Below are 57,671 nucleotides of genomic sequence, written 5' to 3' on the forward strand. Positions count from 1 at the left end.
TTAAAACCCTATCTGGAGCAATGGTTCATCGATTTATTATTCCAGTTAAAAACAAACACAGCGGCTGAGCTTCCCGAAGTTCTTTTTAATACACAAAAATTATTAATTAATTTGCACAGGGAAAACATTGTGAATCAAAGCAAAGACATCGAAACGATCATTTCAGGGGCAAAACACATGCTATACGGGGATCTATCTTTGGAGGAGATTGCGGCATCTTTTCATATGAGTTATGAAAAACTTAGAAAATTATTTAAAGAATCTGTTGGAATTTCTCCGAAGCAGTATCGACTTCAAAGCAAATTTCATTTAGCTGAACGTCTATTGACAGTGGGCTATTCTGTTAAAAGTGTAGCCGGCCATGTTGGATATCAAGATCCTTATATTTTTTCAAGGCAATTTAAAAAATACATGGGGAAATCCCCTAGTGAATTTAAAAAGAAACCTGTAGATAGTAAAGAAATTAAGTAAAAGCCAAAAAGAGCACCTCAGTTAGTGCTCCTTTTGGTTTCACTTTACTGCTTTAACGCTTTATTAACAAATTTCGGGATGATATATGCCAGTCAATTCTATATCCTCTTAAGCAACCTTAATCACTGTTTCCTTATTGCCTAGTTCACTCCTATGCCCATGCGAAATAACTTATAAGTGTATTCTAGAAATAACCCTCCCATTTTATGGGAAAGTAACAAATAATGATATAATGAATATACAAACTATAAGAAAGTGGTGATTTTATTGCCTCCAATCAAAGGGAACTCCGTTAGAAGACGGAGAAGTGAAGAAGAACGCAGAGCAGCAATAGAAGTAGCAAAAGAAATCCTAAAAGACCCAAGAATGAGAGCCACCCTTATTAGCAAACATCCCCGACTTAACCGACACTATCTTGAAGAAGAACAAGAGGAGGTTTTAGATGTGGCACCTTCAGTTGACAAGAAACCAGAATGGAATCCAGAAGAAGCATTAAAGATTTTGGATAGTCTATATGGAAAAGCAATTGAAATAAATGAAGATCCTCAAGAATTAGAGGATATAGCAAACAGAAATTATAAGTGGAGGACAAGTGAAGGTGAGTAAGTATGTAATGTTCGATAATAACATGTATATTTATCAATACCAAGGCTACGATGAAGCACAAAGTGCCATTACAGATTATATAAAAAATGGCTATATACCTATTATGTCCTCCATTGTAGCCATGGAGTTTCTTTCAAATGCCAGTTTAGAAAGGAATCCTATTCAAAAAATGCACAGAGAAATGTACCTTGCAACTGTTGCTGAAATTGTTCCTGTTGACAAGGTAATTGCATTAAAAGCAGCTGAACTCAGAAGAAAATATCAATTGAATGATGAAGAAATTGAAGCTCCTGATGCTCTTATTGCTGCTACTGCTATTGTAAAAGGAGCAATTTTAGTGAGTAATAATGATCAAGATTTTGAGTTTGCTAAAACACTAGGATTACAATATCATAATCCTATTACAAGTCAATCAAGATTAAATACATATCTTAAAAGTTTAAGAAAATAAAAGCAGGAGAATAACTCCTGCTTTTATTAATGAAATCCGCTCCGAGTTGTTTTTGTATAGAGTATAGGCCAAAAAGAGCACCTCAGTTGGTGCCCCTTTTGATTCACTTTACTGCTTTAACGCTTTATTAACAAATTTCGGGGCGATATTAACAAAAATCCAAGAGATATTAACAAAATTTCATTCCGTATTAACAAAAATTGATACCTTATTAACAAAATTCCATGAGTTATTAACAAATCCCCCTACAACCGCCCAAAAAAGCCAATCACGACAGGTGATTGGCTTTCATCTATTTATTTTACTAGAACAGCATCCAATTCCAGCGTTTTTAACTCCTCAATAATGGCTTTAACCTTATCCCCTGTTAGATTTGCCTCCTCCAATTCCGCCAATTCTTTCAAGCTTCTAGCTTTTGTTGAAAAAATAGCAGGCGGTTTGGTGATACCAGGGGCATATTTCTCTAAAACACCCACTGCATCATTATAATCGAGGAAATCAATAATTGGCGTATCGGCAGTAAAGTTTGGTCTCAACCCACTCTCGTTTCGGTACCTAAAGTGATACGATCCAGAACCCACTGTTAGCCGCACTCCCTCTACTGTCTCCATATATGAATGGATGTCCACTGAAACCAATGGTCTATTTCCTTCCAGTACATCAGCAAGACGCGCTTTAGGTAAAAGGATTTCAGCTGTTGTATTAGCAGGAATTTCAACCTCTATTTCTACCATTTGATCTGTAAGGTGCCAGGATGATAAAATTCTTCCATACATGGATTCAAAGGCCGCCTTTGCTTGAGTAAACGAAATCCCTGCAAATTTTGGTTCGATTTTTATTTTCTTATAGGCTGGTAGAGTTGAATCCATATCAATCCCTGCTACGACTTTATACATCCAATTTCCAATCGAACCGTATGCATAGTGATTGAAGGAATTCATTTGGTCACTCCAGAACGAACCATCTTGCTTAATACTATCCCAATGCTCCCAAACAGTGGTAGCTCCTTTTTTAACTTGGTACAACCAGGATGGGAAATCATCCTTCATTAATAATTTAACGGCTGTTTCATGATATCCGCCTTTTGAAAGAGCTAAACTAATATATGGTGTTCCAACAAATCCTGTATTCAAATGATAATCATTTTGTATGAGCAGTTGGTTAAGCTCATAGGCTGTCCGTTGTTTGGCTTTTCCTTCCACCATATCAAACATGAGCGCAATGACATGGGCTGTTTGGGTTGGAGATACCAACCTGCCTGATGGAGAAATAAATTCCTGATTAAATTGTTCGATTATTTTATCCAATAGGAAACTATATTCCTGAACTTCATCTGATTTCCCAAGGACTTCTGCTGCATCTCTGAGAATCCTAGTTGAATGGGCATAAAAGACGGTGGCAATAAAATCTCTTGCTGTAGCACCAACAAAGCTATTTTCTTTTGCATCAAGGGCTAACCAATCACCGAAATGGAAGCCAGTGTTCCATAGGTATTCGTTCTTGCCCTGCTTGCGGATATATTCTACCCATGCCTTCATACTGTCAAATTGCTCAGCAAGTACACGTTTATCTCCGTAAGTCTGATAAACGGTCCATGGTATAATCGTCGCTGCATCTCCCCAAGCCGCAGAACCTTTTCCACCTTCTACATTCGGAATGACAAATGGTACATTGCCATCTGGAAGCTGATCGGCTTTTAAATCTTTGAGCCACTTAGTAAAAAATGGACCACCATGATAATTGAATAGAGCTGTTGGAATGAAGACTTGTGCATCCGCCGTCCACCCCAGCCGTTCACTGCGCTGCGGGCAATCTGTTGGTACATCTAGGAAGTTTCCTCTTTGCCCCCAAACAATATTTTGCTGAAGCCGATTCACCATTGGGTCGGAACACTCAAATTCGCCTGTTCTTTCCATATCCGAATGAATCACTTCACCAACAAAGTTTTCAAGTGGCAGACCATTTTCCTGACCTGGATATCCTTCCACTTTTACATAACGAAAGCCTTGGAATGTAAAATGTGGTGCATAGGTTTCTGTATCTTCACCTTTGGTAATATACTCTACTTTTTGCTTTGCAAATTTTAGATTGCCAAAGTAAATATTTCCGTCTTTATCTAGAACCTCGGCATGCTTTAACACAATACGAATTCCTGCAGGAGCATGCACTTTAAAGCGAATTCTCCCCACCATGTTTTGACCCATGTCTATAATGGTATCACCCGCTGGGGTTACAAACGTGTCTATTGGTTTCAACACTTCAGTTACACGAGTTGGGTAGTTTTCTTGTGCAACCAATTGGGTAATTGGCATTTCTTGAATGATTGTGCCGGTCCAATCCTGATCATTAAAGTTGGATTGGCTCCAGCCCTCTTTTTCAAGCCTTGCATCATACGCTTCGCCATGGTAGATTTCTGAAAAAAGAATCGGTCCTGTGGATGCTTTCCAAGTGTTGTCCGTTACAATGACCTCTTCTGTCCCATCGTTATAGGTTACATGGATTTGAAAGAAAGCCGCCCGTCTATCACCATAAATATTCCGATTGTCTTCCCTGACAAGGTTTCCTTTATACCAGCCATCTGCCAGCATAATTCCAATCGCATTGGAACCAGCTAGAAGCTGCTCAGTTACATCGTATGTCTGATACTGCAGCCGTTTATGATAGCTAGTCCATCCCGGAGCAAGTAGTTCATCACCTACGCGTTCTCCGTTCAAATATAATTCATACAAACCAACACCAGTGCCATAGATACGAGCTGATGTAATTCCAGTCTTTAGTTTAAATTCTTTTCTTAGGAGAAAAGCAGGCTCGCTGAGTGGATCGATTTCCTCAGGATCCGGAGTAATCCATTCTGCCTTCCATTCTTCAGGAGATAACAACCCTGTTTCCCACCAAGCTATTTCACTCCATTTAGATTCACGATCAAAGTTATCCCAAACCTTAACACGGTAAAAATACCTTTTGCGTGGAAGTAAATCAGGCCCGCCATATTCAATATGAATCGATTCATCTGTCAGAATCATGCCTGTGTCCCATAACAAATCTGAAAAATCGTCATGATCGACTGTCACTTGAATCTGATAAGCCTTTTGCATGGTTCCTCGTTGATCAGATTGAATTTTCCAGCTGATACGCGGTCTATTTATATCAATCCCCATAGGATTCACTCGATATTCACATGTTAAGGCTTTAGCTTTTAACTCTGCCATATAAAATTCCCCTCCATCAATCAATTCATCTAGTTGCTCTTTTCAAGTGTTGGCATAAACAATATTCTATAAAATTAATAACAGCTGGATTCTTTTCTCACTAAGCACTCAATCAAACGTTATTATCATTATAGCAAGCGTTTCCAACCTTTTTAATAGTAAAATCAAAGAGTTTTTTGCTTGATTCAAAGATTGTTTTTTGTAAATAAAGAAACCGCCCATAAGCGGTTTTAAATTTCTATAAACTTTTATTTGCGTTCTCTCTATATTCTTTTGGAGTTTGAAGGAAAATCTCATTAAATTTTTTATAAAAAAAGGACAGACTTGAATAGCCTACTTCTTCGGCAATTTCAGGGATTGGACTGTCAGAGTTAGCTAGATAAGCCGCAGCTTTATTCAACCTTTGAATTTGAAGGAGATCTACAAAGGACTTACCAGTTGCCTTTTTGAGTACAGCTGAAATATAGTTCGGGTGATATTTAAATTTTTCTGCCATTTTCGATAGGCTGCAGTCTTTATAATGGTCTTCAATATATTTTAGAAAATCAAAAATGTTATCTTCTTTTTTCAGTGTTTCTGTCAACACGTTAGTTGATCTGTTGGTTTGTCGGATTAACTCCGTAAACATTATAAAAAAATAAGCATCAATAATTTCTGTTGTAAAAGCATCTTTTTCAAAATACTCGCCCATAATCTGTTCCATGATTCCAACAATATTGGATTGTTCCTCAAAGGGAAAGTAAAGAAAATTATTGGCTCTTCGGCTGTCGATGATCGAGTCGATAAGAAACTTTGAGATGATACTTTTATTATTAAAACGGCCAATGAACCCCGATGACAAGTAGTCATGTTTTAGTTTTATTTCTATTATAATATCTTTTTCAGAAGTCTCTTTAACAGTGTGAGGTGTGTTTTTATCAATCATAATAATTCCACCCTCAGAAATGTGTATTTCGTTATTCCTCAGAACCACATGACAATTTCCCTTATAAACATAAATTAGTTCAATATATTGATGGATATGCAGTGGAACATGAACGTTAGGAGGACGAAGGGAAATGAAAATATTATCTTCAATCGGATTGATATTGGAATCAAGATTGAAGATCATGTTAAATTCATAAACCGGCTCACCATTTACTTCATCTATTTGTTTTGGATTATAAGTGTTTTTTATAACTTTCCAATCTGGTGGTTGTAATTTGTTTTTTGCAAGCAAAACCTCTCTCAATTCTTTACTATTCATATATTCTCCTACCTTAGAACCAGATTAATATTTAAGAAATTATTGTACTTAATATTAACATATCTTTTAAAGAACACATTGAAAATGATTTAAAAAATGGGATGAATGTTTAACATTCATCCCCATTGAAAATTCAACTATTAAATCACTATTTCATTTGAAGAGTCTTGATTGTTTGCTTTTGCTGATCCCATTTCAGGAATTGGCAAGACTACAACAGCTGATAGGATAGAGAAAACAGCCAATACCAAGAAGAAGAGCGTATAGCCATCTCCACCGAACAATTTTACTCCAAGTGCGATTAAGGCAGGTGCGGCAAAGGTTACTAATGTTGATGATAAACTTGTTGTTGTATTCATAATAGAGATATCTTTTGCTGCACTCTCTTTGGAAGGGAGAATTCGGTTTACAAGGGCATTGTCCACTGCTCCATACATTCCAAAACCAAAATTGAAAATAAAGTTTCCAACAACTACCCAGGTAATATTTGACGAAAAGGCAAAGGCGATTAAACAAAGGCCTGTGACAAGGGCTGCCCCCATAACAAACGGCTTTTGTTTTTTCACTTTATCTGATAAGAATCCACCAAGAATTCCAGCCACAACCATTAGCATGATTGCAGGAGCCGTAAGAGCCATTAATTGAAAAATCTTTGTTTCACTTAAGTGAAATCTTGTAATATAGAACAAGGTTAACATGCCCATTCCAGCATTTGAAAAATTAATAAATAACTTTGTTAATAGTGCCCAAGTATAGGAAGGGTGTTGTTTAAAGCTTGGATAAAAGCCACGCATTCCAATTGACTTTTTCTCACTTTTTCCAGCGCCTGCAAAATAGTTATCTTTAATAAGAAGAGCAGCTACTATTCCACCAATCAGCTGTACAATAATGATTGTAATCATCTTTTCTTCAAGAGTAGATTTTGCAAAGGCTCCCATAACCATTTGTCCAGTCATAACGAAGGCTGGTGCAGCAGCACCGATTAGTCCGGAAACTCGTCCAAACTTCTCTGGTTCTACTTGTTCAGGAACAATCGCATAGCAGGAAAGTGAAACCATACCGTAAAAGAAATTCACTAGACAGATAGAAATAATAAACATCGGAATGGATGCAGCAAAGGTAAGGGCTAACATAGATAGTGCCCCGCCAATACTCCCCGCAATCATCCAAAACCTTCTTCTGCCCATTTTCAATCGGGTTTTATCTGCAATCACTCCGCTAAAAAGTCCGAAAATGACAACTGCAATACCAGAAATACCAGTGGCAGTAGCAAAGGCAGCGGTCGCATGCTCTTGTCCAACTATTCTAATAACAATAAATGTAGAAAGGCCAAAACTTAATAATACTAATGGTGCGATCGAAGTACCAACTCCAAGCATTGCCGCGATTACCAACCTTACAAAAGGCGTCTTTTTCAACATACTATTTTCCATAAATCTAACCCCCTCCAATATTTTTTAAAACTTTGGGATCGAACAATTAGTCGTTATCCTTGTTTCAATCCCCCCTCTTTTGTAAACTAATTATAGCAAGCGTTTTCATTTGCGATAATACTGAAATCAAAGCAATATATTACTTGATTCAAAGATATTACTTGCCCCCGAGATGAACTCGGGAGCCCAAGAAGTTTATTTCAATACAGTTGTGTTCATTTGTGCCATACTTCCTAAATAACGAGCACTTTCCTTTACCTTTCGTTCCTGTGTAGTGCGATCCACTTCTATCAGGCCAAATCTCATGGAATAGCCAGATTGCCATTCATAATTATCAAAAGTGGTCCAGTGAAGGTAACCTCTAACGTCAATTCCTTCGTCTATACAAGTCTGAACACCTTCTAAAGCTTTACCGATGAATTCTACCCTGCGGGTGTCATCATCAGTAGCAATACCGTGTTCCGTAATCATAATTGGAATGGATAAATCTTTTGAAACCTTGCGGATCACGTTTGCAAGAGCTTCAGGATAAAATTCATATCCCATTTGGGTAAGTTCTGCCCCTTCAGCAGGTCTCACTTGTCCTTCAGGTCCGTATACTTCTCTAGTGTAATTCTGAAGTCCGAAGAAGTCATCTCCCTCTAACATCGGTAAATATTGTCTAAAATAACTATGCCATTTCTGTGCAGCCAATTCCTCGCCGCCGGGGATAGACTGAACATCTGATAGAGCCATTGATAAACCTACTTTGGTATTAGGCTGTATTCTCTTAATTGCCTCACGTGCCTTCTGATGAGTTTCCTTTAATATTTTAATAGAGGACTCATCAGAAATCATATGGAACGTAAAGTAGTTTTCAATGGTGGTTCCGCACAATTTAGCAGCAGACTCTCTCCATTTTGGAGCTACCCAAGCATCTCTATCAATCCCAACTGGCGGGATAAAACCAATCTTCGAGAAAATCTCGCGCAGCATAACTGGAAGGTTGATTTCATTCATGGTCAATGCGTATGGGATTAGGTGCCCTAATTCACGAAAGACCACTTCACAATATTTAGCAAACCGATCAGGAACCTCTGGGCTCGCCCATCCTCCCAGTCTCATTAGCCACTTAGGTGAGGAAAAGTGGTGCATAGCCACTACCGGTGTGATTCCGTGTTTGTGACAGGTTTCAAGAACATCCCGATAATGCTCGATTGCTGAACGTGAATATTGTCCTGGTTCCGTTTCGACTCTGGACCATTCAATGGAGAACCGGTATGTGTTCATACCTAGGCTGGCCATTAGAGCAATATCTTCTCGATAAAGCCGATAATGATCAATGGTATCCCCTGATTTGTCTTTATATGGCGAGCCATCTGCATGCTCTTCTGCCCAGAAGTCGCTGTTGTAATTATTCCCTTCTACTTGATATGCTGCTGTTGTTGAACCCCAAAGAAAATTCGATGGAAATTGTAATCCCATTTTAAACACTCCCTGTTTTCTTTATCCTGCTGATTACCTATATTGTAGCAAGCGTTTTCAAGTTATTTAATAGTAAAAACAAAGAGGTTTATTGCTCGAATCAAAGATTTTAACACTTTTGCAAAAAAAAACGCTGATCAGGCGACTCAGTCGTTTTCTCGATCGATGCTTTTAGCAATTAATTCCAAGAGGACATTCACATACAATATAAATAGGGATAGTATAAACTATCCCTTTAAAAAACAATAAACCAGCATTTTTATAATTGAATGGTCCTTGAATTAAACCAGTTCCTCCTATAACTCTAGTATTCTATATATTAAATGACTGTAGAGTTTTTATTTTTTACAACTTTTAAATCATCTCTGTTCAATAGGTCATTTAATTTTTCAGAACCCCAAAACATCATTGCAATAAAACCTGCAATAACAAACGGGAAGATACCTATTGTTGAGTGTCCTGCAATGAAACCAAGAAGAGGGGGCAGGAACGTACTTCCTGTATAAGCAACAGCCATTTGATATCCCATAATTGTCTGAGAATGTTTTTTTCCAAATCGGATGGGTGTTTCTTGTAACACCCCTGGGAAAATAGGTGCTAATCCTAGACCGACCATAATAAAACCTACAAGCGAGAATGTGGACGGCAATGGCAGGAATAGCAGTGCTGCACCAGCTAACGCAATTATTTGTCCCATCCGAATGAGAGTGCGGTTACTAACCTTCAGGGTAATAAATCCTGTTATTAATCTTCCAATTGTAATTCCTGCATAGTATAAGGAAACCCACTTTGCTGCGACATCTACAGATAATTCTTTTACATTTACTAGGAAACTGCTTCCCCATAGTCCCACAGCTGCTTCTGCGCCACAGTAAAACAAAAAAGATAGTAAGGCTAACTTAACACCCCTAATTTGCATAGGTTTGATATTAGCCTCTACTTCATCTAATCCACTATTTGAGCCTTCTAGTTCTTCAGTTGAAATACCATTGTTGTTTCCTCCAAGCTTATTCCATAATGGTAAAGTGAAGAATAGAATAACAACTAATAAAAACTGAAGTCCAGCGATGGCAAGATACCCGCTTCTCCAAGAATTTTGTCCCGAAATAAACTGAGCCATAATTACAGGACCTAGTGTAGCTCCAACTCCCCAAAAACAATGAAGCCAGCTCATGTGGTGTGCCTTGTAATGTGTAGCTACATAATTATTTAATCCCGAGTCAACTGCACCTGCACCTAACCCAAGTGGTATGGCGCAAATAAACAGCCAAATGATTGAAGGAGAAAAGTGAAAGCCAAGCAGTGCTCCGGCTGTCATTAAACAACTGACAAATGTGACAAGGCCCGTTCCAAAGCGTTTAAGTACAGATCCACTAGCAAAACTGGAAATAATCGTTCCTCCAGCAGTTGTCATAAAAAGCAATCCGGCTGTCTCAAGTGGTGCTCCCAGTTCCGATCGCATCAAAGACCATGACACTCCCAACAATGAATCAGGTAAACCTAAACTGATAAAAGCCAAATAGATAATTATTAAAAAGAATGTAGCCAGGATAAATCCCCCTTACAATTTTCATAATTTAAGTATTGATTTTAGTTGCTTATCGCGGTGAACATGCGTTCAAGACTAAGACTTTGTAAACCAAATAGATAGTCTTGTTTCCAATCACTCATTGTAAGTTCTGGAAGATGTTCTGGCGGAATATACTTTGAGCTTCGTTTTAATATCTCATTTAAAGTATTTTGATTGACTTCATCATTGCAAAAAATAATGGTATGTGGGTTAATGATCGCTGCAAATGCGGCTACTAACCTGCTGATAGCATCGAACTGGTTTGCCTCACCTATCAATGCCTTCTTAGTATGGGTTCCTTTTACAAAAGCCTGTCCAAAGTTCTTTTCATCATACTGCGGGACAAAAGAAACCTCTCCTGAAAAATTAGTGCTGCCTCGCACGACAACTCCATTTACGATAATTCCTGCACCTGGACCATTTTGACCTGAATATAGATAAATCAGCGATATATTTTTCTTATTTTCCTTGCTATCGTGATAGCCAAGTACTGCCGCATTCATATCGTTCTCTATTACTACAGGTATAGAGAAGTGATTTTCCATGTATCCCTTCAAGTCAAAATTTTCAAGATGCTCATAACCTGGGATATAAATGATCCTTCCATTATTTACGGAACCAGGTACACCAATAGCGATTGAACCGATCTTCGGAAATTTTGCTATTATTTTTTCAACACACTCGGTTAATAATTTTAAACCTTCATCTACTAATACACTTAAAGTTTTTCCCGCATCCTTGACTTCTCCCAAGCAGTTAAAAACAATATAAATTGTCTCCGTTCTCTCTAAAAAGATAGCCAGCCCTAACATGTACTCTGGGTTGTATCTATACCTTTTCGCCCTTCTCCCTCCGCTTGAATCATCAAGACCAGCTGATATAACTTCGCCATCCTTTTCCATCTGAATAAGGAATTTACTGATTGTAGGGAAACTAATTCCTAATTTATCGCTAAGTTCAACTTTTGTTGCACTTTCGAGTTCTAAAAGTGATTTACGGATACCGCGAAGAATTTCCATTCCCATTGCTTTTGGAGTAGTATTCACAATCCTCACCACCTATTTATGTAAACTTATTAAACCTCTTTAATAAGTATGGAACAAAAAACTTATTAAAGAGGTTTAATAAGTGATGTTAATAATATATCACATAGAATTACCGTAAACAATGCAGGATTTTAAAAAAAAAAACGCTAACTATACTATGTAGAATTCTTTTTTTCTAAAAAAGAAGACCCAAAAAGGAGTCTATAAACCTCCTATTTGAGTCTTCCCCCCAATAAATCTACTTATCTTTTTAATAAAACCTCTTGCTCATATGCTTTTACTTCTTCTAACCAAGACTCTTTTACTGGAACACCCATTTTTTCGCAATAGTAATCCCAAACAGCACCAAATGGATAGGTCTTGAATTCTTCCATTAACGCTAATCTTTCAGTGAAGTTGCCTTCTTCTTGAAGCTGTTTTAAATACTCGTTTGGAACTAACAAAGCAGATAATAATGCCTTGATCATGTTGCGAGTTCCAATTGTCCAAGCAGCCACACGGTTGATGCTGGCATCAAAGAAGTCAAGTCCGATGATGACACGGTCTAGTGCATCATTACGTACGATTTCCAATGCGATTTCTTTTAGTTCATCATCTAAAATAACAACATGGTCACTGTCCCAACGAACAGGTCTTGAAACGTGAAGGGCAAGCTTTTCGCTAAATAAAAGCATGGATGAAATCTTGTTAGATACTGTTTCTGTTGGATGATAGTGGCCTGTATCTAGTAGGCATAATTTATCATTCTTCATTGCATAGTTAAGATAAAATTCATGAGAACCAACTACATAAGATTCTGAGCCAAGTCCAAATACTTTACTTTCTACAGCATCAAGATTGTATTTTTCATCTACTTCCACTGCAAAAATCTTATCTAATGACTCTTTTAATCTTCTTCTTGGAGTTAACCGGTCACTTGGAATATCCTTATAGCCATCTGGAATCCAAATATTTGTTAATGCTGGTGTACCTAATTCTTTACCGAAGTACTCACCAATTTTGCGGCTGCCGATACAGTGGTTAATCCAGAATTCACGAATTTCTTCGTTTGGATGTGAAAGTGTTAAGCCATCATCTGCTTTTGGATGGGAGAACAAAGTCGGATTGTAATCTAATCCTAAACCATTTTCCTTTGCCCAGTTCACCCAGTTTTCAAAGTGCTTTGGTTCTAATTGATCTCTTTCGACTACTTCTCCATTTGTTTCCGCATAAATGGCATGCAAATTAACTCGATGTTTACCAGGAATTAAGGAAAGTGCTTTTTCTAAGTCAGCTCTTAATTCTTCAGGTGTTGACGCTTTACCAGGATAATTTCCAGTAACGGAAATTCCGCCTGATAATTCTTTTTGATTTACTTCAAATCCGCCAATATCATCGCCTTGCCAGCAATGAATGGAGACAGGAACATTTTTTAATTTTTCGATGACTTCATCAACATTAATTCCCCATTTTTCATAAGCCTTTTTAGCAAGTTCGTAGTTTTCTTGAATTGACATGTCATTCTTCCTCTCTATCTGTTAGTTTGTAATCGGTGCAGTGGGCAAATATTTTTTCACTTCAAATGAATTTTTCACAATTAAACGAGCTTCTTTAATATCTTGGATTTCATCAAGCGCCATTAACTGGGCCACGATATTGCCAATGGCAGTCGCTTCAACAGGTCCTGCATATACTTCTTTTTTCGTTACATCAGCAACCAATTGGTTCAACATTTCGTTCTGACAGCCGCCGCCGATGACATTGATTTTTTCAAATCGCTTTTCAAAGATTTCTTCGATTTCGTTAACGGCATCCTGATAGCTGACTGCTAAACTATCATATACGCATTTAGCTACTTCTCCAGGAGTACTAGGAACCGGCTGGCCTGTTTCGACACAGTAGTTCATGATTTCTTGAATCATGTTTTCAGGTTTTAGGAAACGGTCATCGTTAACGTTCACCACAGCTTTGAAGTCCTTTGCCTCTCTAGCTAAATCAACCAGCTGTGCAAAAGAATATTCATTATTGTAGTTGCGTCTAACTTCTTGAATCATCCAAAGTCCCATAATATTTTTCAAGAAGCGGTATTGATAATCGATTCCGCCCTCGTTGGTGAAATTGTAGTCGAGAGCCTTGGTAACACAGATTGGGAAGTAGTTTTCTACTCCAATCAGCGACCAAGTACCAGAACTGATATAGATTGTCTCATTTTCTTCTGGTACGGCAATAACAGCTGAACCTGTATCATGTGTAGCCGGCAGAATCACTTGCAAGTCAAAGCCTAACTCTGAAACTAGTTCTTCTTTTAAGTTTCCGAGGATCGTTTTAGGTGTCTTAATTTCATGGAACATTTCTTGATTGATTCCTAAAATATCCAACAAGTCATGATCCCATTTTTTCGTAAAAGCATTGACTAGCTGCGTTGATGTCGCATTGGTGTATTCGTTTGCTTTTTTACCTGTAAGCAAATAATTAAAGTAATCCGGAATCATTAAGAATGATTTTGCTTGGTCTAGAATTTCCGGTGAATTTTGTTTAATGGAAAACAATTGATAAATGGTATTAAACTTTTGGAACTGGATGCCTGTTTCTAAGTACAGACGCTCCTTCATGATTTTTTCAAAGACCTGTTCCATCATACCGTCTGTTCGAGGGTCACGATAGGAAACCGCCTCTGTTAATGGTTGATCGTTTTCATCTAGTAACACAAAGTCAACGGCCCATGTATCGATTCCGATACTATCTGGCTTTATGCCGAGTTCATTGCACTTTTTCAAGCCATTTTTGATTTCTTGAAAAAGCTGGTCTGCCTCCCAGCAATAGGAGTCACCTTTTTTTACAATTTTGTTTTCAAAACGATGTATTTCTTCTAATTTTAATAATCCATTTTCTAACCAGCCTAAAATCAACCGGCCGCTTGATGCACCAATATCAACAGCAATACTATATTTTGTCATTTACATCACCTCTCGGTTGGAAACGCTTACTGATATATTTATATAATACTAGAAAATGAGGATTTTCCTATAACTTTATTCAACCAATTTATTGTCCTTATTTGCATTTACATCTCATTAAGGCTCTGTTATTATTCAATATTGATTTTCGTGCAGGTGAGATTTCATAGGAGGAGAATTTCCGGCTAATGTATTTAGAGGAGGTTTAAGAAGCAGATATAAGCGGAGATATTCCGATTAACCGATCTAAATAAGCCAATATCCAAAGATTTGGACCATATAAACGGAAAAACTTCCTTTATTCATAAGGAAATATGGGTATTTCCCTATTTAAACGGAATTTTGCCGTTTATTTTTCAAACCCAGTCAATTCAGTTACAACAGAGCCATAAAAAAACACCACAGAATCGGTCTGTGATGTTAAATCATTAGCTTTTGTATTTCAACTGGTGAATTCCCCAAACAAGGAACCCTAAAACAATCAGCATTCCTCCTGTTAAGCACACTCCCTGCCACTGCCATAGATTCCAGGCATAGCTGCCAAGAGATGACCCCAGTGAACCGCCTAGGAAATAGGTTACCATAAAAACAGTATTTAACCGGCTTCTCGCCTCTGGAACCAAACTATAAATTCTTGTTTGGTTGGAGACCTGTGCCCCCTGAACACCTAAATCTAACAGAATAACGCCAGTAACTATTCCCCAGACAGCAGACCCTAAAAATCCAAAGAAAAAATAGGAAATCAACGTAATGATAATGAAGATACCTACCATTGACTTTGGGCTAAACCGATCAGCTAAACGTCCTACAAAGGGAGCGGCCGCAGCCCCGATAACACCAACTAAACCAAATAAACCAGTCACTTCACTTCCAAAGTGAAACGGTGCTCCCTCTAAATAAAATGCAAGCGAAGTCCAGAATACGCTAAAACTCCCAAATAACAATCCTCCCACTAAAGACACTTCTCGTAACGTTGGCTGGGTTACAATAAATTCACCTAAAGATTTTAATACTTGGCCATACGTCAGGTTTGCTTCAGGATAACTTCTCGGCAGGAATTTTCGCAGGATGATTGCTAATGCTAACATTAACACTGCAGCAACCCAATACATCATCTGCCAGCCAAGGCTGCCTCCAATAAACCCTGCTACTGTACGGGCGAGAAGAATACCAAAAAGTAACCCGCTCATCACACTTCCAATTACTTTTCCTCTTTCCTCCGGCCCCGCCATCTGTGCTGCGAGTGGAATAATTACCTGAGGTACAACAGTAGTGATTCCCACAGCCAGACTAGCCACATAAATCCAAAGGAGGGTTTGTGCTGTAGCAACACCAACGAGAGAAATCGTTACAGCAGCCAACAAAATGGTTATAAGCTGACGGCGTTCTCTCATATCTCCTAATGGCACAAATAAAAACATTCCAATGGCATAACCAATTTGTGTAAACATCGAAATGTTTCCTACTTGGTGGGAGCTAGCATGAAAGGTCCGTCCCATATCAGCAAGAAGAGGTTGATTATAGTAAAGGTTCGCAACAGCAAGCCCACATGTAATGGACATCAGTAAGACCAGTCGTTTTGTAAGGATCTTCCCTTTTGGATTATTCCCTTCAATCTCTATTACATTGTTTGTCATTTTGTATTTCTCCCTATCCTTAAGACTAATAAAAAAAGTCTTCCATGAGTAGGAGGACTCTTTACATTGCGGCATTTTTTGACCCTGTAGAGGCAACAGTTTTAACAGATGGCATATTCGCAATAAAAACACCGAGTAATACCAAAATACCGCCAATGATTTGATTGATCGAAATGTGATTTCCTAAAATAAAGTGGGATGCAAGAATAGCGACAAAAGGCTGGATATTCATAAACATTGAAGCTGTACCAGCTCCGACTTTCGCCACCCCTTTATTCCACCAAAAGCCTGCAACTCCTTGGGCCATAATCCCCGCAAAAATTAGCAATACCCACATAAAAAGAGAATGACTAATCACAGAGCCGCTCACCAAATTTTCGACTCCTGCAGCAGGAATCATCAATACACTTCCCAGTACGGTAGAATAAACAGTAATAATAAAAGTGTTCATGGTTTTCGCTAAACCTCGGATAAATAATATACTAATCGAGAGGCAAAGCATGGCGATTAATATGTTAAAATCACCCCATGAAATTCCCAAAGCTCCATTTGCAACACCAATAATTGAAAAAACACCAATTAAACTAATCATGGCTCCTGCCGATTTTTTTATCGTAAACTTGACCTTAAAGATGATTCGTTCCAATAAAATTGTTGCTATCGGTGCCAAGGAAATAATTAATGAGGCATTAGCTGGTGTTGTATGGTGGAGACCCGTAAAATAGAAAGTTTGGTTTAACAGGGTTCCAAAGATTCCAACACCAATGAGGTATTTCCACTCTGAAACGGTAGGACGCATCATACCCTTATGAATCAAGGCACAGATAATCAAAAAAAGTGAGGTAAAGCAAATTCTAACGGTGGATAATAAAACAGGTGAAAATCCTTGCAGTAAGTAGGCACTGATTGGATAATTACAGCCCCACAAAACAGATACCAAAAAGAGACTAATAAAGGCTTTTATTGTACTAGACATTTAAATAAACAACCTTTCTAGGATGTTATGATTTGCAACATTTAATAGTATAGCATGGTATTTCGCGTAGCGAAAGATTATAAAAGGGATTTTCCCTATATTTATAGTGTTTAATGTTTATACCTCCATACTTACAGTCTATCCCTAAATATCCATTTTGTATGACTACTTTATTAAAGGATAAGAAATTGATAAACTATATTTATGATAGGATTCATCAACAAAGGAGGGTGAACTTACTTGGAAACTACCATAATCGAGAAACAATTGAGGGAAATGAGTGACTATGAAAAAAAATATTCCGGCACTGCTGAACACCCAAAACATTACTCCCACTTAGAAGGCTCGGAACTTACTTTTTCTCAAGAAGTTCAAGGACTCGATATTGTACCAGTAGATTATTTTTTTAAACCTGATCAAAATGTTGTATTTTTAAAGCACCCTCGTTTTATTAAATTCACCGAGCATAGACATTCCTTTATTGAAATGAACTATGTTTATTCAGGTACTTGCACACAGTACATTAATGGCAAAGAGGTGATCCTTAAGGAAGGAGATCTTTGTTTGCTTGATACAAATGTTATGCACGGAATTGAAAGCGCCTCCGAGAATGATATTATTATAAATATCATGATTCGAACCAGCTATTTTGATTCGGCCCTGCTTCAAAGACTGTCAGGAAATGATTTATTAACCGATTTTTTTGTTAACGCCATTTACCAACAAAAGAAGGACAGCCGCTATATCATTTTTCCTAAGGGTCAAAACAATCGATTAAAAGAATTTATCCTCCAGGCTCTGGGAGAATTTAAACAGACGCAGCTTTGCTCCAATGAGGCCATCAATTCCTATATGCTCTTAATTTTTACGGAGCTGTTAAGGTCTTATAATAGTTCATCAAATCTCAAGGAAGAACCAACCTTTAAAAAGGCGGTTATCTCGGATATTTTAAGTTATATGGAACAGAATTATCAGACTATGACATTAGAGACCACCGCCGATAGATTTCATTTTCATCCAAACCATTTAACAAGACTACTTAAGACCAATTTAGGCAAAACATTTATTGAACTTTCCCATCAGCTAAAAATTAAAAATGCTTGTACACTAATTGAGAATACGGATTTAACCATTGATCAGATTGCTAATAAAGTCGGGTATACCAATATTACGTTTTTCTATAAATCATTTAAAAAGATTCATGGAGTTACTCCAGCTGAATATCGTAAGAAAAACAGCGAAAGCCCTACTCATTTGTAAAGTAGGGCTTTTGTCCTTTTTCAGATATATAACAGCTAAAACTATTAAACATTCACTTTAATATTCTTCAGTCTAACATCTAGCTCATTTCGCATCTGGCAGTTACTTCAGCTATAGTGTTAAAAGGCTTCAACTGCTTTCTCGAGGAACGGATACTTCAAGCCAGCTCCCATCACTTGGTATCGGAGCATCCTTATCATTTAATCTGAGTACCCCCTGACCATGAGTAGCCCTTACACGTATCTTTTCTTTATCCATATAAATTTCTACATCCCCAGTGCCCATTGGTACCGTTCCCTGAATCCATTCAAGCCCACCAAGATGTGGTTCTACGACAAAAGTTTCGTAGCCGGCGCTAAGGGGTCTGACGCCGAGGAAGTATTTCCCAACGAGATAAAGAGGGCTTGCGCCCCATGCATGACATAGACTTTTCCCGTACGGCATTCCGTACATGCCAAAATGCTCTCTTCCCTTCTGCTTTGGATCGTATTCTTCCCAGAAGCTTGTTGCCCCTAAATCAAGCATACCACCCCAATAATTCAACATCTCGGCAAGAACAAAATCATGCTCACCCACTTCGCACAATGCAGCGAGTTCGTAGAAACGCATGTATGGAGTCTTGATTCCCTGTACGCTTGGATTTAGCATTACATTTTGCTTGACACTCTCTGTTTGTTCTTTGTCCAGATATCCAAACATAAGAGCAAATATATTAGGATATTTAGTAACCTTGTCGCTTAAGATTCCTTCGTGGCGGTTGTGTACTAAGCCACCCTGGTTTTCATCCCAGAAAATATTCATGATTTTGGCCTTTAGTTCATCCGCCAGCTTACGGTACTTCAAAATTTGCTTCTGATCTCCTACTAGCTCGGCTACAAGCGCCATTGTCTCCAAGCTTCGGCACAATAGCAGCTGCACAGTACTCACTTCTCCGAGATTATCGATATCAGCCCAATCTACAAACACCCAGTCTTCTTCAATACCTTCCATCATTCCTTCGCCATTGCGGCGTCCTAGACAGAAATCCATCAATGAAACCATTCTCTCGTACTGCGATTGTACGAAATCCACATCATCAGTATAGAGATAGTAATCGTAGATACCCGAAAACCAGTACAAGCTGTAATCAAGAATCGTATTCATATGGACGACGACCGGATCCTTCCCTCTTAGTGCAATAAGGGTACGCTTCACCACGTCACGATCAAAGAAGCTGTAATAATTCATCAGGAAGGATTGATACGCATCCCCAGACCACACCCAACGGTCACGCTTGATGCCATCGAAGAAAAATTCACGTGTATTCAGATGAAACGTATACTGTGATGTTTCCCATATGTCATTTAGTCGTTGGTTGGAGCTTCGGAAGCTACCGCGGTATTCGACTGGCAGGTATTCATAATACATGGAGATAGACTCAACCTGAAAATCCTTTAACTCCGGTACAAGTTGGACAAAGCGAAAAGCTCGTGGTTCAGGTAATACATAGGACTCATCTTGGAGTCCTTCTATATCTATTTTGTCCAGTAGAACACAATGTTCACGATCTTCCGCCTCTTCTCTTGATTCCCCATAGTAAATTGTAAGGTTACTTCTAACACTTAAACCGTTCAATTGAAGATACCCAAATGTCTCTTTACCAAAATCAACAAACCACCCATCCACAGTTTTTTCAACACTAACCGGTTGCTGTGTTTTGGTAGCCAATCGGTATTGAGAAGGTGGTTTGCTAGAGACATTAAAGGCTTCTTCCCAACTACCGACAGGGTACCATCGTTTGTCAAAACAGGATACTCTCCAATTGCCGTTTGTATTGACATGCTCTCCTTCAATGTACAGAGCCGGGGCACTTACGTCATTATAGACAGTAACACTTATTTCATGTTTGCCCGCTGGCAGCAGAAGACGATGATTGTTAGATCTATAATTGTCCTTGCCATCTAAAAAAAAGGCAAATCGACCATCTGCAGTGATAGAAACTTCCTCGGGTTGATCCAATTCATACGTATAGGTAAAAATAACAGAGCTATAATGCCGATCTAGTCGCCAATAAGCAGGATAAATCACCCCACGAGATTGACGTCGTATGGATATTTGCTCATGAAGCCATACTTCCCAATCTCCGGGATACCATATCCAGTATGAGCTTTTTATATTCATATCCTTATTCAAGTCGTCCTCTCCCAACAATCAAGATATATTTTGTGTTTGACTTTTTTCCAATCTTTAATTTTTTAAATCAATTACGCTTTTTTACCCCTTTCCTAAAAGGCCGACCGTCTAAAACGTTCGGCACATCTAATGTTACTTACTATGAACAATCTCCTCATCCCACTCAATGGTATTTAGCTCGTTAAGGATCGTATGAAGCTTATCCAACGTAGATTGCGATATAGGATGTTCTACTAGATTTTGAAGTGACTTAGATCTCATAAAACCAAATGGGCCTTGAGAGTTAGAGATCCCTGGGAAATGTGACTCTAACACCTTTGATGTCTTTTCTGATAGAAGTATATCAATAACTTTTGTATCCGGAGAAAAGACCGGGTTCAGACCTCGTTTGTTTGGATATACAAAGCGGTAAGAACCAGAACCCATAACAAAGCTAACACCCGCGCTCGATTCCTTTAAATCAACTACATCATCTAACTCAGTTAATGCTGTATTCCCTTCCCTTACATCTTGCAAATCTGCATTTGGCAAAACAATTTCTGCCGTAGTATTAGCTGGAATCTCAATTTCAACCGTTACTTTCTCATGTGTTATACTCCATGCTGAAGTAATCTTCCCATACATAGAATTATGTGTAGCGCGTACATGTGTCAATTCCCTGCCGCCGATTCTTGGCTGAATACGAATTCTTTTATAGGCTGGTAAAGTTTCATCCATATCCAATCCAGCGATCACACGGTACATCCAATCTCCAATTGCCCCATACGCATAGTGATTGTATGAGTTCATATCATCGCTCCAAAATGATCCGTCGGGCTTAATTCCATCCCAGTGTTCCCAAATGGTTGTTGCTCCTTTCGTGATGGAGTACAACCAAGATGGATAAGTATCTTGAAGCAAAAGTTTCACAGCTGTTTCATGATAGCCGTTGTTAGACAGGGCAAAGCATAAATACGGTGTGCCAACAAAACCAGTTGTTAAGTGATAATCGTTTTCTAGGACCAGTTGATTTAAGTCTTTAGCAACACGCTCTTTTCTTTCACCATCAACCAAGTCAAATATAAGTGTAAGGACATGAGCTGTCTGTGTCGGAGCAGCTAATCTTCCTAATGGCGTGATAAACTCATCTTCAAAATATTGCTTAATTTTCTCATGAAGCTCTCCATAAAAAGCAGCATCCTCATTCTTACCTAGCACACTTGCTGCATCACGAAGCAGCTGTGTGGAGTAGGCATAGTATGCAGTTGCAACTAGCTCATTTGGAGTGGCACCAAAGTAGCTGCCCTCTTTTGAATCAAGACCAAGCCAATCCCCGAAGTGGAAGCCCGTGTTCCATTCATACTCATTGTCCCCTTGCACACGAATATACTCCACCCATGCCTTCATGCTGTCATATTGCTCTGCTAGCAATCGCTTGTCTCCATAGCACAAATAAAATGTCCATGGGCAAATTACTGCCGCATCCCCCCATGCTGCCGAAGAATGTCCATTAATTACATTAGGAATAACAAAAGGAACTCCTCCATTTGGAAGCTGATCTGCCTTTAAATCACGCAGCCATTTGGTGAAAAAAGGTCCTCCCTGGTAATTAAATAGTGCTGTACGGATAAAGACTTGTGCATCTCCTGTCCAACCAAGACGCTCGTCACGCTGAGGACAATCTGTCGGAACATCCACAAAGTTTCCTCTTTGACCCCATACAATATTCTGTTGTAATTGGTTAACCATTGGATTGGAGCATTCAAACTCACCGACTGGATCCATATCTGAGTGAATAACTTCACCGATAAAATGATTAAGCGGTAAACCATTCTCTTGCTCTGGGTATCCCTCCACCTTTACATAGCGGAATCCCTGAAACGTGAAATGTGGTGCGTATGTTTCTACACCTTCACCCTTAGTGATATATTCAACGATTTGCTTGGCGCTTCGAAGGTTCCCAAAATAAATATTTCCTTCCTTATCAAGCACCTCAGCATGACGCAATACAATGCGTGTACCAGCAGGTGCATTCACTGTCATTCGAATACGTCCGACCATGTTTTGCCCCATATCCAGTACAGTATCACCAGCAGGAGTGACAAATGAAGAGAGTGGATGAATCCCCTCTGTTACACGAGTTGGACTGTTCTCTTGTGCAACTAGGCTGCCGACTGATGGTGAAGAAACTATTACACTATGCCAATCCCCATCATTGAATTTTGCGTTGCTCCATCCTTCTTTCTCAAGGCGGGCATCATACGTTTCACCATGATATAGCTCGGAAAATAAAATAGGACCTGTACTAGCCTTCCATGTTGTGTCTGTTCCAATAATTTCTTCTGTTCCGTCCTTGTAGCGTATATGCAACTGAAGCAATATAGCACGTTTATCCCCGTAAAGATGACGCTTGTCCTCCCATGTTAAATCTCCTTTGTACCAGCCATCTGCCAGCATGACGCCAACTGCATTTGCATAACTATGCAGATAATCTGTCACATCATATGTTTGATATTGAATACGTTTGCTATAGCTCGTCCAGCCTGGAGCAAGCAATTCATCGCCCACACGCTGTCCGTTTACGTACAATTCATATAAACCGACCCCTGTTACATAGATACGAGCTGAAGTAATACCATCCTTTAATTCGAACTTCTTTCTTAGCAAAGATATTGGCTTTGTCAATTGGTCTAATTCTTCCGGATTCGGCGTAATCCAACTCGCCTTCCATTCGCTCTCATCAAACAAACCTGTTTCCCACCAAGCAATCTCGCTCCATTCTGACTCACGGCCAAAATTGTCCCACACCTTTACCCTATAAAAATAACGTGTCTTTGATGCAAGAGCAGGACCGCTATAAATAATATGAAGGGATTGCTCAGACTTTGTATAATTCGTATCCCATAGGGGTTGTTCAAAATCATCTTCTGCTAAAGCCACTTGATATCGATAGGCGCCCTGCATGGTTCCACGAAGATCTGATTGAATCCGCCAGCTTACTCTCGGCTGTTTAAGGTCGATTCCTAGAGGGTTCTTTCTATACTCACAAGTTACATCTACTACTTGTAATTTAGTCATTTATTTATCACCTTTTCTTTTCTTAAAATATATGTGGCTATTTTACTTCACTGAACCCGCTGTCATGCCTGCTACAATTTTTCTGTTAAAGAAAATAAAAAGGATTAGCGGTGGAATAGAGATTAATAGGATGTTAGTAAATAAAAGGTTCCATTGGGTGTTATACATACTTGTAAAATTATAGAGAGTAAGCTGTAAAGTAGCATTCTCTGCTCCAGGATAGAAATATAACGGATTGACGAAATCATTGTAAACGCCTACTGCAGTTAGAACTATGACTGTAGCAGAAACGGGTTTTAACAACGGTAAGATAATTGAGAAAAATAGTCGGAAGCGGCTGCATCCATCAATCAATGCGGCTTCATCGATTTCACGTGGAATCGTTGCCATAAAGCCTTTGTATAATAGCACTGTAAATGGCAGGCCTAGCGCTACCTCAACAAGCACGATACCAGGCATAGTCTTAAATAATCCGGTTCCGTTTAATACCCAAATGGTCGGCACGATTGCCGGCGGTATAATAAGCCCAGCAAGAATTAAAAAGTTAAAAAACGGAGTAGCTTTACTAACCTTTCGTTGAAGTACATATCCTGACATAGCACCAAGGATAATTAATAGAATGATAGAAAATCCGGTAATTGCAATACTATTAAAGAAAGCACGAACAACCATTCCATCTTGAGTTTCTAATACGACCTTTATGTTTTCTATTAGATGGAAGGAGCTTGGCCAAGCCATACTTAGCAGCGCGGATTCCTGCGTATTTTTCACTGCGTTAATTATGACAAAGTAAAACGGTATACCAAATATAATTAACGTCAATAAAACAGCTATAAATTCCACTGCTAGCTTCCTAATCTTTTTACCCGTTAGTCTCTTTTGTTTTTCTGAAACAATAGATATTGGAGTTACAGATTGGTTTACTACCTTGTTCATTAAATATCCACCTCTTTTTTGTTTAAGTAGGCATATAGTGGGAATGCCAATGCCGAAACTAGTAGGAATAAAATTACGTTTCCAGCTGTAGAAAGACCGTAAAAGCCAGCTTGATACTGCTTATAAATAATGGACGCAATTAAGTCTGTACTAAATCCTGGACCACCCTTTGTCATTGCCCAGACCAGGTCGAATGAACGAAGACCGCCGATAAACGCTAGGATGATAACAGAGTTCATTGCAGGACGACTAAGCGGCAAAATAATATTCCAAAACTTATGCCATGCATTTCCGCCATCAATCATGAGAGCTTCATAATAATCCTCTGGAATGGACATAATCCCTGCAATAAAAATCACAGTTGCCATTCCCACACCCTTCCATACATCAACCAATGCTACGGAAAGAAGGGCTATTTTACTATTACCTAACCAGTCAGGACCTACAATCCCTACTGTCTTTAATACTATGTTAATCAGCCCTTGCGTTGGGTGCATCATCATCATAAAGGCTATCCCTATAGCGATCGTACTTAAAAGTGTTGGGAAGAAAACCATAGAACGAATAAAACCAACAGTTTTAAGTTTCGAGCTGAGAAATACAGCAAGAAGCAATCCAAGAACCACCTTAAGCCCACATGTTACAACTGCATAGATAATGGTATTCTTAAATCCAATATTCAGAGATGGTTCTGTTAAAAATGTCTTAAAGTTTTCTAAGCCGATAAACTTCCAATCTGTAAGTGACCACCATGTCATACTGAAAAATAAGGACATTACGGTGGGCAGCAAGAAAAATAAAAAATAGATAATACCAGCTGGAATGAGAAATGTGTACGTATATGTCCGATTAGTAAGTTTGCTCATTTCTGAATCTCTCCTCTTTGTAATTTGAGTAAAAAGCAGCCCCGTCTTTAATGTGACAGGGCCCCGCCTTTTACTTTCGGTTAGCAGTTTACCAGCCTTGTAAACCAAGCTGCTTCGCTTGTTTTTCTACGTCCTTATCGTATAAAGCAGCCCCTTCTCTCGCCGATCTTATACCGCCTCCTACTTCGGCAGCAATTTGTTCTAAGTTTGGTCCTTTTAATGGGCTTAAGAACTCAAGGGCAGGTGCTGTTTCGCCTTCATCAAAGTATGGCAGCATTTCTTTTACTGCAGCATATACATTATCTGGAAGTTCAACACCCTTAATAACAGATGGACCAGAAGGAACTGATTTAGACATCATCAGTTTTTGTGCCTCAGGAGTAACCCAAAATGCAGCCCATTTTTTTGCTTCCTCTACATGCTTGCTTGTCTTGTTTATATAAATGGCGCTAGGTGTCCAGACAGTCGCACCATTTTTATCAGCGCTATCACCTGGCATTGGGAAGAAACCAATGTTATCAACTTGATTTGGATACGCTTGTGCAATAGCTGGAAGAGCAAAGGAAATCATTGGATACTGTACACCTGTACCTTCCACTAGCATTTTTAAACCAACGTCATAGCCTGTTGAATTGAAATCCTTATTCATGTAACCCTTTTTGTTAATTTCTTCTAGTTTTTCAAAACTTCTGAGTGCAGCAGGTGTTGTTGCAATTTTTGCTTTATTCGCTGTAAAATCCTCCACAAACGATGGATCCTGCGCTAACACGTTATAGTTATCTTCTAAAATCATAATTTGAGTAGTCCAAGTATCCTTGTATGTGCCAATAACCGCTGTTTTGCCGGCTGCTTTAATTTTTTCATTGTTCGCCATTAATTCATCCCATGATTTTGGAATCGAGAGGCCCAGCTCTTTATATACCTTTTTATTGTATAACCAGCCTCCTACACTATAGTTTCCCATCGGAATCCCATATATCTTTTTATTTACCGTTACTGACTGCTTGAAAGATTTATCAAAACTGTCAATATAAGACTCATTTGTGAGGTCAACAAAGTTTTTTTCTGGGTTCAGTGCTTGAAGAAGGGCACCTGAGTTATATAACATTAAGTCCGTCATGTCGCCAGTAGCAAGACGTGTTTTAACAAGATTATCCCCTTCTCCACCACTTGGCCGAGTTTCGATTTCAGTCTTTATGTGATACTTCTTCTCAAATTCTGCAGCTACAGCCTCTACCCCTACAATAGTTTCAGGTGAGTTTGGCAATAATAATTTAAGTGTTGTATCTTTCTCTGTTGAAGAGCTCTTATCTCCGCTGCATCCTGCCAAAATCCCAACAGAAAGAGCTGTACTAAATAACGCTGCTACTATTTTTCTTTTATTCCACATGGTCATTTCCGCCTTCCTTTAAAGTTTTTTAATAGATATTCTTTAATACAAACTAAATTGTAAATGCTTTCACTATAATTCGTAATGAGTGTTTTTTTGTTTTACTTCCACTTTTTTTTGTTTTTAAAAAAAATTATGTATTTAAATGTTGTTTTGGTTTTATTTTCCACTACTTATTCTGAGTAGCTATCTCATATTAGAAAAAATACAAAAAAATAGCCTTGTCCTCCTAAGAAATAAGAGCAAGGCATTTTCATCGATTAATCTTTATAAGCTATTTAATTAAATCTTAAATGTTAAAAGGAATCACGATACTGACCAGGATTTACTCCAACTTGCTTTTTAAATAATTCGGAGAAATATCTATACGTATGGTAACCTACTTTCTCACTGACATACGCTGCCTTATATCCCTCCCGCAGAAGCTCTTTAGCTCGTTCCATCCGCAGCTTAGTCAGATATTTGATATAAGAGATTCCCATTTCCTCCTTAAAGAGTAAACTGAAATAGGTCGGGTTCATCCCAACATAATATGATACATCCTGTAGTTTTAAATCCTTTGAATAATTATCTTTTATAAATGCACACGCTTTCTCTACTGATTCATGCTTCTTTTCTTTTCTAACCTCGAGTGACCAATTCATAATCATTTCCATTCGAGATCTCAGCCAGCTAAACACACTTTCTTTTGTGTTCAGTAATCTTATTTCCACGTGTGGTAAAAAGTCTGTTTGACTTATTCTTGAAACATCTTCTCCCGTTTCTTTTGCTACTTCTAATGCTAGATACATTAGTCTCAAAATCTCACGTTCCATAAGGTCCGGACTTAAGCTATTAACATCAAGATTCTTAATAAAGGCATCAAGTTGGTGGAGTACCCCGGCTTTATCACCAGTTCGCATGCAAAAAATAACTGCATCTTCATATACTGAGAGACCATCCGGAATATTGGGATTTTCTCCAATCTCCTCAAACCTTGTCCATTCTTCCTTTTCCAAAAACTGACCATATCGCAACGTTTGCAGTGCTTCTTTATAGCTTTTGGAGGCATCCGACAGATGTTGATAGGTTCGCCCAGAACCTATTGTCATTCCATATTCGCTTGGCCAATATAATAACTGATTCCATAGCTCTGTAGAATCTTCTTGAAAATGGAAGATGACAAGCAAGTGTTCATTTCCATTTCGAATAGGTACAGACAGGTAAGAAGAATGGCTTTTTAAATCTGGACTTCTCTTTGAAAGTGCAAGGACTGTAACTGCCGCAATACCCTCTGCATCTTCACCAAAACTTTTCCTCCATTTAGGTAATGCTTCATCCCCTTGAAGAAGTAAATCTAGTGTTGCCTTTTCAATCAGTTCGTTCCTACTGTCCTCTCTTGAATTCCGCTCACTTACTAATTTAAGTATTCTCTGAATACTCTCATCGATCATTTGTATGCTAATAGGTTTCTCCAGATAATCGGCAACCCCAAGCTTTAACGCTTTTTTTACATATTCAAATTCATTAAACCCGCTAAAAACAACACAAATAACTTCAGGAGCAACTTCTAATATTTTCTCAACAACCTGTAAGCCGTCCTGGCCGGGCATATGGATATCCGTAAATACAATATCAGGAGAATGTGTTTCAACTATATCTATTGCAGCATGGCCATCAGTTGCTGTTCCAACTAGTTCAATTCCGTATTTAGACCAATCGATCATCATTTGCAAGCCTTGAAGGAAAACATATTCATCATCAAATATGACTGCTTTTAACATTTATCTATTCCCCCATGAAATCTAATCTCTATACTTGTTCCTTCATGTACTTTTGACGTAATGGAAAGCGTACTATCTTGCCCATAGAATAGCTTAAGTCTGTCGCGAACATTTCGCAGTCCATAACCGTTTTCAGTAGCCTGAATATCCTCTATTCCCACTCCATTATCAGTGATGATAAAGGTAACCCATTCATCAGAGACTCTTCCTATTAACTCTATAACCCCTTCACCCTTTGGCTCTATACCGTGACAAACGGCATTTTCAATGATTGGCTGCAGTAAGAGTTTAAGTATCTTTTTCTCCATTAAAACAGGTGCGACATCCTCTATATACCGAAAGCGGTTTCGATTGCGCATATTCTGAATGGTCAAATAGTGTTGTATATGCGCTAATTCCTTTGAAACAGGAATAAGGTCTTCCCCCTTGTTCAAACTTAATTTAAAGCTTTCTGACAAAGCGAAGGTCGCCTTAGCAATATCCTGTTGGTTATTTACCACTGCCATCCAATAAATATCGTTTAAAGTGTTATATAAAAAATGGGGCTTGATTTGTGCCTGCAAAGCACGGAGCTCCGCCTCACGCTCTTTTAATTGTGCCAGGACAAGCTGTTCATTTAACTCTTTATGCTCTACAGTTATTCGCTGAAATGTCTTACCAATCACACCGACAGTGTCCGTTTCGTCATCTTCTCCGAAACCCCAAAAGCCCTTGGACCAATCTAGTACCATTTTTTTCAGGTGCAGCAATGGCTTGGAAACCTTTCCGGATAAAATGTAAGACATAAACAAAGTTATTAAAGCAATAGCCAGAGAAATAAGGGCTGTTATTGTACCAATCTGATTAGGCTGTTTTAATAGATCCTTCTCTTTGATCACACTTGTGAATGTCCAATCAGTTGTCTCATTAATATAACTACTTACCAGATAGCCTTTTTGTTCTAATTTTTGAATGATGATTGAGGTGTCATTATTTTGGCTGAAATCCTTAGATAATTTCGTAGGATTGCTATAAACCGTATTTACTCCTTCCTGAGATGAATCAAATATTACCATCTCACTTTTATTTTCATCATTAAAAACTCTTGAGAACATTCTTTTTTTAATATTTACAACTAGTAAGCCTATTTGTCTAGGATTGAAGACATTTTGTGGATCTCTTAATAATTTAACAGATGAAAAAGTAGAGTTGGAATTTTCCGGTGCTAAAACATTATACCCTAAGAATATAGGCTGTCCCTGAGCTTCTACACTTCTTTTATACCATTCCGAATGCGAAATACCACCGTAAATTCCTCCTGTATCATATTTACCTTGGCTGCTAGGATTACCGTAACAAACAGGCCGAAAATATACATCAAACAAACAAACTGAATCAATATCTTGTGTATCAATTGAATAACTAGAAACTAAACCTTGCATTTTGTCCGCTGTGTTCTTATCTAATACAATTTTCCCCTCTTCAAAATATGCAGCGCTATCAATTAATTCTTGTCGAACATCCTTGTTCCAGATAATGTTTCTCTCTATATTAATTATATTTCTGAATAATAAATCAGCTTGTTCACTCGATGTTTTCAAATGATTTTTTGTTGTTTCCAATTGATTTTGAACTAAAGTATCTTTTGCTATATTAAATGATATAACCCCTAGCAAAACAAGAGGAAATATGGAAAGGCAGATCATTAAAAGAAAATATTTATACCTAATATTATCCTGATACAAATGTTGTTTAAATTTTCTATAAATCACACTCATAATTGTCCTTCCTTTTTAGAAAGTATTTCAATAATTATAGCAAAAAGATTAAGTTTTGAGGGATTGTTAAATAATTACACTAAATTGTCCTAGATTAGCTAAATATCGTAAAAAGAACCACGAAAGTCCTACTTCACTGTAGACTTTCGTGGTTTATTTGTATATGAACTTTGTGACCATTTTGTGACCAAAATCACCAAAAAGAACGATATCACCAAAATATTGTCAGACTATTCTATAATATCTATACTTCAATTAATGAGTTTTCACTATTTTTGCAAAACTTAAATTTGTAAGTGTTTTCATGATTAATAGTATAGGAGGAATGGGAAATGAAAATTAATTTTAAAAGTCTCACAACTCAGGTTGTAATCGCTATCGTTCTTGGTATTATCTTTGGTGCTCTATTTCCTAAAGAAGGTGCTGAATTAAAAGTTTTATCGGATATCTTCGTCAAAATGATTAAAATGGTTATTGCACCGATTATCTTCTTAACGATCGTCGTTGGGATTGCTGGAATGGGAGATATGAAAAAAGTCGGCAGAATTGGCGGTAAAGCATTATTATATTTTGAAATCGTATCCACTATTTCCCTGGCGATTGGGATTCTCTTTGCCACCATATTCAAACCCGGTGCGGGTGTAAATGCACACAGTGCCAAAGGGGATATTACCCAATTCACCAAACAAGCATCTGAAGGAAGCCATAGCTTCATGGATTTTATCATGGGTATCATTCCTGATAACTTTATGGGGGCAATGGTGAACGGAGAGCTATTACCGATTCTTTTCTTAGCCGTTCTATTTGGAATTGCCTTATCTGGGCTTGGTGAAAGAGGAAAATCAGTGATTGATTTTTTTGAAAAACTATCAGAAACTTTCTTTCGGATTGTAAACATTATTATGTACTATTCACCTATTGCAGCGTTTGGAGCAATTTCTTATACAATTGGTGAATTCGGTATCGGTTCACTTGTTTCACTTGGAAAATTGTTCGGGTTAACTGTTTTAGCAATGGTAGTATTTATTGTAGTTGTTTTGGGCGGCATTGCTAAGTTCTATAAATTTAATATCTTTCAATTTATTAAATATATCAAAGATGAAATCTTCTTAGTTCTCGGAACCTCCTCATCTGAATCGGCTCTTCCTAAAATGGTTGAAAAACTGGAGAAATACGGCTGTTCCAAGTCAGTGGTAGGTCTTGTGGTTCCTACTGGATATTCTTTTAATCTCGATGGGACATCCATCTATCTTTCTATGGCTGCTCTTTTCATTGCTCAGGCATTTGGGGTGCATCTAAGCTTTGGTCAAGAAGTCACATTACTAGGCGTGTTAATGCTTACTTCAAAAGGTGCAGCGGGTGTAACTGGTTCTGGATTTGTTACGTTGGCTGCCACATTAGCGGCCTTTCCAAGTGTACCTGTTGAAGGAATTGCGCTCCTGCTAGGGGTTGACCGTTTTATGTCTACCGCTCGTGCGTTAACAAACTTAATTGGTAATGGAGTCGCAACAGTGGTCGTATCTAAAATGGAAAACGAATTCGATGAGACTGTTACCTCCAAGCAATCTATTAGTAAAACTGCATAAACTTTTACTATACGAGAATCAAAACTTCAGCCACGAGAATGTGGCTGAAGTTTTTTTAGAGGTAAGAAAAAAATTAAGCTATAATGGTAGAAAAGCTATCAAAGGAGGTTCATCATGGAGCCTATCAGAGTCTTGATTGTCGAAGATGATCCGATGGTCATGGAGATTAATGCTCAATTCGTTTCCAAGCTTCCTGGCTTTAAGTTAGCTGGAAAAGCTTTTACTGGTAAAGAAGCCATTTCATTAATCAATGAAGGAAAGCCAAATCTCGTTTTGTTGGATTATTTCTTACCAGATACAAACGGACTTTCTTTGTTACATACCATTAGAAGTAACGATTATCCAATAGATGTGATTCTCTTAACCGCCAATCGAGATCCACACCATATTCAGGAGATATTTCGAGCTGGGGTTGTGGATTATATTGTCAAGCCATTCCGGTTTGACCGTTTTCAAACAGCACTTGAACAATATCGTCATTCTTTTAAAAAATTCCAGGAAAATAGACCATTTGAGCAAGCTGATTTGGATAAATTAGCAGGAGTGCAACTCAAAGGGGTAGAGGTAGAGGATCTCTTGCCAAAAGGGCTGAATGATAGAACCCTCAAGCAAATAGTGGAATTTCTAAAAGGACAGGCCGAACCTCTTTCTTCAGAAGATGTTGCCGCGGGAATTGGCTTGGCACGTGTAACGGTTCGCCGTTATTTAGACTATCTAGAGAAAAAAGGCGATATTGTAATGGAAATTCAGTATGGTTCTGTTGGCCGTCCAATGAATAAGTACAGGTTATAGCCTTTTTTTGAAAATATGGAAAGGGGTGATCTTGTGCGAAAAAAAAGACCACGGTTTCGGTTTCGCCTTCAAACAACGATTACCTTCTTAGTCTGCGGGGTTGTGGCTCTGGCTTTATTTGTTACCGATATGCTTATAAGTAACGAGATTGGCAGCACAACATATAAAAACCAGTCAGAGAAAGCGATGAATATTGCTAAAATGATTGCGCATTCCCCCATTATCATAGAGGGACTGCAAAATCCGCAAACCGAGAAGAAGATACAAAAGTTCACCCAAGAAATGACTAAAATCACAAATGTTGAATTTATAGTTGTGATGGATATGAACGGAATACGTAAATCACATCCAAAGCCAGAGAAAATTGGCGAACGCTTCGTTGGCGGTGACGAAGGGCCTGCTCTCCATGGTCATGAAAATATCTCTACCGCAAAAGGGACATTAGGCTATTCGTTAAGGGCCTTTACTCCCGTTTTCTCAGACAGCGGCCAACAAATTGGCGCTGTATCCGTTGGTATTTCACTTAATAAGGTGAAAGAGGCTGTAAAAAATAGTAAAGAGATTATTTATCTGGCTGTGGTCTTTGGTGTCCTTATTGGGATTATTGGGGCGATTTATTTAGCAAGGAAGATTAAGAAAAGCATGTTTGGTCTAGAGCCTTTTGAAATTGGAAAATTACTAGAAGAGAGAAGCGCCATGCTTCAATCTACCAAGGAAGGAATCCTCGCAGTGGACCAGGATGGCTCTATCACATTGATTAATAATGAAGCAATGCGTTTATTTAAAGAAGCGGGAATCAATGACAATCCCATGGGCAATGCTGTTAACCAATATCTGCCTGAGCTTCAGTTACAAAATGTTTTGGAAACAGGGAAACCCCTTTTAAATGAAGAAATTAATTTATCGGGAATTACCCTATTAGCTAATCATCTTCCAATTATTGTTCGTAATCAAATGGTGGGAGCAATCACTACTTTCCGTAACAAAACGGAAATCAATCAGCTAGCGGAAGAACTGACTGGTGTTAAACTCTATGCAGAAGCCTTACGAGCACAATCGCACGAATTTTTAAATAAGATGCATGTGGTTTTAGGATTAGTTCATTTAGAACAATACGAAAAGTTAGCCGATTTTATTGATCAGATTTCCGACCATCTTCACAGTGAAGTCGGTTATGTGATTAGTAAAATTAAGGATCCCGCTTTAGCAGGATTTGTTCTAGCAAAAATGAGCTACGCCAGAGAATTGGGGTCTGAGCTGTCTTTTTCTGGGGATGGTATCCTGCCTGAACCAGCAACGCCTGAAACCACTCATGAGTTAATCACGATTATTGGAAATTTAGTTGATAATGCTTTAGAGGCCTTAACAGATTGTGACCAGCAAAATAAAAAAGTTTCCATCCATTTTGACTATTACGAACATGAGCTTGTCGTTGAAGTAGCAGATAATGGCCCTGGGATAAAAGAGGATTTAGTTGAAATGGTATATTTGAAAGGTGTGTCCACAAAAGGATATGACCGTGGAATTGGTTTATACCTTGTACGAAGGAGCTTGGATAAGCTCCAAGGCCAACTAGAGCTTTCAACAGAAGCTGGAAAAGGAACGAGATTTACGGTTACGATTCCCTATTAAAGATAAAAAAGGGACATTCTCTCATTTGCCCATAAGAGAATGTCCCTTTTATTGTGCAAATTCCAAAGGCATCTTATTAGAAAAGCTTGAACATCCATATTAAATACAGCGGTAGGAGAAATCTTTGTTTTTCACTGCCAAATTTAAATAGGTGAACTCACCTAAAAGGAGAGAGCATTTTATTTCCGTTCTACCCTACATAAGTTAATTGTTTATCGTTACGAACTTGTGGCATAATCTAAAAATGCCTTGAACTTGATTTCCTTATTACATATTACATCAGGCTCTTCATAACCAGGGTTCCTTGTTGATTAAAAAGTATTCAAACATACGGCTGAAAAATGCCCACTTATCTTCTTGAGAAGGAAATGGATAAAATACCCGCAAATTCCTCCAAAGGTCGAATATAGCCTTACTGAAAAATGCTATTTAAAGAGTGTTGTTGTTTAATTTCCTGTATGGATAGATTTAAATTATAGTTCCCATGATCGAGAAGTTTATTGAGAAGTTGATTCAATTGGTCTTGGGATTTAACTTTTAATTTTAAATGGTAACAGCCTTGCCCAGATACTCGGTGAGCTTCAACTACTTCTTTTCGATCTTTAATAAACCGAATAAAAGCATCATGATTTGCTGATTTCATATGAACAATGACAAACGCGGTAAAGATCAACCCCAGCTTCATTTCGATAAAAATCATGATATTATTTATTATTTTATTGTACTTAATCTTTAAATGAGGTGAAACAAATGAGCACAGCTTTAATCATTGTCGATATTCAAAATGACTATTTTCCAAATGGAAAAATGGAATTAAGCAACCCAGAAAAAGCAGCCGCTAATGCTGCTAAAGTTCTTGAATGGTTTAGACAGAATAACAAAGATCATATTTTTCATGTTCAGCATATCGCAAGTAGTCCAGAGTTAGGTTTCTTTCTTCCAGATACGGCGGGAGTTAAACTACATGAAAGTGTTCTACCATTAGAGCACGAAAGTATTATCAGAAAACATTTCCCTAACAGCTTTTTAAAGACTGAATTAGAAAGCGAATTAAAAGGAAAAGGAGTAACCAAGGTAGTAGTTGTAGGTATGATGACACATATGTGTATTGATGCAACAGTTAGAGCTGCAGTGGATTTAGGCTTTGAAACCACACTTATTGAAGATGCATGTGCGACAAGGGACTTATCTTACCAAAATAAAGTGGTACCAGCTGAACAGGTTCACTATGCGTTTGTCAGTGCACTTAACGGTATGTATGCTAATGTAATTACGACCGAGGAATTCCTGCAGCAAAAAGTTAAAACTACCTTGTAGAACCAATAAATATAAACGGGAGTTTATTTTAAAAACAAGCTCCCTATCTGATGGCTAATTTTGGCCGCATTGATACTCGTTACTTGGTTAGAGTTTCATATGTTTATTTGCTGAGCACTTCCTCAAAAAAATACTGTATTGGGAACCCCATATAGTTATGTATGTCATTTTATCAAAAAATATCATTAATCCAATGAGAATCATTAAAAAGCCACCGGTTTTCATTAGTAACGCTGAATATGTTAATATTATTTTTGTCTTGCTGATGAAAAACGCCATTACTGTAAAAGGGATACAGAACCCCAATGAATAGGCAGCAATATTAAAAAAAGTTTGGGTAGGATACATAATATTAGCATAATTGCTCCAAAAATAGGTCCTATGCAAGGAGACCACCCTGCTCCAAAAACTATTCCCACAATAACCGAATTAAAAAATCCCACTTTCTTTTTTGTATAGTGGAAGCGATGATCTTTCATTAAAAAACTTGGTTTAAAAATTTCTAATATAAAGGTTCCCATTGCTACAAGAAAAATGCCACCTAGCATTCTTATTAAATCATTATAGTCAGCAAAAAATTTTTCGATGAAACTCGCTGAAAAACCTAATGCAAAATAAACTATTGTAAAGCCGATAGAAAAATAAATAGAATGTAAAAGTACTGTTTTTCTAGTGTTAGGATGACTTTGCTGATTTTTGATTTCTCCTACAGTTACCCCAGTTATATAAGAGATAAATGATGGATATAAAGGTAGACAGCAAGGAGAAATAAATGCTAATAATCCCCCTGCAAATGCGACCCATATTGTAATTTCTGTCAATAAATCTCCCCCTTTAACATGCTATTTTAAACATAACCTGCTTAAACTAATGATGATACACACTCTGCATTGATTATGCAGTAATCACATTCGGAATTGTTGGTAATCCAAAGATGCCAATTTATTCTCCTTATTCTTAACCTCCTTTACTCGGATTTGAACGTATTATATAGTCATATGAATCACGCAACAAGTATGCACTTTCTTGACGCATACTATCGATGACGATAGTGTAATGATGAGAAGAATCCACTTTTATTCAATACTGTTGATTAGATTGTTCACCCTACAAACTAATTACTTTCATTTTACTAAAATGATCTTCTATTAATTGTAAAGCTTGATCCTCGTCAATCCCATCAGCCTTAATAATAAATTGAGCACCAGGTCTAATTCCCAAGGACATGACATCCATTATAGAATCGAGTGAGTAGTTTAATTCAACCGTAATCCCCTCATATTCGAGAACTAGTTTTGATAAATATTTATTAGAACTACCAACTAACACTCTAGCTGGACGGGCAAATCCCGTACTCGATAAAATATATTGTCTTTCGATCATTGTTCACGTACCCCTATCATACAATCGCTAAATACAAATAATAGGAAATGCGATTATTGGACTTTTATATTCTCATTGCTTGGGTGACCGAACAAACAGAAGTGCTAATACTGCGCCAATAAATGCCGCCATACCACACCAGAAGAATGCTTGTTGATAGCCTTCGTTAAGAGTTACAGCTATCCCTCCTGTAGCACTAGCTGTTGCTGCCGCTGCAACCGACACCATAATCGCTAAACCAACCGCAGATCCAACCTGATATGTCGTATTATACAGGCCTGATGCTAGACCAGAATCCTCTGATTTTGCCTCTGCCACAGCGGCTGTCGTTGCTGGGAGATAGGCCAGGGCATTCCCAAGTGCTGCTAATACCAGTGGGACAAATACATCACCCCAATAAGTTCCATCCACTGTATTACCTGAAAATAATAGTCCTGCAATACCGAGTATGATAAATCCGATCATCATTGTTATTTTCATACCCAATTTATTCATAACCCTTTCAGCTAGAACAATCATGAATATAGCCATCAGAATCGGCGCCGGCAGCATTCCCATTGCCGCTTTAAAAGGTTCAAATTTCAATACTTGTTGCACGTATAAAATAAGGAAATAAACTAAAGGGAACCAAGATGCCGATAATAAAATAAGCGAAATGTTCCCTGCTGTTAAATTAGGAGTCTTAAAGATGCTAAGCTGAACTAATGGCTCTTTTCTAAATACTTGAATAAGGATAAAGATGATGAATAAAACAATACCAAGTCCTAAAGGTACTACAGTTGAAAGTGCTTGCCATCCATTATGTTCTACATTTACGATACCGAAAACAATTAAAACGAGTGCTGTTGTAACAGCAATAGCACCTGCATAATCAATACGACCTGTTTTTGGCATGCCTTTTTGTAGAAGCTTTGGCGCTAATAGTAAAACGATAAGACCGACAGGAACATAAAATAGTAATGTCCATCGCCAACTAAGTAATTGTGTCAAAACACCGCCAAGAACGATACCAATAGCACCGCCTGCTGCACCTGAAAGCCCCCAGATTGCTAGTGCCTTCCCTAATTCTTTCTTATTAGCAGAAAATAAAATCATAACAATTGAAAGTGCTGACGGTGCAATTAAAGCCGATCCAACACCCTGGATTGCTCTTCCAATGTTCAATGACATTTCATTCCAAGCTAATCCAGCTAATAAAGACGAAACAGTTAAGATTGAAACACCCCACATAAAAATGCGTCGGTGACCAAATAAATCAGATAGTTTTCCTCCTAAGAGTAGTAATCCCCCAAACATAATAAGAAAGGCGTTCATAACCCATTGTAAATTCGCCTCCGTATATCCAAGTGCACCTTTAATAGATGGTAAGGCAACTTGAACAACAGCTGAATCCATCATTACTATAAAATTCGCAAATCCCAATAAAGCCAATGCTTTCCAACGCTTCGGGTCAGCTTGTGCAATTGTTTGTGAATTTGTAGACATAATAAACCCTCCTCAAAACTTAAAATTAGATACGTAGTTTATGAGATTGATATGAGCATGAGAGATGCGCTCAAAGTCCATAAATTTTTGTTAACTTATTAATTGTTCTCTATCTATTCGCTCCAAAAAATTATTGAATGTCTCCCGCTTTTTACCCATTTGTGAATATACAGTAATAATCTTTTCTACCACTACGTACAATTCGTCTGGTGTAAGATTCTCCATCAGCAAGGAACCAACCTCAGCGTCTTTACCTTTTGCTTTTCCTCCAACATATAAGTTGTAATGATCTTTAATTTTCATAACACCTATGTCGCTTAACATTGGTTCACCGCAACCTATAGGGCAACCTGTATAAGCAACCTTTAGGGTAAATGGTACAGGTTTTCCTGCTATACGGCGATTTAACTCTTTTGCCACCGGCATACCTTCTTCTTTTTCCCCTTTGCAAAAATTACAGGTCCGCAAGCTCTTTACGTAGTTTCCTACTGGATAACATACTAATCCAACATTTTGGAATTCTTCTACGATTTCTTCTTTCATATCTTCCGGGATTTCCATATAGAGTTGTTGGAATGTTGTTACCTCAAGTTCCTCATCTTCATTCATATATTTGGAGACTGTCAGAAGTTGTTTGGAGTTGAGTTTTGCCCCAAACCCTATTCCACCATTTATGGCGATTTTAATTTTTTTTACCCCATTCTCCATGCTATTTTCTCTCCTTTTAACTATTTAACTACTATACACGGGTAAGGTATATGAATTACTGGGATATACCTGCCACTACATAATGTGACAGGTACTATCAGGTTTTTATGTTTAAAATCTTTCTTATTTCATCTATGTTTTGTTCAAAACCAATCAGGACTTTTGATTTCCTCATTAAAAAGGATTTCTCTTTAAACACAAAGGTTGGCACAATTCTTGTACCGGATATTTTAACTAAATCTTCTCTTTAGAAGGTCGTTTCGTTAAATCATATTCAATATACGATATGTTATTTTTGGAAAGAAACTCTTTCCCTGCCTGACAATCCGTTCAGGTAGGTCTCGTATAAAGCTCAAGTTTTACTTTTGTCATACACACACATCCTTCATTATTTAACTTCTATAACAAATGGGTACACATTGACCTGTCCGTGAAACTTGAATTCCGCCCAAAGCTTATAAATCCCCGGCTTATCAAATTGTGTTTCAAATACAGTTTTACCATTCGAAACTGGATGGACATGGATATATTTCTCCCCAGCTTCGTCTAGTATGACAACATGACCTAATGCGCCTAAATGTGGCTCAGGTTTTGCATCCTTTACATCAAAATTAAGAGTTATCTCCTTGTTGACCTCAAAGGATTCAGTAGTTAATTCAACTGTTTGACCATTGATGGTCTTTGTAAAATCCGAATCGGCAACGAGTTCGTTAACACCGTGTTCATGGTGCGTTTCACCAACATGGAATTTAATAGGCATTACTGAATATTGAAGACCTTTTGGTTTTATGTCAACGAACGCTTTATAAGAATCACCAACTAAACTTACCTTCTGTTGGTAGATTCCATCACCCTTTTTCTCTGGATGTAAATGATGGTACTCTTTTAAGTCTGAACTTACGACAATAAAATGCATGTATTTTTCATGGGAAACTTCCAGTTCCGGAACATGATTATTTTTATCTTTTAGCTCAATGGTGATTTCTCCGTTAGCATAGGATACTTTTGGTGTAACCTCGCTAGTAGTGTTTGCACCATGATTCTCGTGCTCTTGATCACTATGTTGATGATTCATGCTTTCTTCCTCCTGTGCAGTAGTTGCACGATTATCGTGTTCCTCTGATTTTGGATTAATACTTGCATACACACTATAACCAGCGATCACAATCCCAAGGTAAACGATTGCCGATATTGCCCAAATCATTATGCCTTTTTTCAATTAGCCTCTTCCTCTCCTTTTAAGCCTTTAACTTAATCCTCTGAAGTCTGAGTGCGTTAAGAACAACCGATACAGAACTAAATGCCATCGCCGCACCGGCTAACCATGGTGCTAAGAAACCTGCAGCTGCGATTGGAATTCCAATGACGTTATAGGCAAGCGCCCAGAAAAGATTTTGCTTAATATTTGTTATTGTCTTCTTACTCATGAAAATCGCGTCCGCAATACTAGTTAAATCGCCACGAATAAGGGTAATATCTGCTGCTTCCATTGCCACATCAGTACCTGTACCGATTGCCATACCGATATCAGCTGTCGCAAGTGCCGGAGCATCATTAATTCCATCTCCTACCATTGCTACTTTTTTGCCTGCTTGCTGAAGCTTTTTCACTTCTTCTGCTTTTCCTTCTGGTAAAACTTCTGCAATGACTTTCTTAATTCCAACTTGGTTGGCAATTGCTTGTGCGGTTTGGGTATTATCCCCTGTAATCATTACTACGTCTAATCCCATACTGTGCAAACGAGAAATAGCTTCCTTGGATGTTTCCTTTATGGTATCCGCGACAGCCACAATCCCTGCAAAACGTCCATCAATAGCTACTAACATAGCTGTCTTCCCTTGCTTCTCCAAGTTCTCCATCTTTATTAATTCATCTTTTACATTGATGTTATGTTTCGCCATGAGTCTACGAGTACCAATGAATAATTGTTTACTATTCACCATGGATTGAATACCGAAACCAGGGATGGCTTCAAATGAATCAGATGCCCCTAGTTCAATCCCTTTTTCCTTTATACCTTCAACGATTGCTTCAGCAAGTGGATGTTCCGAGTTTCTCTCAGCCGTACCAACCAGCTTTAGAAATTCCTTTTCATCTATCGCCTCTGCTAAAATAACATCTGTTAAAGATGGTTTTCCGTTTGTAACCGTACCCGTTTTATCAAGAATAATGGTATCTAATCGATGTGTTGTTTCAAGGTGTTCCCCACCTTTAAATAAAATCCCAAATTCAGCTGCACGACCCGAGCCAGCCATAATCGAAGTCGGTGTTGCTAATCCTAATGCACAAGGACAAGCGATAACTAATACCGCAATAAATTTCTCAAGAGCGTCCGCAAAATCGCCAGGATTCACAGCGAAATACCATACAAGGAAGGTAATAATTGCTATTCCTACAACGATTGGTACAAATATTCCTGAAATCACGTCAGCTAATCGCTGAATCGGCGCTTTAGAGCCTTGTGCTTCTTCAACTACCTTAATAATTTGAGCTAATGCTGTATCTTTACCAACTTTTGTTGCTTTAATTTTCAGGAAACCATTTTTATTAATAGTTGAACCAATAACGTTATCTCCAATCGTTTTATCAATTGGAATACTTTCACCGGTCAACATGGATTCGTCTAGGGCTGATCTGCCTTCAACAATCTCACCATCAACAGGTACCTTTTCACCTGGTTTTACATAAACAATATCCCCTTCTAAAACTTCTTCAATTGGGATTAACATCTCTTGTCCATCACGAACAACGGTTGCATTTTTCGCCTGTAGTCCCATTAACTTCTTAATCGCCTCAGAAGAACGGCCTTTAGCCTTTGCTTCAAAGAGTTTTCCTAATAGAATTAAGGTAATAAGAACAGCACTTGTTTCATAGTAAAGTTCTACCATATGAGAGCCGGAGCCAATCGAGTTAATACTTAAATATAAACTATAGAAATAAGCAGCTGATGTACCAAGTGCAACAAGCACATCCATATTTGCACTCTTATTTCTTAATGCTTTATAAGCTCCCACATAAAACTGCTTACCAACAACAAATTGCACTGGTGTTGCCAGGGCTAATTGAACCCAAGGATTCATTAACATATCTGGCAGCCAAATAAACCGTGTAAATTCAAAGTGGCTAACCATCGCCCACAGTAAAGGGAATGACAAGATAAGGGAGAAAATAAACTTTCCTTGCTGCTTTTCTATTTCCTTTTGACGATGGTCCACTTGTTCTCCTGTATTTTCTTTCGTTTGTTCAAGGGTATACCCTAACTTTGTAATAGCCTCTTTCATTTCGGAGACAGAGACCTGTTCTGGGTTATACTCCACAAGGACCGTTTCTATCGCGAAATTGACAGTAGCTTTTCCAACGCCATCTAATTTATTTAATCGTTTTTCAATTTTATTCGCACAAGCAGCACAAGTCATTCCTGTAATATCAAATTCCACTTTTTCCTTTACAACATCATAGCCTAAATCCTGAATTTTCTTTTGGAAATCCTGATCAGATAGCATTTCTGGATCGTATTTGATGGTGGACTTTTCAAGTGCTATATTAACATTCGCCTCTTTCACGCCATCCATTTTACTGATCCCTTTTTCAATTCTTGAGGCACATGCCGCACAGGTCATACCTGTTATTTGGAAATTTGTTTCTTTTATTACATTACTCATAATTAATCTCCTCACTTTCAATATACTGGAGGGGGGTATATTTAATTGTTAAAGATAACGCGCTTTTTTAGAGCACGTCATTTTAACATCCTATTCAACATCATAGCCCTGGTCATCAATTGTTTCTTTGATCTTGCTTAAGGTAACTATAGCAGGGTTAAATTCTACATCTACATTTCCTGTTTCCAATTGAACTTTTACTGTTTTAACACCCTGTAACTCTCCGACGCTTCCTTCAATCGATTTTACACAATGACCACAAGACATTCCATTAACCTTTAAAGTTATCTTTTCCATAAATAAGCACTCCCATCTATTTTTTCATTAATTTTTCTATTGTTAAAAGAACTTCATCTAAAACTTCTGTATCACCCTCGTTTATTCGTTCCAAAACACAAGTTTTTAAATGTCCATCTAGAAGAATTTTTGCCACACTGTTTAATGCAGACTGTGTAGCAGAAATTTGTGTAATAACATCATCACAATAAGTATCTTTTTCAATTAATCCTTTTATTCCGCGAATTTGACCTTCTATTCTGTTTAATCGAGTAACTAAATTTTGCTTTACTTTATCAGAATGATGACTCTTTCTTTCTTTACGAAGATGACAATCATGATTCATGTTTTCATCCATTTAGCCTCACCTCTATACTAAATTTACTATACCCCCCTATAGTATGTCAATAATAAAAAGTCCATTCTGATTCCTTCTTTATATTCTCTTACTGCCATAAGGTTAAATTCAGCTATATTTAGCCATAAATAAACACCCCAAAAGTCAGATTTCACTCTAATTTTGGGGGTGCAGTAAAAAATCCATATGAGAATGCCCTTTTTATTAATTATACATTTAACTTGTCACATATTTCTAATTCATACTTCAGATGGATTTGTCCCGATGGTACAGTAAATTCCAACCGTTTTCCTTCCTCATGGAATTGGACATCATTATATCCCATTCCTATTATATAATCATTAAGTTCTTGCATTCTAACCTGATTAACATTTGTTAGTGAAATAACAGCTAATGAGTTCGCTGGTACATTGACTTGAAGGATCATAGTGTTCCCATCTTGAATCTCCCATTTCACCTTAATCTCTCCATACACCGACTCATATTGGGTTTCAGCATATTTTAAACGGTCACCATAATGTGGTTCAACCTTAAACTTGCTGTATCCAGGTTCAATTGGAGTTAAACCGCCAATATGGCGGACAAGCCAATCCCCGATACAGCCGAATGCATAGTGATTAAAAGAAAAAGCACCGACTGTACCATCTGGTTTAATTGCTTCCCATGATTCCCAAATCGTTGTTGCCCCATTCCTTACTTCATATAGCCAAGAAGGGCAGTTTGTCTGGAAGAGCAGCTTATAGGCGATTTCCTCGTTGCCGTTCTCACATAAGACATCCATAATAAACGGAACTGATAAAAATCCCGTATCGATTTTAAAATCATTTTTCTTAATTAGCTCTACTAATCTTTCTACCGCTTTTTTCTTTTGCTCTCCTGAGAGCAGGTTAAATGCAAGAGCAATCGTATACACGCCCTGGTAATCAGCTGTCATCAACCCTGAATCCTTCACATAAGCCTTACCAAAGGCCTCTTTCACCTTGCCATGAAGGTTATCATAAAAATCAGCCTTGTCTTGTTTTTCGAGAATCTTAGCAATTTCAGCTAATAAACCGGCCGAATAAGCATAGTATGCAGTGGCAATTGAATCCTTTGTGGCAAATGCGGAAGCAATTGGTCCTTGCGGCTCTTTACCAAGCATAAAACTCGGAATCATCCAGTCGCCAAAATGAAATTTTGTATCCCATAAGTATCGAACATAATCTTCTTCTGCATTTTCTTTATTTTGTGCAGCACTTGTTTGGACATAATCGAGCCATTTTTCCATTTCCGGGAAGCATTGCTCTAGAATTCTCTTATCACCGTATCTCTGATAAAGTACCCATGGAACAATAAGGATCGCATCCCCCCAGCCTGCCGAAGAAATAGTTCCTGTAAATTTCTTATCATTCCAGATATCCTTTGGTGCCGGGCAGTAATTAAGAATTTCTCCTTCCTCCGTTTGTTCCAGCTGCAAATTCCACAGCCATCTTGTCAAAAATGCTTGAACATCCATATTAAAAGCAGCGGTCGGAGCAAACACCAGGATATCACCGGTCCATCCTGCTCTTTCACGTTGCGGGCAGTCTGTTGGAATCGACAGCATATTGCCTTTTTGGCTCCATTGGATATTGTTCCACAGTTTATTAATTTCTGGATCAGAGGTCGTAAATCGACCTGTCGACTTCATATCGGAATACAAAACAACCGCCTCAATATCCTCTTGTTGAAGTTCAGATTGATAGCCTGATAGTCGAACATAGCGGAAACCATGGAAAGTAAAGGTTGGTTCGAAAACCTCATCAGATTCACCGCTCGTAACGTAGTAATCCGTTTGCTCTTTATTTCTTCCTATTATATTATTAAAAAACTCACCATTTTCATTTAAGACTTCACAATATTCAAATGTAAGTTCTTGTCCGCTTGGACCATTTACACGAAGTCGGATACGTCCGGCAATAACTTGACCAAAGTCGATAATATATGCTTGACTCTGATCCTTCCAAATAGAGACAGGAGACAGTTTTTCAACTGGTTTGACCAATTCCCCATATTGAGCTCTTAAGTTAGCTAACTTATAATCAACAATTGTAACGGGTTCCCATTCATGGGTTAACCCATCATATCCTGGCTGGTCCCATCCTGTCTTTTCAAGAGTTTTATCCTGGTTTTCTCCAATGAAAATATCACTGTAAACATAATGACTGTTAGCTGATAAAAACGAATTGTCTGTGGCAATGATTTGTTTGGTTTGATCGGTATAAGTAATTTCCAATTGCGCGAGCAGCCCTAGTCTGTTGCCAAATTGAGCGCTTCCTCCTGGGACGCTGATTCTGCCTGCATACCAGCCGTCTGCAAGAATGACCCCAAAAACATTTTCACCTTCAAGCAAGAAAGACAAAACATCGTAGGTTTGATACTGCAGGTAGTTGGAATAGGATGTGTAATCTGGCGTAAATTCAGCATCCGTTATTTTTTGACCATTGATTTTGGCGTGATAGAGTCCATGTGCCGTAATGTATAGGCGGGCCTTCTCTAATTTTTTTTGGTCAATATTGAAGGATTTACGAACCAATTTAGGCGGATGCAATCTCTGTTCTGGGGAAAGCTGATCCGCCTTCTTCTTATTAATAAACATATCCTCTAAGGTCAGTTCAGGTTCTTCCGTTACATCTTCTTGCTTTGGCTCAATCCATTTCCCTACCCATTCACTCTCGTTTAAAATCCCCATTTCCCATTGCCCTTCACTGCTCCAAGCTGATACCTCGCCATTAGTGCACCACACACGAACTTGCCAGGTATAGATGGCTTTACTTTGTAAGTTTGGTCCGTCATATGGAATGTTCACTGAAGCATGAGAAGGCACCTTATTTGAATCCCAAATCAACCTTCTTAATTCTGTAGATTCTTTTTCAAACACATGAATTTGATAGGCAGACTGTGAAATCCCTGTGTTTTCACTTTCTATTTTCCAACTGAACCGTGGATGTAAGATGTCTGTACCCAAAAGACTTTCTTGATTTTCTATTGTTAATTTGATGACCTGTACCAAGTTATTTCCTCCTTAAGTTCCGTCGATTTCTCATGTTGTTAACAATAAGAGGTGTTAAGAATATTTCAAAAAGAATCGTTGCAGCTGCGATGATGAATAAAGTAATCCTCATCTGAAACCTCAACCTCCTACAAATATGGATAAAATCCACGCTAGTAACAGCGCGGATTTATTCATCTTATTGAGCCAATTCAATATTAGTTGGATTTTTCCTTTCCAATTCCGGAATTGGTTTAACCATGACTCCAGCTAGAATTCCAAAGACGGCCAGAACTCCAAAGAATAATGGATAGCCTCCTGCTGCTACAATAGGACTTGCAGCCGAGTTGGCAAGAGATCCGCCAATATCATTGGCAATGTTGACGATTCCCATATCCTTAGCTGCATCTTCAGGATGTGGAAGAACTCTAGACATTAAGGCGATATCCACTGCTAAGAACATTCCAAATCCAAGAGAAATGATTGAACCACAAACATAGGAAAAGCCGATACTTGGAGCAAAGCCATAGCCTAAGATTCCGACTGCAGTTACAACTGCCGCAAGAAATACAAATGGTTTTTGACGGCCAAATTTATCAGAAAGACCACCGCCGATGATACTAGCGATTGCTAAGACTGGAATCGTTATATTCATACTAGTAGAGACAATACCAGCAAGATCTTGCTGTGAAACGTGAAAACGCTCAAGATAATAAACACTAGTAAAAGATGATGCTGTATAGGCAATGCCCATGAAAAATCTTGTTAATACTCCGAATGTGAAGTATGGATATTTTCTAGGACTTGGATAAATCCGAGACATTTTTTCTCCGAATGATAATGATTCATTGTTACCACGTTCTTTTTGATACTCTACTTGGTCTTCTTTCACTAAAATACTTGTAATTATGGCAAACACAATACAAATAAGTCCGAGTAATAAAAATTTATTTTGTATAGCCCAGGTATTTAAAATAAACATTAAGTTAATCCCAACCATAATCGCAAGTGGACTGACAAGACCATAAATTCCTGAAGCAGTACCACGTTTATTTTCTGGAACTTGGTCAGGAATCAATGCGGTTAAAGCCGTACCCATAAAACTAAACAAGAGTTTGGCCAAAGCCCAGAACAATAAGACCATTGTAAAAGATTTAGCTACCCCAATTCCGTAGAGTGCAGCCGCTCCGCCTATTGAGCCGATTAAAATCCAAGGACGTCTGCGTCCCAATTTCCATGTGGTCCTATCACTGATTAATCCTGCTAAATATTGACTGAAAATACCAATAATACCGGTTGTTAAACCAATAATACTAAAGTTCTTGGTAACATTTGCTGGGTCGAGCATAGCTAACTTTACAGTGAGCAAGAAAGCAATAGGTGTAATAAGAGCAAGATTATAACCAAAGCTTCCAAGCGAAATACCTGTAATTAAACGAGGAAAAGGTGTTTTGATTACATTAGAATTCATTGTTCAACCTTCTTTCCTTAAAATATTCTTTAAATTCGAAAGCGCTTCTATCCTTAGTTTATAGAAGGTTGTAAGGGATAACTATAGCCATATGCGACATATTTCCTATCCATTTCAAACATGGTTATTAGAATAAGGAACATTAATTCTTGTATAATAAAAAATCCACGCATATAAATGAGCGTGGATTTACCTTTACATTCACTTTTGACTATCTACATTACTTCAACTACTATAGTTAAATAATTTCGATACCCAATTCCATATACTGGTTTAAATTATGACTTTGAGGACCATCCTCCGTAATTAAGTAATCTAGTTCTGAAACAGGACCAACCAAGTAATTAGAAATTGTATTAAGTTTACTTCTTGTTACCAGGGTTGCGATTTTATTTGAACTTTTAATCATCTGACGTTTAACATGAGACTCTTCTATATGAGGAATGCTGATACCAAAGTCAGGGTGCAAGGAATACACTCCTAAAAAACAGAGATCGACTCTAATATTTTTAAGCACTTCAATGACATCTAATCCGACAGTGACAAAAGATTCCTTAAAAAAGGTTCCACCCAAAAGGATGATATCTGTATTGGGATGTTTTGATAATGCCAAACTAATAGAGGGACTATTCGTAATAATGGTCCCTTTAAACTCCATTGGAATTTCTTGAGCCAGAAAAAGATTGGTTGTACTCCCATCTATTAAAAGAACTTGTCCATCTTTAATCATCTTCACCGCTTTTAAGGCTAACTCTTTTTTCGCATCTATATTTTCTTCCGTTCTTTCAGAATAGGTTAAAGCGCTCGCAGATACAGGAAATGCCCCGCCGTGTACTCTTTTGAGAAGACCTAGTGAATCCATTTCTCTTAAATCCCGCCTAATGGTGTCCTCGGAAACATCCCATTTTATGCTTAGTTCTTTCGCAACGACTTTCCCTTCTTTTTCAAGTATCTGTAAAATTTCGCTTTGTCGTTCTTTTCTAAGCATAATAGTGACCAGCCTCCATGTTTTTGCATGTTTTTTCTTACATTATATAATTTTTTCTTGAATTCACCAATTTTTTTTTAAAAAACGGCAAATTTTTTCTTGTTTTTTCTTATTTATAAGGATAAAATATTCTCAAATACGAAAAAACTAGCACAAAGGTGCAAAAACAAGAAAAACGTTACCTTATCCTTACATTAAGTACTACTTTAAAAATCACACGAAATTAAAGGAGGAAACAAAGATGAATAATAATATTGAAACACTAGCTGTAAATACCATTCGAACCTTATCCATTGACGCGATCAATAGTGCAAATTCCGGTCATCCAGGCTTACCTATGGGAGCTGCTCCAATGGCATATGCCCTCTGGGCGAATCATCTAAATCATAATTCTGCAAATGCAAAATGGTTTAATCGTGATCGATTTATTCTTTCTGCCGGACACGGATCTAGCTTATTGTATAGTTTGCTTCATTTAGCTGGGTACAATGTTTCTTTAGAAGATTTAAAAGGTTTTAGAAAGCTTAATAGCAAAACACCTGGTCATCCGGAATTTGGTCACACAGAAGGTGTTGAAGCGACAACTGGGCCTTTAGGACAAGGGATTGCAAATGCAGTAGGAATGGCGATGGCTGAAGCGCATTTAGCTGGAAAATTCAATCAGGATGGATACCCTGTAATTGACCATTATACATATGCTTTAGTTGGCGATGGAGATTTAATGGAAGGCGTCTCTTATGAGGCCATGTCTATGGCTGGCCATATGAAACTAGGAAAATTAATTGCATTATATGACTCCAATGATATTTCTTTGGACGGTGAATTAAACCTTTCCTTTTCAGAAGACATTCAAAAAAGAACAGAATCTGCTAATTGGCAATATTTACGAGTAGAAGATGGCAATGATGTAGCAGAAATCTCAAAAGCGATTTACTTAGCAAAACAAAATACAAACCAGCCAACCTTGATCGAAATTAGAACCACTATCGGCTATGGAAGTCCTAAAGTTGCAGGAACAAACAAAGCACATGGAAATCCCCTTGGTGCAGAAGAAGCTCGTGCAACAAAACAAGTATATGGCTGGCACTATGAAGAGGATTTCTTTGTACCAGAAGAAGTTAAAGCCCATTTTGAAGAGCTAAAACAAAGAGGAATTAATCAAGAACAACAATGGAAGGTATTATTCCAGTCTTATCAAGAGGCATACCCTGAATTAGCTAAAGAACTGGAAAATGCTATCACGGGAGAGGTTTTAATTAATGCGGAAGACATCCTCACATTTGATACAGGCAAAACAATCTCAACTCGTGTAGCCAGCGGAGAAGCTATTAACCATTTTGTCAAATCAGTTCCTTCTATCTTTGGTGGAAGTGCGGATCTTTCTCATTCCACAATGACAGATATTAAGGAAGAAAAAGCATTCGCGGTAGAATCATTTAGCGGACGGAATATCTATTTTGGTGTCCGGGAACACGCAATGGGAGCAGCTGGCAATGGTTTGGCTCTTCATGGCGGGGTAAAGCCTTTTGTAAGTACATTCTTTGTTTTCAATGATTATCTCAGACCATCCATTCGTCTGGCAGCCATACAAAAGCTTCCGGTCACCTATGTATTTACGCATGATTCGATTGCGGTTGGTGAAGATGGACCAACTCATGAACCAGTTGAGCAGTTAGCTTCTCTTCGTGCCATCCCAGGGCTAACCGTTATTCGCCCATCAGATGCAAATGAAACGGCAAGCGCTTGGGCTTATACTTTAAAACAAACAGACGGGCCTGTTGCGATGGTGCTGAGCCGTCAAAACCTGCCTGTGTTCCAAGAAACACAAGCCAATTTAGACAACCTTTCAAAGGGTGCTTACGTATTAACGCAAACAAATGACCAGCCAGAGGTTATCTTGATCGCTACCGGTTCGGAGGTTTCATTAGCCGTTAACGCAAAAGCTGAACTCGAAAAGGAAAATGTATCCGTTCGTGTTGTCGCTATGCCAAGCTGGGAATTGTTCGACCGCCAACCGAAAGAGTATAAAGAGCTGGTCCTCCCTGCTTCCATTAAAAAGCGTGTGGCACTCGAAATGGGTATCTCTCTTGGATGGGAACGCTATGTAGGATTAGAAGGCAAAGTATTATCCATCGAAACATTTGGTGCTTCAGGAACGGGCGCTGCTGTTATGGAGCTATTTGGATTTACAACGGAAAATGTGGTTCGTACGGCTAAAAGTCTACTATAATCTTAAAATGGAGGAAATATACGATGAAATTATTTATTGATACTGCTAATCTTGTTGATATTAAAAAGGCTTATAAAATCGGCGTTTTATCTGGTGTGACAACCAACCCTTCCCTAGTTGCAAAAGAAGGTGTAAAATTCGAAGACCGGATTGAAGAAATCTGTCAGGCAGTTCCACAGGTAGAATCTGTTTCCGCTGAAGTAACTCCAGATGCCGTTACAGCTGACGAAATGATTGCTCAAGCTGAGGAGCTTATTAAAATTAACGGCGGAGATGAGAAAATTACAATCAAGCTTCCGATGACTTTAGAAGGTTTAGAGGCTTGCCGTTATCTTGCTGATAAAGGCGTTAAAACAAATGTCACACTTATCTTTACAGTAAACCAAGCACTATTAGCAGCTCGTGCCGGTGCAACGTATGTATCTCCATTTTTAGGCCGATTAGATGATATTTCAGAAGACGGTGTCCAATTAGTAGCAAAAGTAGCTGAATTGTTCCGCATTCATCAATTCGACACTCAAATTATTGCAGCATCGGTTCGTCATCCAGATCATGTAACTCGTGTAGCAATGGCAGGTGCACATATTGCAACCATTCCATTTTCAGTCATTGACCAAATTTCTAAACATCCCCTTACTAATCAAGGAATGGAAAAATTTGCTGCTGATTGGGAGAATACTCTTTAAAACTAAATTAAATAAAAACCACGACAAGAGAAATTCATCCCTGTCGTGGTTTTTGATTCTAAGCCGACATTTCTTATTAATGTATTCGTTCTTCCAATTCTATTCTCTATATAAGTGGTACAATCCCAACGATATTTTTCTATTATCCTCTAAAACATAATGCATGAACTTCCAAATTATTAACCTTACTAAATTGCAATCTAATTTCATGTTTACCAGAATGCCCATTAAAAGAAGAAGAAACCATTTGACCTTCTTTTAAAGTAATACTACCGGAAGCATCCTCATCGTTATCCAGAAATATAAAGATTTCACCACTCCCTGTTCCTTCAATTGAAATATCTTTTACTTCCTTTTCCCATTCAACATATCGAAAAACCGCTTCATCTTCATTACTAATATTGATTAAAACCTCATCCCCATTTTTAGATGGTGCAATGTAAACACAGCCTGATAACTGACAGGCCCGATAAGCTTCTATTTTTTCATTGATCCCGAATGGCCTTCCTGCACCTTGGGATGTCATCAATACTTCTTGGATGGTACCATCCTCGTTTAAGAAAATCGGTTCAATACAAAGTCGGCGTTTTTGCTGCCTGTTCTGAGAACTGCGATGATAGAAGACATACCACTGCCCGTTTACTTCCTCAATCGAGCCATGATTATTCCAACTCTGTGGATCACATCCATCATTATCAACAATGACCCCTTGATACTTGAATGGTCCCAGTGGTGATTTGCTAGTTGCATAGGCTAAGGATGTTGGTTTTCCGCGGACCATACTGGAATACACAAAATAGTAGGTATCACCGCGTTTGCGAAGAGAACTGCCTTCATGAAAATAATGTTCTTCTTCGGTTACAAGATTATTTACAATCGAGCCTTCTTCAAACTCTACCATGTTGTCTTTCAATTTGGCACAATGGGCAAAGAACTGTCCCCAGTAATAGTAGGCCTGTCCATCATCATCAATAAATATGGCAGGATCGATTCCTCCACATGGTAATTGGATTGAATCACTAAATGGCCCCTCTGGCTTATCCGCAACGGCAACCCCTTCGCTTGAATCTGCCATACAAAAATACAAATAATATTTTCCATTCTTATGAATGGCATCTGGTGCAAACAACATATCCTTCGGGGATTTAGGAATCTCCAACTTTCCGTCCTTGGTATCTTTTTCAATCATTTTTTTCAAGAATGGAGTTGGTTTTGACCAATCAACTCCAGGATATTTAGGGGCGGTTTCATCATAGACCCATGGAACTAGACTTGCATCAAATGATTTCCCATGGTCTACCCAATCAATCATATTCTCTGAAGAAAAAACTCGATATTCCTTACTGCAATAAATATTTTTTTCCTGATCCCAAGAACCGTAGACATACACTCTGCCATCTGGCATTACATGTGCTTCTGGATCAGGAATGTGCAGATTTGTCGGGAAAACTGGATTTCGGCAATCTTTATATTCTTTCATTATTTCACTCTCCAAAAAATTGATTAAAAATACATCTTTGTATCTGTTGCTGAATGAAAACGTTTATAACTTTAGTTTATATGAGTATTTCCCTAATCACTATGGCGATATCAGACAAAAAACTATCCATTTCAAACCAAAAAAAAGAGCCAATGATGGCCCTTCTATAATTAGTTAAAATTTAAACTATATTTTAATATGAAAGTTGTTTTCGAAAAAACTCCTCGATTTTATCAAAAATGAATATAGTCCTGTCTTCATCAATCTCCTCTGCCCCATTCTTTGAAGCAAAAGATGTTGCTGCCCTTGGACCATTTTCATCTAAATTTGTACGATTCAGAAACCCATGGCCGAGCCCATTAATAAGATAAAGAGATACACGATTCTCTCTATCAGCTAATTCCTGATACAATAACTTACTTTGATGTGCTGGAACAGCTACGTCACTTAACCCATGCATAATTAGAAACGGTGGAAGCCCTGATTTTACATACGTTAATGGATTTGCTTCCTTCACACGTTCAAGACATGTCAGTATGGGTGCTCCTAAAAACAACGATTCAAATGAATCAGGGTCAGAAGTCTTTTTATCTTTTGGAATTTGGACTGATTCAGGATCTCCTTCGATTATTCCATCTAATTCCCGTTGTTCATCGATTAGGAGAAAATCAACTGGACCATAGCCAATTACCACAGCTTGAACCTCACTTGTCATCTCAGGATAGAGAGGATTTTCTCCGATAAATTGGTTAGGTTCAGTTGTTGCGGCAAGTGCAGCAAGATGGCCTCCTGCCGATGAGCCCCAAATGCCTATTTTATTGCGGTCTAAACCATATTCTTCTGCGATCGCTTTAACCCATCTAACCGCTGTTTTTACATCATGAATTGGCGCTGGAAAGATTTCCTCATCACTTAACCGGTAATCAATGCTTACCATTGCAAAGCCCTTACTTGCAAAAAATCGCGTGAAATCAGGACCTAATTTTCGATCACCAAAGCGCCATCCCCCGCCATGCAGCCAAATAATCACTGGAAGAGGCTCATTTTTCACCTTGGGTAAATATAAATCTGCTAATAGCTGTCTTCCATTTATCTCCGCGTAAATAAGATCGGATATGATTTCTACAGAATAATTGACTAACTTTTCCAACGAAAGTCCTCCTTAATAGATGCAATCTCTAACTTGTGATTGTCTTCTTGTTCCTATTAATCTTTTACTGGACGACCACCAAGTACTTTCAGGTCAAGAATATCTAAATTTTGCATTACTCGATCAAAACGGAGTGGAGCCGGCTCGCTCGGGAAAATATAATCATCATACACATCGCCAAGAGTACGGAAAAATGGCTCGAATAGACCAGTGGCGAGGATACCCACCATTTTTGTGTAATGAGAATCCATTCGATAAGAATGAACCGTGTTAGCAGGCACGTGAAGTATATCACCAGGGTGTAGAACGACTTCTTCTCCATTTGCCCACAACGTAACTTGCCCTTCAATACAGAAGAAAAATTCCGTATGCTCTTCATGATAGTGTTCAGGAATCGCTTCACCTTTCGGACCTTCTGAAACAACAAAAATAAATTCACCATTAGAATTGGCTTGAGTGGTCATCAAGGTATGAAGTTGATCTCCCGTAACCAAACGAATGCCTTCTCCCGTTTCAAGGACATATGGCGCAGCCTCTTCAGGTACTTCCCCATCTGTTACAAGTTGTGGTGTACTAACAACTTGATGATCAAAGAAAAACTCTACATCTGCAGCGAGTGATGCTTTCTCATATTTTTCAATGGATAGTTCATTCACGGCTTTTGGAGGGTGAACAAACTTGTCGTAAGGCTCACCAATAACGGAATAAAGTTGTGACACCGCTCCTTTTGAAGTAAAGGATAAAACCTGAGTGCGATGGCTGAGCATTTGATAGCTGTGTTCCGTACCAGCAGGAATAAAAGCATAGTTTCCTTCCGTCAGTAAATATTTCTTATTTGCAATCACAAGTTCAAGCCGCCCATGAAGTATGTAAATTCCTTCATGACTATGTAAATGTTTATGCGATGGGAATGAGTCTCCCTTCCCTCCTGAAAGAATGACCATTTCTACTAAATTTTCCGTACTATTTCCATTTGCAATAATAGTAGCTAACTGTCTGCCAAATAGATACCGTTCCCCTTCCCCATTTCTTAATAAATACGGTATCTTGTGATCTGGCAGGTTATTCATAAACAAGTGACTCACTGTAATCCTCCTCTGTTTCTACCTTTTTAATCTAGTTAATTGATAAGTTACCTAGTCGGTACCGCTAACTTCAACACATAGTATATGGTAGAATAGCAAAGGTGAGAAATATAACTAATCGTTCACAGTTATACCTTTTTTTCATATAGGTAATTAGCCTGCATTTACATATTCAACTAGAGAGGAGAAATTGCCTATGGATCTTAAACAATTACGATACTTCGTCTCCGTCGCGGAACGATTGAGTTTTACTGAGGCAGCAATGGAACATTTTGTCGCTCAATCAGCGATTAGCAAGCAAATTTCTAATCTAGAGGAACAAACAGGAGTTCAATTGTTTATTAGAAATAGACGAACGGTTCAATTAACGAATGCTGGAACCCAATTATTAAAAGATGCCAAAAGCGTTATCGCCAGTTATGAAGAAGCGATCAGTAATGCAAGGCTTGCCGGAAATGGACTGTCCGGGAATCTTAAAATTGGGTATTTAGGACTTGAAAAAATCTTTTTACCAAAACTTATTAGTCAATTTACGAAGAAATATCCAGATGTAAATATTGAATTAATTCAATATACTAGAGATACATTAAATTCCTCTTTAAAAATAGGAGAAATCGATATTGGTTTTACACTATCATTATCGATTGAAAAATTTCCCGAAATCATATCTAAAAAAATAGCCAATATACCTTTTAATGTAGTACTGCACAGTGAACATCCTCTTGCCGATTTCAAAAAACTTAGTTTCTCTTCGATTGCATCTGAACCTATTATTGTGATGAATCACGAAATATCTCCTGATGGTTTCCAACATATATCAGAACTTTTTAAAAAGCAGGGACTATCCCCAAACATTGTCAGAGAAGGTTCTCATTTTGAAACGGTATTGCTTATGATTGAAGCTGGCATTGGTATTTCTATACTTCCAAAAGCCATTTCGAATCCTCCTTCCACTCTTCGTTTTATTGAATTGGAAGAAAAAATTGATGAAATTGACTTTATTATTGCTTGGAATCGAAATAACTGTAATCCATTTATTTCTTTATTTACAAAGGAATTTGAATCGTTTATGAACAACCAAGAAGTTGGACTAATCTTTACCTAAAAAAATCCACGCTATCAAAAAGGCGTGGATTTACTTATTATTATCCAATTCAGAGGTCCAGTTATTTAAAGCAGTTACATTCAGCTGTATTAATTATGTTTCAATTGCTATGCACATAAAATTTTTAACTGCAGGGGAAATGATGTAAAAAACTGTACATACTATTATAATCCTTTCGGAGATTTAAATTTAAGCCAAATGAGGTGGAAAAATGGCAAAAGTATTGACTGGCGTACATGCCGTTGTTACAGGAGGATCAAGCGGTTTAGGATATGCAATGGTAGAAGCACTTCTTGATGAAGGAGCAACGGTTGCGGTGGCATCCCGTCCGGGAGCAAAAATGACGGAAGCTATAAAAAACCTTCAAGATAAGGGATATTCAAATGTTTTTGAACTTCCATTGGATGTCAGGTCAGAGGAATCGGTACAAGATGCAGTCAACTGGGTAAAAACAGAATGGGGTAAGATCGATGTCCTCGTGAACAATGCCGGGATTGGCATGAGGACTGTAAACTCAAAATTCCTTACAGAACCACAGCCTTTCTATCAGGTCTCTCCTGAAGGGTTTCGAAATTTAATCGATACAAATGTGACCGGTTATTTCCTAACCTCCCGGGGATTCGCTCCTCTGATGGTCGAGCAGGGAAGAGGAAAAATCATCAATATATCGATGAATTATGAAACCATGAAACGAAAAGGATTTGTCCCATACGGCCCTTCTCGTGCCGCAACCGAGTCCCTGTCATTTATCATGGCTGAAGACCTGCGTGAACTTGGAGTGACTGTAAATATGCTTCTTCCTGGCGGGGCCACCGTAACCGGAATGATACCTGATGAAGTGAGGAAGGAACTTGAAGGAAACTCTCAGCTTCTGAAGCCGGAAATCATGGCAAAACCTATCGTTTATCTTGCCTCCGAGCAATCTGAAGGATTAACAGGTGAACGCCTAGTCGCAACCGAATTTGACAGCTGGTTAAAAAATCGAACCAAATAAATGAGTGAAGAGACTTCTTCCTTGGCA

General features: G+C 38.2%; 44 protein-coding genes and 1 pseudogene (1 of these 45 cut by a window edge). 12 read left to right on the plus strand and 33 right to left on the minus strand.

Annotation, left to right across the window (positions count from 1 at the left end; genetic code table 11):
- The 3 genes from GXK58_RS05290 to GXK58_RS05300 all read left to right on the plus strand — a co-directional run.
- Positions 1-471: the 3' portion of a helix-turn-helix domain-containing protein gene (locus GXK58_RS05290; RefSeq protein WP_160720538.1), read on the plus strand. Its footprint begins 201 nt before the window's first position; 471 of the gene's 672 nt are visible here — the last part of the coding sequence; the start codon falls outside the window, past its left edge; it ends in the stop codon at positions 469-471.
- A 267-nt stretch (positions 472-738) separates the two neighbouring features.
- Entirely contained in the window at positions 739-1,077 is a 339-nt protein-coding gene (locus GXK58_RS05295) for a hypothetical protein (RefSeq protein ID WP_160720540.1), read from the plus strand.
- Positions 1,070-1,528 (plus strand): type II toxin-antitoxin system VapC family toxin, encoded by a 459-nt coding sequence (locus GXK58_RS05300; protein WP_160720541.1) that lies wholly within the window; start codon positions 1,070-1,072, stop codon positions 1,526-1,528. Before GXK58_RS05295 ends, GXK58_RS05300 begins: the two co-directional genes overlap by 8 nt.
- 296 nt (positions 1,529-1,824) lie before the next feature.
- On the opposite strand, the gene GXK58_RS05305 is transcribed toward GXK58_RS05300, so the two are convergent.
- The 10 genes from GXK58_RS05305 to GXK58_RS05350 form a co-directional block, all read right to left on the minus strand.
- Positions 1,825-4,737, minus strand: a complete 2,913-nt coding sequence (locus GXK58_RS05305) for an alpha-L-rhamnosidase (RefSeq protein WP_160720542.1) — start codon at positions 4,735-4,737, stop codon at positions 1,825-1,827.
- Positions 4,738-4,975: 238 nt separating this feature from the next.
- On the minus strand, positions 4,976-5,983 hold the full coding sequence (locus tag GXK58_RS05310; RefSeq protein WP_160720544.1) for an AraC family transcriptional regulator: 1,008 nt from the start codon (positions 5,981-5,983) through the stop codon (positions 4,976-4,978).
- Between the two features lie 140 nt (positions 5,984-6,123).
- Positions 6,124-7,416 carry an MFS transporter gene (locus tag GXK58_RS05315; protein WP_160720546.1) on the minus strand — a complete coding sequence of 431 codons (1,293 nt, stop codon included), beginning with the start codon at positions 7,414-7,416 and terminating at the stop codon, positions 6,124-6,126.
- A 195-nt stretch (positions 7,417-7,611) separates the two neighbouring features.
- Positions 7,612-8,880, minus strand: coding sequence for a glycoside hydrolase family 1 protein (locus GXK58_RS05320; protein WP_160720548.1), 1,269 nt, complete (start codon positions 8,878-8,880; stop codon positions 7,612-7,614).
- A 319-nt stretch (positions 8,881-9,199) separates the two neighbouring features.
- On the minus strand, positions 9,200-10,429 hold the full coding sequence (locus GXK58_RS05325) for an MFS transporter (RefSeq protein ID WP_160720887.1): 1,230 nt from the start codon (positions 10,427-10,429) through the stop codon (positions 9,200-9,202).
- Between the two features lie 41 nt (positions 10,430-10,470).
- A complete protein-coding gene (locus GXK58_RS05330) occupies positions 10,471-11,475 on the minus strand; it encodes an ROK family transcriptional regulator (protein ID WP_202171303.1) in 1,005 nt (334 codons plus the stop codon).
- A gap of 263 nt (positions 11,476-11,738) precedes the next feature.
- Positions 11,739-12,992: an L-rhamnose isomerase gene (rhaA, locus tag GXK58_RS05335; protein WP_160720552.1), complete on the minus strand. Its 1,254-nt coding sequence runs from the start codon at positions 12,990-12,992 to the stop codon at positions 11,739-11,741.
- A 21-nt stretch (positions 12,993-13,013) separates the two neighbouring features.
- Positions 13,014-14,432, minus strand: coding sequence for a rhamnulokinase (rhaB, locus tag GXK58_RS05340; RefSeq protein ID WP_160720554.1), 1,419 nt, complete (start codon positions 14,430-14,432; stop codon positions 13,014-13,016).
- 428 nt (positions 14,433-14,860) lie between these two features.
- Positions 14,861-16,069, minus strand: coding sequence for an MFS transporter (locus tag GXK58_RS05345; RefSeq protein ID WP_160720556.1), 1,209 nt, complete (start codon positions 16,067-16,069; stop codon positions 14,861-14,863).
- A 61-nt stretch (positions 16,070-16,130) separates the two neighbouring features.
- Positions 16,131-17,045, minus strand: coding sequence for a DMT family transporter (locus tag GXK58_RS05350; protein WP_160720558.1), 915 nt, complete (start codon positions 17,043-17,045; stop codon positions 16,131-16,133).
- Positions 17,046-17,285: 240 nt separating this feature from the next.
- Here GXK58_RS05350 and GXK58_RS05355 point away from each other — a divergent pair, with 240 nt between their 5' ends.
- The gene (locus GXK58_RS05355) at positions 17,286-18,305 is read left to right on the plus strand and encodes an AraC family transcriptional regulator (RefSeq protein WP_160720560.1); all 1,020 of its coding nucleotides are present in this window, start codon (positions 17,286-17,288) and stop codon (positions 18,303-18,305) included.
- A 129-nt stretch (positions 18,306-18,434) separates the two neighbouring features.
- Here GXK58_RS05355 and GXK58_RS05360 read toward each other — a convergent pair whose 3' ends face one another.
- The 7 genes from GXK58_RS05360 to GXK58_RS05390 form a co-directional block, all read right to left on the minus strand.
- Complete coding sequence (locus tag GXK58_RS05360) at positions 18,435-20,477, minus strand: alpha-L-rhamnosidase-related protein (protein WP_160720562.1); 2,043 nt, start codon at positions 20,475-20,477, stop codon at positions 18,435-18,437.
- A 132-nt stretch (positions 20,478-20,609) separates the two neighbouring features.
- Entirely contained in the window at positions 20,610-23,534 is a 2,925-nt protein-coding gene (locus GXK58_RS05365; RefSeq protein ID WP_160720564.1) for an alpha-L-rhamnosidase, read from the minus strand.
- 42 nt (positions 23,535-23,576) lie between these two features.
- Positions 23,577-24,470, minus strand: coding sequence for a carbohydrate ABC transporter permease (locus GXK58_RS05370; protein WP_160720566.1), 894 nt, complete (start codon positions 24,468-24,470; stop codon positions 23,577-23,579).
- Positions 24,470-25,336 (minus strand): carbohydrate ABC transporter permease, encoded by an 867-nt coding sequence (locus GXK58_RS05375; RefSeq protein ID WP_160720568.1) that lies wholly within the window; start codon positions 25,334-25,336, stop codon positions 24,470-24,472. The genes GXK58_RS05370 and GXK58_RS05375 overlap by 1 nt, the downstream gene beginning before the upstream one ends.
- A gap of 88 nt (positions 25,337-25,424) precedes the next feature.
- Complete coding sequence (locus tag GXK58_RS05380; RefSeq protein WP_160720570.1) at positions 25,425-26,726, minus strand: ABC transporter substrate-binding protein; 1,302 nt, start codon at positions 26,724-26,726, stop codon at positions 25,425-25,427.
- A 296-nt stretch (positions 26,727-27,022) separates the two neighbouring features.
- Positions 27,023-28,489: a response regulator transcription factor gene (locus GXK58_RS05385; protein ID WP_160720572.1), complete on the minus strand. Its 1,467-nt coding sequence runs from the start codon at positions 28,487-28,489 to the stop codon at positions 27,023-27,025.
- On the minus strand, positions 28,483-30,246 hold the full coding sequence (locus GXK58_RS05390; protein WP_160720574.1) for a sensor histidine kinase: 1,764 nt from the start codon (positions 30,244-30,246) through the stop codon (positions 28,483-28,485). The genes GXK58_RS05385 and GXK58_RS05390 overlap by 7 nt, the downstream gene beginning before the upstream one ends.
- A 332-nt stretch (positions 30,247-30,578) precedes the next feature.
- On the opposite strand from GXK58_RS05390, the gene GXK58_RS05395 reads away from it, so the two are divergent.
- The 3 genes from GXK58_RS05395 to dcuS all read left to right on the plus strand — a co-directional run bounded on the left by GXK58_RS05395 (position 30,579) and on the right by dcuS (position 34,256).
- Positions 30,579-31,832 (plus strand): dicarboxylate/amino acid:cation symporter, encoded by a 1,254-nt coding sequence (locus GXK58_RS05395; protein WP_160720576.1) that lies wholly within the window; start codon positions 30,579-30,581, stop codon positions 31,830-31,832.
- A 114-nt stretch (positions 31,833-31,946) separates the two neighbouring features.
- Positions 31,947-32,624 carry a response regulator gene (locus GXK58_RS05400; RefSeq protein WP_160720578.1) on the plus strand — a complete coding sequence of 226 codons (678 nt, stop codon included), beginning with the start codon at positions 31,947-31,949 and terminating at the stop codon, positions 32,622-32,624.
- 33 nt (positions 32,625-32,657) lie between these two features.
- Positions 32,658-34,256, plus strand: coding sequence for a DcuS/MalK family sensor histidine kinase (gene dcuS, locus GXK58_RS05405; RefSeq protein ID WP_237389573.1), 1,599 nt, complete (start codon positions 32,658-32,660; stop codon positions 34,254-34,256).
- 218 nt (positions 34,257-34,474) lie between these two features.
- Here the strand turns inward: dcuS and GXK58_RS27680 are convergent.
- Together GXK58_RS27680 and GXK58_RS05410 are read right to left on the minus strand one after the other, a co-directional pair.
- A pseudogene (locus GXK58_RS27680) lies at positions 34,475-34,540 on the minus strand (hypothetical protein); the annotation flags it as partial.
- Positions 34,541-34,668: 128 nt separating this feature from the next.
- Positions 34,669-34,941: an Lrp/AsnC family transcriptional regulator gene (locus tag GXK58_RS05410; protein ID WP_237389574.1), complete on the minus strand. Its 273-nt coding sequence runs from the start codon at positions 34,939-34,941 to the stop codon at positions 34,669-34,671.
- A gap of 65 nt (positions 34,942-35,006) precedes the next feature.
- Between GXK58_RS05410 and GXK58_RS05415 the strand changes: the two genes are divergently transcribed.
- On the plus strand, positions 35,007-35,573 hold the full coding sequence (locus GXK58_RS05415; RefSeq protein WP_160720583.1) for a cysteine hydrolase family protein: 567 nt from the start codon (positions 35,007-35,009) through the stop codon (positions 35,571-35,573).
- A 278-nt stretch (positions 35,574-35,851) separates the two neighbouring features.
- Here GXK58_RS05415 and GXK58_RS05420 read toward each other — a convergent pair whose 3' ends face one another.
- The 11 genes from GXK58_RS05420 to GXK58_RS05470 form a co-directional block, all read right to left on the minus strand.
- A complete protein-coding gene (locus GXK58_RS05420) occupies positions 35,852-36,394 on the minus strand; it encodes a cytochrome c biogenesis CcdA family protein (protein ID WP_337248162.1) in 543 nt (180 codons plus the stop codon).
- 286 nt (positions 36,395-36,680) lie between these two features.
- The gene (locus GXK58_RS05425; protein WP_160720584.1) at positions 36,681-36,956 is read right to left on the minus strand and encodes an HPr family phosphocarrier protein; all 276 of its coding nucleotides are present in this window, start codon (positions 36,954-36,956) and stop codon (positions 36,681-36,683) included.
- Between the two features lie 72 nt (positions 36,957-37,028).
- Positions 37,029-38,441 (minus strand): MFS transporter, encoded by a 1,413-nt coding sequence (locus GXK58_RS05430; RefSeq protein WP_160720585.1) that lies wholly within the window; start codon positions 38,439-38,441, stop codon positions 37,029-37,031.
- 90 nt (positions 38,442-38,531) lie between these two features.
- Positions 38,532-39,149 (minus strand): nitrite reductase, encoded by a 618-nt coding sequence (locus GXK58_RS05435; RefSeq protein WP_160720587.1) that lies wholly within the window; start codon positions 39,147-39,149, stop codon positions 38,532-38,534.
- A gap of 388 nt (positions 39,150-39,537) precedes the next feature.
- Positions 39,538-40,368, minus strand: a complete 831-nt coding sequence (locus GXK58_RS05440) for a hypothetical protein (RefSeq protein WP_160720588.1) — start codon at positions 40,366-40,368, stop codon at positions 39,538-39,540.
- 19 nt (positions 40,369-40,387) lie between these two features.
- Entirely contained in the window at positions 40,388-42,811 is a 2,424-nt protein-coding gene (locus tag GXK58_RS05445) for a heavy metal translocating P-type ATPase (RefSeq protein ID WP_160720590.1), read from the minus strand.
- Between the two features lie 90 nt (positions 42,812-42,901).
- Entirely contained in the window at positions 42,902-43,108 is a 207-nt protein-coding gene (copZ, locus tag GXK58_RS05450; protein ID WP_160720591.1) for a copper chaperone CopZ, read from the minus strand.
- Positions 43,109-43,124: 16 nt separating this feature from the next.
- Entirely contained in the window at positions 43,125-43,445 is a 321-nt protein-coding gene (locus GXK58_RS05455; RefSeq protein WP_160720593.1) for a metal-sensitive transcriptional regulator, read from the minus strand.
- A 208-nt stretch (positions 43,446-43,653) separates the two neighbouring features.
- Positions 43,654-46,476, minus strand: a complete 2,823-nt coding sequence (locus tag GXK58_RS05460) for an alpha-L-rhamnosidase (protein ID WP_160720595.1) — start codon at positions 46,474-46,476, stop codon at positions 43,654-43,656.
- 178 nt (positions 46,477-46,654) lie between these two features.
- On the minus strand, positions 46,655-47,926 hold the full coding sequence (locus GXK58_RS05465; RefSeq protein ID WP_160720597.1) for an MFS transporter: 1,272 nt from the start codon (positions 47,924-47,926) through the stop codon (positions 46,655-46,657).
- Between the two features lie 238 nt (positions 47,927-48,164).
- A complete protein-coding gene (locus tag GXK58_RS05470) occupies positions 48,165-48,914 on the minus strand; it encodes a DeoR/GlpR family DNA-binding transcription regulator (protein ID WP_160720599.1) in 750 nt (249 codons plus the stop codon).
- A gap of 241 nt (positions 48,915-49,155) precedes the next feature.
- On the opposite strand from GXK58_RS05470, the gene tkt reads away from it, so the two are divergent.
- Together tkt and fsa are read left to right on the plus strand one after the other, a co-directional pair.
- On the plus strand, positions 49,156-51,144 hold the full coding sequence (gene tkt / locus GXK58_RS05475) for a transketolase (RefSeq protein WP_160720601.1): 1,989 nt from the start codon (positions 49,156-49,158) through the stop codon (positions 51,142-51,144).
- Positions 51,145-51,167: 23 nt separating this feature from the next.
- Positions 51,168-51,830: a fructose-6-phosphate aldolase gene (gene fsa, locus GXK58_RS05480; RefSeq protein ID WP_160720603.1), complete on the plus strand. Its 663-nt coding sequence runs from the start codon at positions 51,168-51,170 to the stop codon at positions 51,828-51,830.
- 142 nt (positions 51,831-51,972) lie between these two features.
- Here fsa and GXK58_RS05485 read toward each other — a convergent pair whose 3' ends face one another.
- The 3 genes from GXK58_RS05485 to GXK58_RS05495 form a co-directional block, all read right to left on the minus strand.
- Positions 51,973-53,310: a family 43 glycosylhydrolase gene (locus tag GXK58_RS05485; protein ID WP_160720605.1), complete on the minus strand. Its 1,338-nt coding sequence runs from the start codon at positions 53,308-53,310 to the stop codon at positions 51,973-51,975.
- A 193-nt stretch (positions 53,311-53,503) separates the two neighbouring features.
- A complete protein-coding gene (locus GXK58_RS05490; RefSeq protein WP_160720607.1) occupies positions 53,504-54,460 on the minus strand; it encodes an alpha/beta hydrolase in 957 nt (318 codons plus the stop codon).
- 56 nt (positions 54,461-54,516) lie between these two features.
- Positions 54,517-55,530, minus strand: a complete 1,014-nt coding sequence (locus GXK58_RS05495) for a quercetin 2,3-dioxygenase (RefSeq protein ID WP_160720889.1) — start codon at positions 55,528-55,530, stop codon at positions 54,517-54,519.
- A 211-nt stretch (positions 55,531-55,741) separates the two neighbouring features.
- Between GXK58_RS05495 and GXK58_RS05500 the strand changes: the two genes are divergently transcribed.
- Positions 55,742-56,650: a LysR family transcriptional regulator gene (locus GXK58_RS05500; RefSeq protein WP_160720609.1), complete on the plus strand. Its 909-nt coding sequence runs from the start codon at positions 55,742-55,744 to the stop codon at positions 56,648-56,650.
- 211 nt (positions 56,651-56,861) lie between these two features.
- Positions 56,862-57,644 carry an SDR family NAD(P)-dependent oxidoreductase gene (locus GXK58_RS05505; protein WP_160720611.1) on the plus strand — a complete coding sequence of 261 codons (783 nt, stop codon included), beginning with the start codon at positions 56,862-56,864 and terminating at the stop codon, positions 57,642-57,644.
- Positions 57,645-57,671: the final 27 nt, after the last annotated feature.

The organism is Bacillus sp. USDA818B3_A (assembly GCF_009928415.1).
In the GTDB taxonomy this organism is placed as follows: domain Bacteria; phylum Bacillota; class Bacilli; order Bacillales; family Cytobacillaceae; genus Neobacillus.

Excerpts from the sequence above, each read along its gene's own strand:
- rhaA (WP_160720552.1), bottom strand. The coding sequence starts at position 12,992 with ATGTCAATTCAAGAAAACTACGAACTTGCTAAAAAGGCTTATGAAAAA.
- GXK58_RS05345 (WP_160720556.1), bottom strand. The coding sequence starts at position 16,069 with ATGACAAACAATGTAATAGAGATTGAAGGGAATAATCCAAAAGGGAAG.
- fsa (WP_160720603.1), top strand. The coding sequence starts at position 51,168 with ATGAAATTATTTATTGATACTGCTAATCTTGTTGATATTAAAAAGGCT.
- GXK58_RS05315 (WP_160720546.1), bottom strand. The coding sequence starts at position 7,416 with ATGGAAAATAGTATGTTGAAAAAGACGCCTTTTGTAAGGTTGGTAATC.
- GXK58_RS05430 (WP_160720585.1), bottom strand. The coding sequence starts at position 38,441 with ATGTCTACAAATTCACAAACAATTGCACAAGCTGACCCGAAGCGTTGG.
- copZ (WP_160720591.1), bottom strand. The coding sequence starts at position 43,108 with ATGGAAAAGATAACTTTAAAGGTTAATGGAATGTCTTGTGGTCATTGT.
- GXK58_RS05415 (WP_160720583.1), top strand. The coding sequence starts at position 35,007 with ATGAGCACAGCTTTAATCATTGTCGATATTCAAAATGACTATTTTCCA.
- GXK58_RS05395 (WP_160720576.1), top strand. The coding sequence starts at position 30,579 with ATGAAAATTAATTTTAAAAGTCTCACAACTCAGGTTGTAATCGCTATC.
- GXK58_RS05385 (WP_160720572.1), bottom strand. The coding sequence starts at position 28,489 with ATGTTAAAAGCAGTCATATTTGATGATGAATATGTTTTCCTTCAAGGC.
- tkt (WP_160720601.1), top strand. The coding sequence starts at position 49,156 with ATGAATAATAATATTGAAACACTAGCTGTAAATACCATTCGAACCTTA.
- GXK58_RS05320 (WP_160720548.1), bottom strand. The coding sequence starts at position 8,880 with ATGGGATTACAATTTCCATCGAATTTTCTTTGGGGTTCAACAACAGCA.
- GXK58_RS05455 (WP_160720593.1), bottom strand. The coding sequence starts at position 43,445 with ATGGATGAAAACATGAATCATGATTGTCATCTTCGTAAAGAAAGAAAG.
- GXK58_RS05470 (WP_160720599.1), bottom strand. The coding sequence starts at position 48,914 with ATGCTTAGAAAAGAACGACAAAGCGAAATTTTACAGATACTTGAAAAA.
- rhaB (WP_160720554.1), bottom strand. The coding sequence starts at position 14,432 with ATGACAAAATATAGTATTGCTGTTGATATTGGTGCATCAAGCGGCCGG.
- GXK58_RS05500 (WP_160720609.1), top strand. The coding sequence starts at position 55,742 with ATGGATCTTAAACAATTACGATACTTCGTCTCCGTCGCGGAACGATTG.
- GXK58_RS05365 (WP_160720564.1), bottom strand. The coding sequence starts at position 23,534 with ATGACTAAATTACAAGTAGTAGATGTAACTTGTGAGTATAGAAAGAAC.
- GXK58_RS05375 (WP_160720568.1), bottom strand. The coding sequence starts at position 25,336 with ATGAGCAAACTTACTAATCGGACATATACGTACACATTTCTCATTCCA.
- GXK58_RS05390 (WP_160720574.1), bottom strand. The coding sequence starts at position 30,246 with ATGAGTGTGATTTATAGAAAATTTAAACAACATTTGTATCAGGATAAT.
- GXK58_RS05465 (WP_160720597.1), bottom strand. The coding sequence starts at position 47,926 with ATGAATTCTAATGTAATCAAAACACCTTTTCCTCGTTTAATTACAGGT.
- GXK58_RS05370 (WP_160720566.1), bottom strand. The coding sequence starts at position 24,470 with ATGAACAAGGTAGTAAACCAATCTGTAACTCCAATATCTATTGTTTCA.
- GXK58_RS05310 (WP_160720544.1), bottom strand. The coding sequence starts at position 5,983 with ATGAATAGTAAAGAATTGAGAGAGGTTTTGCTTGCAAAAAACAAATTA.
- GXK58_RS05495 (WP_160720889.1), bottom strand. The coding sequence starts at position 55,530 with ATGAATAACCTGCCAGATCACAAGATACCGTATTTATTAAGAAATGGG.
- GXK58_RS05400 (WP_160720578.1), top strand. The coding sequence starts at position 31,947 with ATGGAGCCTATCAGAGTCTTGATTGTCGAAGATGATCCGATGGTCATG.
- GXK58_RS05410 (WP_237389574.1), bottom strand. The coding sequence starts at position 34,941 with ATGAAGCTGGGGTTGATCTTTACCGCGTTTGTCATTGTTCATATGAAA.
- GXK58_RS05330 (WP_202171303.1), bottom strand. The coding sequence starts at position 11,475 with ATGGGAATGGAAATTCTTCGCGGTATCCGTAAATCACTTTTAGAACTC.
- GXK58_RS05305 (WP_160720542.1), bottom strand. The coding sequence starts at position 4,737 with ATGGCAGAGTTAAAAGCTAAAGCCTTAACATGTGAATATCGAGTGAAT.
- GXK58_RS05350 (WP_160720558.1), bottom strand. The coding sequence starts at position 17,045 with ATGTCTAGTACAATAAAAGCCTTTATTAGTCTCTTTTTGGTATCTGTT.
- GXK58_RS05445 (WP_160720590.1), bottom strand. The coding sequence starts at position 42,811 with ATGAGTAATGTAATAAAAGAAACAAATTTCCAAATAACAGGTATGACC.
- GXK58_RS05485 (WP_160720605.1), bottom strand. The coding sequence starts at position 53,310 with ATGAAAGAATATAAAGATTGCCGAAATCCAGTTTTCCCGACAAATCTG.
- GXK58_RS05505 (WP_160720611.1), top strand. The coding sequence starts at position 56,862 with ATGGCAAAAGTATTGACTGGCGTACATGCCGTTGTTACAGGAGGATCA.
- GXK58_RS05425 (WP_160720584.1), bottom strand. The coding sequence starts at position 36,956 with ATGATCGAAAGACAATATATTTTATCGAGTACGGGATTTGCCCGTCCA.
- GXK58_RS05380 (WP_160720570.1), bottom strand. The coding sequence starts at position 26,726 with ATGTGGAATAAAAGAAAAATAGTAGCAGCGTTATTTAGTACAGCTCTT.
- GXK58_RS05435 (WP_160720587.1), bottom strand. The coding sequence starts at position 39,149 with ATGGAGAATGGGGTAAAAAAAATTAAAATCGCCATAAATGGTGGAATA.